Source organism: Marinilactibacillus kalidii (assembly GCF_017599325.1).
Taxonomy (GTDB): domain Bacteria; phylum Bacillota; class Bacilli; order Lactobacillales; family Carnobacteriaceae_A; genus Marinilactibacillus; species Marinilactibacillus kalidii.
Genome location: NZ_JAGFVM010000002.1, coordinates 1 through 57,671 on the forward strand (window position 1 = coordinate 1; position 57,671 = coordinate 57,671).

Consider the following 57,671-nt stretch of genomic DNA (forward strand, 5'->3'; position numbering starts at 1 on the left):
AAAAATGAAACCTAAAAAAAGAAGACCTATCGAATGAAACCGATAGATCTTCTTAAGGGTAACTAATGTTACCAACACCAGTTGACACAGAGCCATTTTTTATACAAAAAAAGCACTTAAGGCACGATCACCCTAAATGCTCTATATACGCAGTTAGCTGATAGTGCTCCACGATATAATCGTGACAATGCTCCGCTTCTTAAACGGACCACCAGCAGGTAAAATGCGACTCATTTTATCCACTTCGGCAAAGAACCCTTTCTGATTCGATCTTCGGGTGTCACCCTACTGAATCATACTTATTTTCTTCGCGCCTCTATCTGTATTTGATTTTAACGTTTATTAGTGTACAAGGAATCAACAGAGATTGCAAGAAACAATTTCAATCAATCGCTTTCTTTAAAGCTGATTAAACCAACCTTTTCGATTTTTTTTTTTTCGTTTACTACAAAAAAAGCACTGAGTGCTGAACGTTAACCGTCCATTCTCAGTACTTTAAGAAATTTCAATTAAAATGATTTTACCATTCCACCATCGATCAATATATTCTGACCGGTGACGTAAGTATTGGCTCCAGAAACAAGAAATACAGCGACTTTAGCGAATTCATCTGGTTTTCCGTAACGACCCATCGGAATAGATTCCAGCATCTCGTTGGTAACGTCTTCGGTTTTCTTCCCTTGTTTTTCAGCTTTCGCAGCATCTAATTGGACTAAACGATCTGTCTCGATTCGACCCGCACCAATTGTATTGATTAGAATGTTATCGGGTGCTAACTCTTGTGAAAGACTCTTCGATAATCCGGCAATGCCCATTCTAAAAACATTCGACAAGATTAAGCCATCAATGGGTTGTTTGATGGACGAAGAAGCATTATTTAAAATATGACCGCCCGTTTTCTTCATATCTGGCAAAACCGCTCTAATCGTGCGAATAAAACTGAACAATGTTAAATCAAAAGCTTTTTGCCAAGCTAAGTCATCAACATCTTCAAATTTCCCAGCTGGGGGTCCACCTGCATTGTTCACGAGGATAGAGATAGGCCCAAACGTATTACGTGTGACTTCGACAAGATTTTTAATACTTGCTGCATCTGTTATATCAGCGACTGTATAATCAACTGAACCTAAAGCATTCTTTTTAATTTCGGTCTTTGCTTTTTCCAACTTGTCTTTATTTCGGCTTGTCAACATGACGTTGGCCCCTTCTTCGGCAAGTTGTGCTGCAATCGCTTTTCCCAATCCAGCGCTCGAAGCAAGAACCAGAGCCGTTTTACCTTTAAGATTCATATCCATCTTTTTTATCCCCCGTATGATCGATTTAATGTCTCTTATTATAGATCAAACGTTATTTTTGGTAAACAACTTTGGGTTTTCTAGCTGCAATAACTTCGTCTAAGCGTCTGACAGATTGCGTCGTTGGCGCGTTATGGAGTAAGTCTGGCTGTTCTTCTACTTCTTTTGCAATAGCAATCATGGCATCGGCAAATTCATCAAGGGTTTCTTTTGCTTCCGTATCTGTTGGTTCGATCATAATGCATTCCTCAACGATTAACGGGAAGTATACAGTCGGTGCATAGAATCCGTAATCTAACAATCGTTTGGCAATGTCTAATGTACGAACACCTTGTTTTTTCTGACGCAAGCCGCTGAGCACGAACTCATGCTTACAGTGTTGTTTAAACGGTGTATCGTAGGCATCGGCTAATCTAGCTTTCAGATAATTAGCGTGTAACACCGCATACTCAGAAACTTTCTGTAATCCTTGTGCACCCATTGATCGAATATACGCGTAGGCTCTTACATTAACACCAAAGTTCCCGAAATACCCTTTCACACGACCAATAGATTGTGGGTAATCATTATTTAGTACAAATTGCGCCTCTTTCTTTTCGATTCTTGGATTTGGGAGAAACGGTGTTAAAAAAGATTTAACGCCGATTGGACCGGACCCTGGACCGCCACCCCCATGTGGTGTGCTGAATGATTTGTGTAAATTTAAATGAACGACGTCGAATCCCATTTCACCTGGCGTCGATTTACCAAGGATCGCATTTGCGTTAGCACCATCATAGTAAAGTAGTCCACCCGCTTCATGAACGATCTCTGCTATTTCAACGATATCGATTTCAAATAATCCTAGCGTATTAGGATTCGTCAGCATAAGCCCAGCTGTGTCTGGTCCAAGCGCTGATTTAAGTGCTTCTACACCAACAGTCCCATTCTCATTTGATTTGATTTCGACAACATCGTACCCAGCTACGGCTGCACTTGCTGGATTTGTTCCATGTGCTGAATCAGGTACAAGAATCGTTCTTCTTTGTGCACCTTCACCATTTGCTGCATGGTATGCTTTGAAGACAAGCAAGCCTGCCCATTCTCCTTGCGCGCCAGCAGCTGGTTGAAGACAAATTTCATCCATCCCTGTCACTTGTTTTAAATCTTCTTGCAGTTCATACAGCAACTGTAATGCACCTTGCACCGTTTCTGGAGCTTGTAATGGATGGATAGCAGTGAAACCGTCATAACGTGCTACATCTTCATTGATTTTAGGATTATATTTCATCGTACAAGACCCTAACGGATAAAATCCTGTTTCAATACCGAAATTTTTATTCGCTAGAGCGGTATAATGGCGCATCAACTGTAATTCAGAAACTTCAGGAAGTTCAGCAGCTACTTTTCTTGATAAGTGTTCCGGCAATTCAGCAGCTAAATCGTATGTTTCAACATCGTTATCTGGAAGACTGTAAGCGATTCTTCCTGGTTTAGACTGCTCGAAAATGAGCATTTCTTTTTTCTCGATCATGCTTGATTCACCTCCACTAATGCCTCTACAAATGAAATTATTTCTTCTCGCGTTCTTTTCTCAGTCGCACAAAGAAGCATAGCGTTTGGACGATCAACGATTTCTGAAACATCATATCCACCGATGAAACCTTTTTCTAACAACCCTTGATTGATTGCTGAAACGGATTTCGCACATTCGATGACAAATTCGTTGAAATATGCCTTCTCGTTCCAAATGTCCATACCAGACTGCTTAAGTTTTTTTGCTAGGAAATGTGCTTTATTGATATTTTGTTGTGCCATTTCTTGTACGCCTTCTTTGCCCAAAGCCGTCATAAAAACAGCGCTTGCTAGTGCGTTCAAAGCTTGATTAGAACTCATGTTAGAAGTCGCCTTCTCCCGGCGAATATGTTGCTCTCTGGTTTGAAGCGTCATAACAAAACCACGTTTCCCTTCGATATCGACTGTTTCTCCAACGATTCGACTAGGGATTTTCCGCATGTATTTACTAGTCACAGTGAAATAGCCACAATGTGGTCCACCGAAAGACATGGATAGTCCGAGTGGTTGCATGTCACCAACGACGATATCCGCTCCTAAATTACCCGGAGCTTCTAGTTTTGCTAAAGCTAGAGGATTCGCTACAACAATGAGCAACGCTTTAGTATCTTTTAGGGTTTCTTTTATTTCCGCTAGATCTTCAACCGATCCTAAAAAATTTGGATACTGAACAATCACGGCAGCTGTATCTTCTGAAAGTGCTGTTTTCAACTGCGAAATATCTGTAATGTCTTTATTTAAGGGAACCTCTTTAATCTTGTACTCCATACCATAAGCGTATGTACGTACGACCTCTTTCGCTTGCGGGTGGATACCTGCTGACATGAGTACTGTGTTATTTTTGGTTACAGAAGTAGCTAAATTGCAAGCTTCACCAAGAGAAGTAAAGCCGTCATATAAACTCGAATTCGATACATCCATTCCCGTCAATGCACAAATCATGGTCTGAAATTCAAATAATGCTTGTAATTCCCCTTGACTGGCTTCTGGCTGGTAAGGGGTATACGCAGTCATAAATTCCGATTTGAGTGTAACATGATTGACGACGCTCGGAATAAAATGGTCGTATGTTCCTGCACCCAAAAAAAAGGGAAAGGTTGTCGCTGTTTTATTTTGATCTGCCAATTTCTTCATATGTTTTGTCAATTCGTACTCGCTTAATGGATCCGGTAAGTCGATTGATTTATCGTTCGTTGCTCTGGTAGAAACTGGAATATCAGAAAAAAGATCACTAATTGATTCTACACCAATTGTTTTTAGCATTTCTTTTTGGTCTTGATCTGTTGTTGGTAGATATCTGTGTTGCTTTGTCATCATGATCGCTCCTTGTATCAAAAATAGATGCCTCTATAGGATTAAAAAGGAGACTTCTCTTTACTCGAGAAATCTCCTCAATGGTTTCTCTATTATTCATCTTTCACAGATCAATACTTAGATTAAAGCTCGCTTACGTACTGATCATAAGCTTTTGCATCCATCCATTCACCCGTATTCAATTTTTCGCTTGCTTGAACTTCTACGATCCAACCTTCATTAAACGGTGAATCATTCAGTTTTTCCGGCTCATCTTCTAATAAGTCATTTACTTTCGTAATGGTCCCTTGTACGGGTGCGTAAATTTCAGAAGAAGATTTTACTGATTCAACTGTCGAAAAGGCTTCTTCGACGGTCATTTGTCCATTTAATTCAGGCAGTTCCACAAATACAACGTCACCTAACTGTTCTACTGCATAATCAGAAATACCGATTCTAACGTAATCTTCTCCAACTACTTCTATCCATTCATGTTCTTTAGTAAAATACAATGTTTCTTTACCTGCCATTATATTGCCTTCTCTCTTTTAGTTTTTGTGTATTGACTTTAACCAGTCTTTTTTTGTCAACTTGGCTGGAATTTGTTTTGTTCTTACTTTGATCAAAACAGTCTCTCCTAGTTGCGATTCTGCTTTATCAATCAACATCATTCCAATACTTTTACCGAGAGAGGGTGACTGTGTACCAGACGTCACTACACCGATCTCTTTTTGATTTTGATTGAATACTGGATAAGTATGTCTTGCAATACCTTTTTCTAATAATTCAAACCCTCTGGATACTCGTTTTGATCCTTTGATTTTTTCACTTTGCAATACCGCTTGACCGATAAATGGTTCTGTTTTGTCTACTTTGACTGCAAAACCAACGCCACCTTCAAGGGGTGTAATCTCTTCTGTAAGTTCTTGACCATATAGGGCCATGCCAGCTTCTAAACGAAGTGTATCTCTAGCACCTAATCCGCACTCTTTCAATCCGTGCATAAAACCAGCTCGTACAAGTTTTTCCCAGAGAGCTTGTGTCTCATTTTTCTTGACGTATAATTCAAATCCGTCCTCACCGGTGTAACCGGTGCGTGCCACGATCACATCTTTTATCTCACTGAAATGTTCAGCGGGCAGAAAGTGATATGTGTTAAGTGACGCTAAATCTGTCTGGGTAATGGATTTCAATATACGTTCTGACTTCGGACCCTGTAAAGCAATCAAGCCGTAATCATCAGAAACATTTTCAATTTTCACCGTTGATTCAGCATGAGCGATCATCCATTTGTAAATTTTATCTGTATTACCTGCATTCGGAGTGACTAAATAATGATCATCTGAAAATTTAAACAGTAATAAATCATCTAATGTCCCACCTTGTTCATTCGTCATGGTATTATATTGTGCTTGATTGATTGTCATCTTGGATACGTCGTTGGTAACAAGTTGGTTTAACCAGCGCGTTGCTTCCTTCCCTTTAACAACGATTTCTCCCATATGAGAAACTTCGAAAATACCTGCATGCGTTCGTACTGCTTCATGTTCTTCTGCTATCTTGGTGAATTGAACCGGTAATGCCCACCCACCAAAATCAATCAGCTTAAGTCCTTTTTCTTGATAGTATTCATACAGTGGTGTCTGTTTTAATTCTTTGCTTTCCATATCCACCATCGAACGCCTCCAACATTTAATTGAACAAATTTCATATAGATAGAAAATTACCATTTATTTTATTCTATCGATTCACTTGTTCGGTTGATTTCTTAAGATTAATTCTATCATGATTTCATTCGTTCTCAAACAAATAATTCATTAATGTTTAGTAAGAAAAACGCTTACTAATTAATTTTAACGAACATTATAAATAATTTCATTCAATTTGTTCGATAAAACAATATTTTAATCGTTAAAATTCTAATTTCTTAAGATAAAATCCTTTTTTTAAAAATTGCTTTAGAATCTTCATTTCGTCTTTTGTGCTATAATGGAATCAATCACTTATAAAGGAGCGTTTCATTTATGCAACAAGAAATAGCGAACTATACTTTTCAAAATCCGACGAAAATCGTTTTCGGGAAAGATCAAATCAAACAATTATCTTCTTTGATTCCACAAGATAAAAAGGTATTGATCACTTACGGCGGCGGAAGTGTCCAACGTTTTGGCACTTTAGACCGTGTACGTGAAGCTTTAGAGGGTTACAATTTTGGAGAATTTGGTGGTATTGAAGCCAATCCATCATTCGAGACTTGCATGCGTGCCATTGAACTGATCAAAAAAGATGGCTACGATTTTATCCTAGCCATTGGTGGCGGTTCAGTTATCGACGGTTCTAAATTTATCGCAGCTGGTGCTGTATTTGAAGGCGATCCTATCGATATCTTTGGTAGAGGCATCGGTAAAGGTGAACCAATCAAACAGGCTCTTCCACTTGGTACAGTATTGACGCTCCCAGCGACAGCTTCTGAAATGAACGGAGGCGGTGTTATTACGTTTAAAGAAAAACAAGCAAAAATCGGCTTTGGTAGTATACACGTTTATCCAACCTTCTCTATTCTAGAGCCTGAATTAACTTATACCCTTCCTAAAAAACAATTGGCAAATGGCGTGACTGATTCATTCGTTCACATCATTGAACAATATTTAACTTACCCTGTCGGTGGAATGGTTCAAGACGGCTTTGCTGAAAGTTTAATGAAAACTTTGATTACGATTGGCCCTGATGTTGTTAAGGAAGATCTTCACGACTATACGATCCGCGCTAACTTTATGTGGACAGCAACGTTAGCTCTTAATGGGATTTTATCTCAGGGTGTTCCAGGCGATTGGTCAACACATGCACTAGGACATGAATTAACTGTTTTAAATCACACAGATCATGCTCAAACTTTATCTGCTATTTTACCAGCCGTTATGATCGTTAGAAAAGAACAGAAATTTGATAAGCTCGTACAATATGCAGAGAACGTCTGGAATATTAATACTGGTTCCAATGAAGAAAAAGTGGACGCTGCTATTTTGAAGACTGTTGCTTTCCTAAAATCAATCGACATGCCTGTTACATTGAAAGAAATCAATGTTTCTGCTAGCGATATCGATTTCTTGATTGAGCAGCTTGACAAGCATGGTAATGCGAAGCTTTCTGAACGTGGAGATCAAACATTAGATGTTTCAAGAGCTATCTTTGAAAAAGCTTTAGAACTAGAATTTTAAGGACTGCAGAAAATAAGGAGGAATCTTATTGAATCAGCCAACCAAATTAAAGACATTACTTGTACTCTCTCTATCAGGCCTCGTGCTGGCAGCATGTTCACCAGCGTCTGAACCAGAAACGACTGAACAGGATCCGACTGAATCTACTAGCGAGCCTGTCGATACAGATTCAAATGCGGATACGGATACAGATGATCAATCTACGTTATCACAGAATTTACTCGACTGGTTGCCTATGAAAGAAGACACTACTTTTGTTTATGACGGTGAAGGGGATGAATTTGCCTCCTTCAAGGTTTATCCTCAATTTATCCATTCTGATACGCTACAATTTAGTGAATCAAACGGTGGAACAACCAACGTCAAACTATATGAGTATAGTGAAAATGAAGTAAGGGAAGTTTTTGTAAGAGATGAAACTTATTTCAGGGATGATTTAGCTGACACTGGTCTTAGCAGTGAACAGGAAGATTTCGAGATTCTTATACAAGCACCTGTTGAAATTGGGAAAAGTTGGGAAAGTCCTTCTGGGTCTATTTCTGAAATCTCAGATGCTAATGTCGAAATCGATACCCCTTCTGGCACGTATTCGGCACTTGAAATCACCCGTACTTTGGATAACCAGACGACCAAACTTTATTATGCTAAAGATATCGGCTTGGTTCAAAAGGTTTCAGAGCCTGATAGTGACTCACCTGTCACATCAAGTTTAAGTGAAATTCAAGCAGATACGAAGGAAGAGATTCCTTTCAGCTTGTATGAATTAAACGAGATGGCTACGGCGCTTACAACAAAAGATGCTTCACTGGTACTCAGTACGAATGATCCTGCTCGTTTACAATTAACTGAGATTTTAAATGGCGAAACTGACGATATGACGATTCCTACTTTGACAGATAATGCAATGATCAACTATCTTTATCTAGGTAATGATCAGATCGTTCATGTTGATTTTTCTGAAGAGCTCGTTACAGAAATGAATGCTGGTGCGGGTATTGAAAGTCTGTTGATTCAAAGCCTTGTCAATACGATTGGATCGCTTTACCAAGTTGATGAAGTTTTATTAACTGTTGAAGATCAACCGTACGCTTCAGGGCACTTATCGTTTGAAGAAGGACAGACCATGTCTGTTGATCTTTCAAATATAGAATAATTGAACATTCCTAAAGAGATTCCTCACAACAAATGAGGAATCTCTTTTTTCTACAAAAAAAGTGAGTGAACCTATTAACTGGTCCACTCACTTATTTACTTTATTATTTGACTAGTTCATAAATCGCTTCTGCGTAAATCGCCATAGCATTCATTAAATCATCCACAGCCATAAATTCATTTGCTTGGTGCATTGTATCGATACTATCTGGGAACATCGCGCCATAAGCAACGCCACGCTTCATCAGACGACCATACGTACCGCCACCAATGACTTGTTCACTTGGTTCAAGACCTGTCTGGCGTGCATATACATCAAGAAGTGTTTGAACAAGTGGATCATTTCCAGGAACATAGTGAGGTGTTTTACCTTCTGGTAAAGAAACTTCTACAGCATATTGAGATAATTTGTTTTTGATCTGAGTACTAATTTGCTTTTCACTCGTACCTTGAGGATAACGCATATTGACTGTCATTTGACCGCCTTCTTCAGCGTTAAACTTAAATATTCCTGTATTTGAAGTCAACTCACCCATTACTTCATCGGTATGTGCAACGCCTAATTTTTCTCCTGAAGGATCGTCATGCAGGTAAAGTGCTGCTACCTCTATAAAGTCTTTAGCATCTCCACCAAAGTTATATTCAGACAAGAAGCGTGCAAGATACGTCGCTGCATTTACACCTTTAGCTGGTGTACTACCATGCGCTGCTTTACCAACGATTGTAATCGTTACACGATTTTCTTCTACTGAAAGTTCGCCTGTTACCGGTTGACCTGATAGAAAATCTTGAAATTCATTTTGTAATGCTTCAGGATTTTCAGAGTCAATCACCGCTACAGCATCTTGAGGAACCATATTCGCACGAAGACCAGATTCAAATTCAACTAATGTATGTGTACCACCAGTTGCATTTCCTTTGAACGTTAAGTTCGCTGACACATTCCCCTTTTCACCGTTTATAATAGGGAACATTGCATCTGGAGAGAATCCAAAATCTGGTTCAGGTTGTGTTTCAAGATAATGCGTAATGCCTTTCCATTCACTTTCTTCATCTGTTCCCAAAATGAAACGAATCTTTTTAGAAACCGGTAAGTCTAATTCTTTGATCATTTTAATCGCATAGTAAGCGGCCATCCCTGGTCCTTTATCATCGCTTGATCCACGAGCATAAAGACGACCATCTTTAATGACTGGTTCAAATGGATCTGTCTCCCAACCTGTTCCAGTTGGAACGACATCAACGTGAGCCAACACGCCCATAATTTCGTCACCATCACCATATTCAATGTGGCCAGCCCAGTTGTCAAAGTTTTCAGCTTTGAAACCGTCTCGCTCACCAATTGCTAAAAATGCTTCAAGCGCTTCTTTTGGTCCAGGTCCCACAGGTGCTTCTGTTGTCGCTTTTGAATCATCGCGAACACTATCAATTTTTAGAATCGTGAATAGATCCTCTAAAAAATCGTCTTTTCGTTTTGCTGCTTCTGCTTTCCAATCTATTGATTGATTTGCCATGTTCATTATTCCTCCTATAATACTAGCTTGTTCGTGAAGAAGTCGTCATGCACCACTTCTCACTTCTATTTACCATTTTATCACTTTTTTGTTTGAATACCAATTTTCCGATAGGTAAATGATGTGCATAATTCAATAAGCGAGCGTAAAATAAATAAAAAGGAGGATTTTTCATGAAGAAAATAGAGGAATCTATGGTTAGACAATCCATACCGATAAGAGAAAAAAAGAGCTATAAAGGTACTTATGGGCGCTTATTATTTGTAGGAGGAAATGAACAAATGGGTGGTGCGATCATTCTTTCAGCAGCTGCTGGTTTACACTCTGGTGCTGGACTTGTTACAGTAGCTAGTGCACCTGTCAATGTTCATGCACTACATGCTAGAATTCCTGAAGCGATGTTCTTAGATATGTATGACTTGGATGCATTACAGGAAATGGTGAAAGGCATGGATGGGATCGTGATTGGTCCTGGGCTTGGGCAGGATGACCGGTCCAATAAAGTGCTAGAAACCGTCCTTTCAGCTACTTCAACTGAACAGTTTATCGTTGTAGATGGTGATGCGATATCAGTTTTTATCAACGAATCTATGAACAGACCAGCAGCTGACATCATCTTCACACCTCATCTTGGGGAGTGGAAAACATTATCTGACCTGTCTCCTGATGAAGAATACCTAGATTTGAATCAAGAAAAACGGGCAGCACTTGATGCAACAGTCGTTTTAAAGAAAGATCAAAGTGAAATTTATTTTCAAGATGAAGTATGGCAAAATATTCCCGGAAACCCTTCAATGGCAACTGGTGGTATGGGAGATACACTTGCTGGGATGGTTGGCGGATTTAGTGCACAGTTTGCTTCTCGTAAAGAAGGGATTTTATCGGCTGTTTATCTTCACAGTCTGATTGCAAATCGGTTATCCGAGACCCATTATGTAACCCTACCAACTATGATCATAAATGAGATTCCCAAAGTCATGAAAGAATTTGCTGAACCAAACTAGTTTTTCCTAGCTTTCTTCGTTATACTGAAAAGGAATAAAGAAGAAAGGTCGATTTAAGTGAATAAGAAACTATTTGTGATTTGTTTAGCTATTTTTGCGCTCGGTTTTGCGCTAATGTATTTCAACCAATCCCTACTCTTTTTGATTGGTATGGCTGGAATCGTTCTTTTTGCATTCGGTGCAGGTCCTAGACTTGGAGATGACGGTAATGAAGAACGTTTCAAAAAGGATCAAGTTAGATTGATCAAGCTAATGTGGATCAGTGCGTTTTATGTTTCTTCTGGTATTATTGCACTTTTCTTTGTAGTCTGAGTAAACGAATAACCCGAATGCCTTCATGTAGAAGGGATTCGGGTTATTTTTTAGGCTTTTAGCTGTGCTATTTCCGCCTTGGTACATTCTCTATATGCGCCAAGTTCTAAGTGAGGATCTAATGTTAGTTTTCCCATTGATAATCTTTTAAGGTAAAGCACATCTTTTCCTACTGCATGAAACATTCGCTTCACTTGATGAAACTTACCTTCTTGAATCGTAATTTCCACTTTAGAGGTTTGTGTTTCTTCATCAATCGATAAGATCGTTAGTTCAGCAGGCATCGTAACATAGTCATCAGCTAATGTTACACCTTCTTTGAACTGCGTAATATCCTTGTCTGAAACAAGTCCTTCTATTTCGGCGAAGTATGTTTTATCAACATGGCGTTTAGGCGATAGCAATCGATGCGTTAATGCGCCGTCGTTCGTCAACAAAAGCAATCCTTCTGTATCGATATCTAGCCGACCAACCGGATGTGGCTCTTGAACGATATCACTTGGTTGTAATAAATCTAAAACCGTCTCATGCATATCGTCTTCAGTAGCACTGATCACACCCGCAGGTTTGTTCAACATAAAGTATACAAACTCTTGATAATCAAGTGCTTCTCCAGCAATCAAGATAACATCCACGTCAGGATCAACTTGTGTTTTAGGATCTTTGATAACCTCACTATTGATTTCAATCATCGACGCTTTCAGTAATTTCTTTACTTCTTTTCTTGTACCTAACCCACTATGTGCGAGTAATTTATCTATTCTCATCTTGTCACCTCTCTTCTAGTGTAGCTGATTTGGAGTAGAATTGAAAAGAGGATTAGTTGATTCTTAATTTGTTACGGACACGAGTTGCTTGTTCACCAATTAGTCTGTCCGCTAAACGTGTTTTTAGAACTAAATAGCCATATACAATGATACCGACTGCGGCCATGACTGGTAGGGATAAGCCTGCTTGAATCTTGCTATCATAATCTAGTACCATTCCTAATCCCATTTTAGTTAGTAGCGTGAATACGCCCATAATCAACGATAAAATCATGATGAGCGCTGAGCGTCTAAAGAGCAAGCTAGCTGAGAAGCGAGTCGCTTTATGCATGATACGCATCATTAGATAACAAGTCACTCCAAAACCAGCAATTGTTGAGTACAACATACCATAAGCGTTAAGCCCTAATACACCAACGAATAATGGCTGGGTAATAATTTTAACAACAAAACCAATAATCAATGCCCAAATTGCAGGTCTTGTCTGATTGGCTGCTTGTAGCATGTTTCCTAGTACTGCATAGAGTGCAATAAATATACTCATAAAAGCAGATACTTGTGTTACAGAAGTTCCTAATGAACTTGCAGAAAAGAAAACATTGTATAACGGTTCAGCGACTGCTGCCATGCCGACTGCTGCCGGGAACATTGCAAAAAATAATAATTGAACACCTTTTGAGAATTGTTTGCTAACTTCTTTCACATTGCTCTTTGCCATCAAATTACTGATCAACGGTACTGTTGTGATCGACAATGCTGTACCAAATGACGTCAAAATCATAATCAGTTTATGTGCATTTGCTTGGGTTACACCATACGTTTCTTGTATCGTATCATTATCCATATCAGAGAAAAATTCTACGATTGGCTTATAGGTATTTTGATCGATTTGTTGAAATAATGTAATACCTGTTGCAATGATAATAAATGGAATAGACGTTTTAACGATCTCGACTAATAAAGCTCTAGGAGAAACTTTTACCTTATTAGCACTATCTTCAGGCTCATAATTAAAAGCCGTATCCAGACGTTTAATCTTCCATGCTAGATAAAGTAATGAGAAAATTGCACCAATGAAAGCTGCAAAAGTTGAATAACCAACAGCTGTAACATTTGATCCACCTAATACTTGCGTAATCGCATAAGCTGATCCTAACATGAACAAGATACGAGCGAATTGTTCAATGATTTGTGAAATGGCGGGGCCAGCCATTGTATTGTGTCCCTGCAAGAATCCACGTGTCACACTTTGCGCTGGGATAATCAAAAGAGCAGGTACTAGCGCACGCATAACGATAACCGCATCTTCTGTGTTCGCTGATGGACTTGTGCTAGCCAGCACTGGTGCTAATACGTATAAAGCTATCGCCGATACTACCCCAGTGAAAACCATTAATTTTAAACCTTGTTTATAAATAGCTTTTGAAATTTCATATTCTCCAATTGCATTATAATGACTAATTTGTTTGGAGATAGCTGATGGTACTCCAGCTGTCGCTAGAGCCAGAAAGAAAGCATAGGGGTTGTAGCCGATTTGGAATAATGCATTTGCCGCATTGGCATCTCCACGTCCACCCATCCAGGCCATCCAAGGAATAATATAGACAATTCCTAATATTCTTGAAATCATGCTGGATGCAGTCATCCAAGCCGATCCACTGACCATTTTCTGATCATTTGACATTTCTTTTTTAACTACATTTTTCGAAGCCTGATTATCCATGTGTAAAGAAACCTTCTTTCAACAAGTAAACACCTTTGTTTATTATATTTGAATCAATAGATACGTGAAAAAACATAGAAAAAGGCGCATCGAAATGCCCCATTTCCAACTAGACTCTATTTTACTGTTTTAGCCTACCTGTTGCAATGTGGTTTCATGAGAAATAGCGTTTTTAGTAAAAACTTAATTCTTTTAGTGCCGATAAAATCTCTCTATGTTTGTAAAAAATTCTTACCTCTCAGGATACACGCACAGTCTATTTTATCAAATTATCGTTTGAACTGCACTGTTTATTCAAAAAAGAAACGATAGGAGATTATCCTATCGCTTCAAAATTATCATTCAATTAGTTAGGTGCTACGATATTAACGAGTTTTCCTGGGACAACAATTACTTTTCGCACTGTTTTTCCTTCTAAATGCTCTTTAATATTTTCATTATCCATGGCTAGTTTTTCTAATGCTTCTTTGGTAATCGTTCTTGAAGCTTTTGCTTTTCCTCTGATTTTACCATTTACTTGGAAAACCACTTCTACTTCATCTGTTACTAGTTTTGCTTCGTCATAGATTGGCCATGCTTCGTAGGAGATACTTTCTCCTGTTTGTGCAATGCGACTCCATAGTTCTTCCCCAACGTGTGGCGCTACAGGCGATAGCATTTTCAGGAAGCCTTTAATATAGTCAACTGGAAGGCCTTCTGCTTTATAAGCAGCATTTACGAATACCATCAATTGTGAAATTCCAGTATTAAACTGAAGATTTTCAAAGTCTTGTGTAACCTTTTTGACTGTTTGGTGATAAACAACATCTAAAGAACCATCATTGATCGTTGTGATTCTATCTCTTAAACGGTCCTCTTCATCTATTAATAGTCTCCAGACACGGTCAAGGAACTTACGAGATCCTTCTAGACCATCTGTACTCCATGCGATTGCTGCATCAAGTGGCCCCATGAACATTTCATAAACACGCAAAGTGTCAGCACCAAACTCTTCTACTACATCGTCAGGATTGACTACGTTTCCTTTTGATTTAGACATTTTCTCGTTATTTTCCCCAAGAATCATCCCTTGGTTATAAAGACGTTCAAATGGTTCTTTCGTTGGAACCACGCCAAGATCATAAAGGAATTTATGCCAGAAACGCGCATATAGCAAGTGAAGTACGGCATGTTCCGCTCCACCAATGTACAGATCAACTGGTAGCCATTTCTTCAATTTCTCTGGATCAGCTAGTTGTTCAGTATTTTTAGGATCGATGAATCTCAAGAAATACCAAGAACTGCCTGCCCATTGCGGCATAGTGTTTGTATCACGTTTTCCTTTTTTGCCTGTTTCTGGATCAACTACATTAACCCAGTCTTCGATGACGGCTAAAGGTGACTCCCCCGTACCGGAAGGTTGAATTTTGTCTGTCTTAGGCAGCTCGATTGGTAGCTCCGATTCTGGAACTGTCGTTGTTGTCCCATCTTCCCAATGAATAACTGGGATCGGCTCTCCCCAATATCTCTGACGAGCAAACAACCAGTCACGCAGGCGATACGTAATTTTCTTCTCGCCTACTTTTTTCTCTTCCAAATACGCAATCATCTTCTCAATTGCTGCTTCTTTATTTAATCCATCTAGAAAGTCTGAATTGATATGCTTACCATCTTCAGTATAAGCTGCTTCTTCAACGTTACCGCCTTCTAATACAGGAATGATTTCCAAATCGTATTTATTTGCAAATTCGTAGTCACGCTCATCATGTGCCGGTACGGCCATAATCGCACCAGTACCATAAGATGCTAGAACGTAATCTCCAATCCAGATTGGTATTTCTTTACCATTGACTGGATTAACAGCATAAGCACCAGTAAAGACACCCGACTTATCTTTGTTCAAGTCAGTTCGTTCAAGATCTGATTTCAAACTAACTTCCTTAACATACGTTTCTACTGCTTCTTTTTGTTCATCTGAAGTGATTTGTTCAATCAAGTCCGATTCAGGGGCCAACACAGCATAAGTTGCGCCAAACAAAGTATCCGGACGAGTCGTGAAGACAGTGAAATCAAGATCAGTGTCTTTAATTGCAAAATTAACGTTCGCACCCTCTGATTTACCGATCCAATTTCTTTGCATATCTTTAATGTGTTCTGGCCAATCGACAGCCTCTAGATCTTCCAGTAGACGATCCGCATAAGCTGTAATTTTTAACATCCATTGTTTCATCGGTTTACGATAAACAGGATGCCCTCCACGCTCAGACTTTCCATCAATGACTTCTTCATTAGCCAAAACCGTACCCAATGCCGGACACCAGTTAACCGCTACTTCTGCTTCATATGCCAAACCTTTTTCATAAAGCTTAATGAAAATCCATTGCGTCCACTTATAGTAATCGGGGTCAGTAGTGTTGATTTCTCTTTCCCAGTCATAACTAAATCCAAGTGCATTAATTTGACGTTTAAATGTCTGAATATTCTTTTCAGTGAATTCAGCCGGGTCATTTCCTGTATCAAGAGCATACTGCTCAGCAGGAAGACCAAAAGCATCCCATCCCATCGGGTGTAGAACATTGTATCCTTGAGCGCGTTTCATCCGAGAGATGATATCTGTGGCTGTATACCCTTCAGGGTGGCCTACATGAAGCCCTTGTCCTGATGGATACGGAAACATATCTAGTGCATAAAAGTTTTCTTTATGTTCATCTTCTGTAACCTTAAAAGAATGGTGATCTTGCCAAAATTTTTGCCATTTTGGTTCAATGGATCTATGATTAAAAGACATCGTTGATTACTCCTCTTTATTCTATTTTTATTTTAAAAAAAGCCCTATACACTATACAATTGTATAGCGCATAGGGCGAAATATTCGCGGTACCACCTAAGTTCACTGCATAAAAGCAGCCTCAAATCTTTAACGCAGATTTACGGTTCAAGTTTAGAAGAAATAGATTACATTCTTGTTCACTCAAACAACTTCCAGGCGAGTTCTGTTCCCCTTTATACACATTTCCACCGACCATGTGCTCTCTAGGCTAAAGGATTCACGTACTATTCCTGTTCAAAGTTATTGATTAGTGTTATCTTACCAAAACCACGCCATTGTCGCAATAGCAATTTCACATCGACGTACAAACATTAAAGACCGTTTAGCCTTAAGCCAAACGGTCTTTATCAATATTAAACAGCTAAAACTTGATTAATGTAAATCATATCTGATTCAAGACCATTTTTTTCTTTCAACTGTTGTACCGTTGTATTCATTTTCAAAGCAATAGCAGATAACGTATCGCCACTGACAACTTTGTAAGTCTTAGAAGTTGATGGTTTAGCTTCTGTGACTGGCTTCGTTGAAGTGGTATTGATTGATAAAGTCTGTCCAACAAAGATCATATCACTAGATAGTTGATTCCATTCTTTGATTTGAGCCACGGTAGTATTATATTGTTTTGCAATCTTAAATAACGAATCACCTGAAGCGACAACATATTTACCAGATACCGTTTGCTGAGGTGATGGTTTAGGTTGTGACGGTGCGGAAACAATTGGTGTATTTTCTGCCAGAACAACCAGTCTTTGACCCACATAAATAGTATCTGAATCTAAATTGTTAGCAGTTTTTAACTGACTAACTGTTGTACCATATTTCGCAGCTAGGCCAGATAAAGTGTCTCCTACGACAACAACGATACGATTAGTCTGGTCATTTACAGGATTCGGTGCATTAACAACTGGTTTAGGGCTAGATTGAGCACCAGCAACACGCAATTTTTGTCCTACGAAGATCTTATCTGAAGACAAGTTATTGTCTTTTTTCAACTGATCAACCGTCACGCTGTATTGACGAGCGATTCCACTAAGGGTATCTCCTGACACAACCGTGTACTGACCGTTAGTTGTAGTCGGTTTAGTAACAACGGGCTTTGTAACAACTGGTGCTTGTGTCGCACTTTTACCATTAATTACTAATGTTTGATTCAAATAAATCATATCTGAAGTCAAGTTATTAGCTGCTTTGATGGCAGAAACCGACGTGTTAAATCTTCTGGCAATTGAACTCAGTGTATCTCCTGAAACGACTTTATAACTTGAAGTCGCCGATTCTTGCGGTTTAGAAGTATTTGAATTTCCAGGTTTCGGTGTTGTTGTTCCTTTTCCAGAAATAGTCAATTTTTGGTTAACAAAGATTAAATCACTATTTAAATTATTCGCTGTTTTAATGGCTGCGACTGTTGTATTGAATTTTCTTGCAATACCAGAAAGTGTATCACCCGCAACGACTGAATAACTAGAAGGTGCTGTCACTTGTGTGTTTCCATTATTGACTGGTGTAGATGTACTAGGTGCCTCACCAGAAAGTTTCAAGGTCTGATTCACGAAAATCAAATCATTTGTTAAATTATTTAATGATTTGATTGAAGCTACTGACGTATTGAATCTTCTAGCGATAGATGTCAATGTATCACCTGAAACAACTGTATAACTAGACGCTGTTGATTGATTCGGTTTAGATGGTGTCGGTGTTGTTGACCCAGAACCACTCGTTGTACCTGATATTCTCAATGTTTGATTCGGATAAATCAAATCACTTTTCAAGTTGTTTAGAGATTTAATCGCTGACACAGTAGTGTTGAATCTTCTTGCAATAGAAGAAAGCGTATCACCTGAAACGACTTTATAACTTGATGTTGTTGCATTACCGGGATTACTTGGTTTAGGCGTTGTAGATCCTGAACCATTTGAAGTACCTGATACAACTAACTCTTGATTCACGAAAATCAGATCACTCTTCAAATTATTTAAAGATTTAATCGCATTAACTGTTGTATTAAAACGACGGGCTATAGATGTTAATGTATCGCCACTCACGACTGTATAATTTGTAGTCACAGAATTATTCGTATCTGGTTTAGGTGTTACTGGAGCTGGTTTTGATGGCGTGTTTGAACCATTATTAGCTGCTCCACCTGGTATATTCAAAGTTTGATTCACAAAAATCAAGTCACTCTTCAAGTTGTTGGCGGATTTGAGCGCAGCAACTGTTGTACCATATTTTCTAGCGATTGAAGTCAGTGTCTCTCCTCTAACCACGGTATGTTTACTGTTTGTTGTATTACCAGAAGCAGGAGGCGTCACTGGAGTTGATGGCGCAGGTGTAGTTGAACCGCCATTACCTGTATCTACAGGACCAGAATAATTGCTATCAAAACGAGTCAAATCGTATAAGGCAATAATATTATTTAATTTATTCGCATAAGTTGGATCTGTTGCATATCTTCCTTGCAACCAAGCAGTAGCATCTTTATAGGAATTCGTTCTTTCAACCCATGCTCCTGCATAGAATTCGTTGTTCCAGCTTGTACCGCTTCTGATTAGACGAGCATTATCTTGAAGTGATTCAGCATAGCTAGGATATTTTTTGAAGTAATCTGTGATCGTGATCCAACCAGTACTTGCATAGTACTCTTTGGTACGCATCGCTACAGATTGACCATTATAAGAACCTTTTATCCCAAACAAGTTGTGATTGGGTGGTGATGCTAGTGCACTTTTACCATAACCTGATTCTAAACTTGCTTGAGCAATCATAACTGAAGCATAAATGCCATTTTCTTTGGCAATTTTCTGAGCATGACCCGCAATCTGGTTAATAAATTCAGAAGAGGTTTTAGCTTGGCTTAAATTACCTGTGCTCGTATTCGAACCACTGTTAGATGAACTTACTGCACTAACCCCTGCTTGATTAATCGCAATTTGTTGTCCTACTTTAATAACGTTTGGATTTGAGATTTTATTTAAAGCAATAAGGTTTGCAACACTTGTATTGTAAGACTTCGCAATTTTATTTAGTGTATCCCCACTTTTAACGGTATGGACAATTGCTTTCGTTTCAGTTTTTGCCGTTTTGGGTGCTGGCTTGACTTCAGGTTTCGGTGTTGGTTTTGTTTCCACGGGTTTCGGTGCCGGTGTCGTTTCTACCGGCTTGGTTTCTACCGGTTTAGGCGTTGGTGTTTGTTCTTTTACTTCTTCTTCTTTTTCTTCGTCAGTAACTTCACTGACTGGTTGGACTTCTTCACCCGTATCTTCAGGAGCTTCTTCAACAGATTCCTCTGTGTCAGCCGCCTCTGTCACAGTATCTTCAGTAGGCGAAACTGTATTGGTCAGGTTCTTTTGTAAGAAAACAGGCGCTGTTTCTGTTTCTGTTTCTGTTTCTGTTTCTGTTTCTGTTTCTGTTTCTGTAGATTTTAAATCTTCTGTGACGACAACTTCAACTATGTTTTCAGAATCTTCTTCCTCAATTGTTGTAGATTCTTCTGGTGTTTCAGTTTGGTCTGAAAGCGGCTCTTCTTGAGCGATGGTTTCATTACGCTCAGATTGTTCTAATTGAAAAGTAAGTAATGCTTCAAAAGCTATATTTAAGTCATCATACGATAATTCTTCAACATTTAATTGAGCAAGTAGATTTTCTCCACCAGCCATTTCAATCATTCTAATGAGTTGCGCTTTAACAAATGCGAGTTCTTCAAGTTCTTCATTTGTAGGTGCTTCAACTTCTGAACCTTCAGATTCATCCAAAAAATCTTCTTGTTCTTTGACAGTTGTTTGCAATTCGTTATACTGATCATATAATGCTTGGATTTCTTCCGTGTTTAAGTCTACTTCTTCAGCTTGGACAGCTTCTCCAAATCCGGATATAGCGACTACTCCAGCTAATATGCTTGAAGACATTGTCATTTTAAGTGAGCGATTCTTTGCTCGCTTTGTGTATAAAGCCAATAAGTCTTTCTGGTTTCTCATTTATTTAATTCTCCTCTCAAAAAAACAAACCCTTAAAAGTTTCTTTGTTCTCATATTATACAGTTAGTATTGGTCAAAAGGAACAGTCTAGTAATGATTTTTATTAAATGTCATATTGCTGTAACATAGAACAACGTTTGTAATTTTAAGAATGTTGTAATATTTTACAATTGCTCATATTCAATTAGAAATATTAACCTTTAACTAGGTATTCTGTGCAGTTTTAGTAACCACCAATAAAATAATTTATAAACATATAAATTATGAAAGGAAGTGTCACATTTTACAATCCCCTCTGCGATTTTGTCATCAATTACTATCAAATTATATTTCAACTGGCGATAAAGTTATTGACGCTACAGTAGGAAATGGTCATGATACAATCAAATTAGCTCAATTGGTTGGCCCTACAGGTCACGTTTATGGATTCGATATCCAACAATCAGCAATCGAAGAAACACAACAAAAGTTACTGTTAACTGGATTAACGGAACAGGTCACACTTTTTCAGCAAGGTCATGAAACCATTCATACATCCGTTGATGAAAAATCCATCCAGGCAGTTATATTTAATCTAGGCTATTTACCTAAAAGCGATAAGTCTATTATTACACTTCCAGAAACAACCTTAGCAGCTATAGAACAAAGCTTAAACATATTGACCCCCGGTGGCATCATAACCATCATGGTCTATTACGGACATGCCGGTGGAGAGGATGAAAAAAATGCCGTAGAGCATTACCTAGAAACGCTATCCCAAGATTCTTACGCCATACTAAAATATGGTTTCATCAATCAAGTAAACACACCGCCTTTTCTCATTGCGATCGAAAAGAAAAAATAGTAAAGACCATATCCTTCTCAGGATATGGTCTTTCGTGTTTCTATTTCGTTTTAATATAAGTTTCGCCTAATCTTGCGGGTGCCTCGGAACGTCCGATGACGCCTACAAGCACGATGATCGTTAACAAGTAAGGCATGATCAAAAGCCAGATTGTTGGTATATCTTGGATGATTGGAATATAAGTTCCAATACGAGCTAAACTTTGTGCAAAACCAAAGAAAATCGCTGCGCCCATAACACCCAACGGATTCCATTTACCAAAAATCATTGCAGCCATTGCAATGAACCCTTGACCAGCAATCGTTAAGATACCGAACTCATTAGAAATTGCCTGAGCTTGAATTGCTCCACCCATTCCGCCTAACAAACCAGAAATAAGTACACCAGAATATTTCATCATATAGACTTTGATTCCGAGTGTTTCTGCTGCATGAGGATGTTCTCCTACTGAACGTAATCTCAATCCAAATCTTGTTTTGAATAAAATAAACCATGAAAGGATTGCAACTATGATACCAAAGTAAGCAGGCCCAGAAGTATTTTCAAAGAAAATAGGTCCAATGACCGGAATTCGATCTAATAAGAAAATATTCGTTCTACCAAAAGACACTGGTAAAGGACCAGTTTGAGCAGCCCCAAACATTGCTCTTGTTAAAAAGACACCTAGCGCTGGAGCAGCTAAATTGATGACTGTCCCGGAAATAATATGATCTGCTCTTAAATTGATTGTTGCAACTGCATGAATGATAGAAAACAGCACACCGATGAATCCACCAGCAAGCAAGCCCATCCATGGAGTCCAATCACCAAAAGCAGCAGCAAACTGAATATTGAATACAGCTGACATAAATGCACCCATAACCATGATGCCCTCTAGACCGATATTTACTACACCACTACGTTCAGAGAAAGTACCGCCCAAGGCAGTTAAAATTAAAGGAGCAGCATATATTAACGAGCTCGAAACGATTAATTGAATAATACTTAAGGTGTTCATACGTCTCCTCCTTGCGATGCTGAATTAGTTACTTCTTTTTTAGCAGCAATCTTATCTAAAAAATAGCGAATAATGTAGTTTGCTCCTACAAAAAAGATGATAGCCGCAATTACGATATTTGCCATTTCATCTGGCACACCCGCTTGATTAGGCATAAATCCAGCACCGATATTCAATACACCAAATAAAATAGAAGAAAAGAATATCCCGATTGGATTACCAAGACCCAGTAGTGCTACCGCTATACCGTTAAATCCGATATCTGGTAAGCCACCTTGTGTAAAGATATTACCGAACGTTCCAAGACCATGCACTGCACCACCTAAACCAGCTAAAGCACCACTTAAGAACATAGATAAAATAATATTCTTTTCAGCGCTCATTCCAGCATATCTTGATGCTGAAGCGTTCAATCCTACTGCTCTAATCTCAAATCCAGCAGTGGTTTTGGTCATGAAAACCCAGTATAAAATAACCACAATGATTGCAATGAAGAAGCCTACATTTAAACGAGAATTTTGAGTCAATGCTGATAACCATGCAAAGCCCATATTCGCATTTTCACCAACTCTTTCAGTTGAATTTCCAGATTCGGATAAGACATTTCTAATTAGATAATTTGTTATTTGAAGGGCTGTATAATTCAGCATGATACTGACGATTACTTCACTTGTACCAAAATAAGCTCTCAAAAATCCAGCTATCGAAGCCCATAATGCACCAATGATCAATCCAATAATCAAACTGAGTGTTACAAGTACAATTCTTGGTAAATCAGGAAAAGCTAGCGCAAACCAAACGGCACTGACCCATCCTGCTAATGCCTGACCAGCAATACCAATATTAAAGAAACCAGCTTGAAAGGCCAATGCAAATCCAAGACCAGTAAAGGTTAATGCAGTTGCTTGTCTTAAAGCTTCACCAATAAAATATGGACTTTGGAACACACTTACAATCATAGCTTGATAAGCGAGTATTGGATTATATCCAAATGCTAACATTAAAATTGCGCCGAAAATAAAACCAAATAATATGGACGTAAGCGGTACTATTAAACCACTTAAAAAACTTTTATGTTGTCGAATCAACTGCATCCTTCTCCTTTTCTTTGCCTTCGACTTGCTCTTTTGCATCGTTTAAAGATACACCCGCCATTAATAATCCTAATTCAGATTCATTCGTATCTTTAGCATTAACGATTGCGATGATTTTGCCGTCGTACATCACTGCGATTCGATCTGAGACATTCATGACTTCATCGAGTTCATAACTCATCAGTAAAACAGCTTTACCATTGTCTCTCAATTCAACTAGTCGACTATGGATATATTCGATAGCACCCACATCTAAACCACGAGTTGGCTGAGCAGCAATTAAAAGTGCAGGATCTCTATCAACTTCTCGAGCAATAATTGCTTTTTGTTGATTTCCCCCTGATAAAGACGCAGCAGTATGTTCTTCACTAGGTGTGCGAACGTCGAATTCTTCAATCAGTCTTTTAGCATGTACTTTGATTTCTTTATAGTTCAAAAAGCCATGATTACTAAATGGTTTTTGGTAGTACGTTTGCAGTGCAATATTTTCTTCTAATGACATCGGCAGAACAAGGCCAAACTTCTGACGATCCTCAGGTATATGACCCAAACCAGATTCAGTAATCTTTCTAGGTTTAAGATTCGTTACATTTTTTCCAGCCAGTTCTATCGTTCCACTGGAAGACTTTGTCAATCCCGTCAAAGCTTGGATGAGCTCGGACTGCCCATTTCCATCTACTCCGGCAATTCCAAGTATCTCTCCAGCCTGTACTTCAAAACTGATACTTTTAACAGCATCAAATCCACGTGTTTCTTTGACCGTTAAATCTTTGACTTTTAACACAGTTCCTTTAGGGTTAGCTGGCTTTTTATCTACTTTAAATGATACTGTTCTACCTACCATCATATCTGCCAAGCCTTGTTGAGAAGTAGATGCTACATCTACCGTATCGATACTTTTCCCTCTACGAATAACTGTACATCTATTTGCAACTTGTTTGATTTCATCGAGTTTATGAGTAATAAGAATAATGGATTTACCTTCATTAATGAGTTTCATCATAATTCCCATTAACTCTTTAATCTCTTGCGGTGTCAATACCCCTGTAGGCTCATCAAATATTAGTATATCCGCACCACGGTATAATGTTTTTAAAATTTCAACCCGTTGTTGCATTCCTACACTTATATTTTCAATTCTAGCTGATGGGTCTACTTTCAATCCATATTGATCAGATAATGCTTGAATTTCTTTTTCTGCTTTCTTACGGTCAATATAACCAAATTTAGTTTTTTCTCTACCAAGCATGATGTTTTCAGCTACAGTAAATTTATCAACGAGCATGAAATGTTGATGGACCATTCCAATACCGAGCTCATTTGCTACATCTGGAGATGAAATTTTAACAGTTTTTCCATTTACTTTAATTTCTCCTGACGTTGGTTCTAATAAGCCAGAAAGAATGTTCATTAAAGTCGACTTACCCGCACCATTTTCACCTAAAAGAGCGTGTATTTCTCCTTTTCTCAAATCTAAATGAATATTGTCATTCGCTCTAAAATTTCCGAATTCTTTCGTGATTCCGACCATTTCAATGACATGTTCTAATTCAGACAAAAGACGACCTCCTTGATTCATATTTTTTTATAAAGTTTATATGTTTCTCCTATTATCTTACATCATGAACGCGTATTCAAGTTCGTCTGGAAACAATATGTGCTAAAACATAGTATTTCACAGAGATTGTGCTAAAAAATTCAAAAATACATAATGGCTCTAAAAAAGCGCCAGTCACCCGACTAGCGCTTTTTATTAAATTTACTTGTTAGAGCGATGACTCAAAGAATAAAGACTATTCTGCTACTGGAGCTTCTGGAACCTCAATATCTCCATTGATGATTGCTTCTTGTGCTTCTTGCACAGCAGTCCAAGCTTCTTCAGACATGTTTCCTTCAGTAACGCCTACGCCATCTTCAGCCAATCCGTAAATCAAGTTTTCTCCACCTTGGAATCCTTCGTCTTTCGTTTCGTTAGAAGCTATTTGAATCGCAGTACCTACACCTTTAAGTGAAGATGTTAATGTTAAGTTTCCGCCATCGTACTCGCCCAACTCTTCTTGGTCACGGTCAACACCAATTACCCATAATTCTGTTTCAGAGCCAGATTCCATACGGTCGGTAGCTTCTGTAAATACACCGTTTCCTACTGCACCTGAAGCGTGGTAGATAATATCTGCGCCTGCAGAGTACATACCTGCTGCAATTTGTTGACCAATCGCTGCATCAGAGAAAGACTCAGCATACTGAACATCTACTTCAATTGAAGGATCCACTGACTTAACGCCTTCTACGAATCCAGCTTCGAATTTATCAATAACTGGTCCAGCAATTCCGCCGATAAAGCCAACTTTGTTTGTTTGAGTAGAATGTGCAGCTGCAACACCTACTAGATATGCGGCTTCGTTATCACGGAAGTTTAATGAAACAACATTATCTTCCTCTACTACTGAATCAACAATCCCAAAATGTTGGTCAGGGTTAGCTGTTGCTACGTCTTTTACAGCATCAGTTAATTGGAATCCAACACCATATATAATATCGAATCCAGCTTGAACGGCTTGATTTAAGTTAGGTACAAATTCTTGAGGATCATTTGATTGGAAATAAGCTACAGCGTCGTCACTATAACCATTATCTTCTGCCCATACTTGCATACCTTCCCAAGCTGATTGGTTAAATGAACGGTCATCTACTCCACCCTCATCTGTTACCATTCCTAGAGTGAAATCTGCTGTTTCTGTAGTATCTGCGCTGTCGTTATCGTCAGTACCTGTTGAACCTGTATCGCTTGCGTCTTGTCCTTGGCAAGCTGCTAATAGCATAGCAGATGCTCCAATTGCAAAAAGATTTCTTAATTTAGTAGTCATTACGAAATTCCTCCAATTAAAGTATGTGTAGAGCTGCTCCTGAATCAGTATTTAACAGACTGTGCTTAATCCACCAAATTCATTCCACAATTCTTTTATTTTTTATCTCGAACTAATAGTAACATTTCTGTAAAGAAAAATAAACCCTAAATACGATTAATCATTGTATATTTTATTCAGATCGTTCACATGAAACCGCTATATACCCGTACATTCTAATTTTGGTATCGGATTTATTCCTAAATCATCTACTCTTGCATAAAAAAAGAATCCACTAGTTCGTCATTCCTAGCGGATTCTTTACAGTATATTTACATTATTATCATGATAGTGGTCCGTTATCTTCAAGAGATTCAGTAGGTGGTTGAACAAGTACTTCTCTTGGCTTAGATCCTTCTGATGGTCCAACTACCCCTCTAACTTCCATCTCATCTACTATACGAGCGGCTCTGTTATAACCAATTCTAAAACGTCTTTGAAGCAATGAAATACTTGCGGTCTGCATGTCGACCACTAACGCAACAGCCTCATCATAAAGCTCATCTTCAGCCTCACCTTGACTTGCTACAGGTTCATCTTTAGGAATCATTTCTTCTACATAATTGGCCTCTTGTTGATCTTTAACAAAGTTGACAATAGCTTCAACTTCTTCATCTGAGATAAAAGCACCTTGTACGCGGTTAGGTTTATTTTCTCCCATCGGTTGGAATAGCATATCGCCTCTACCCAGTAACTTCTCCGCACCATTACTATCTAAGATAGTTCTAGAATCTGTCCCACTGGAAACAGCAAATGCAATTCTTGAAGGGACATTCGCCTTGATGATACCAGTAATAACATCAACACTTGGACGTTGCGTTGCTAAGATCATATGGATTCCAGCTGCTCTTGCCATTTGCGCTAATCGTGTAATCGAATCTTCCACATCATTAGAAGCAACCATCATCAAATCAGCTAACTCATCCACAATCACGACGATATAAGGTAGTGGTAGTAATGCTTCCCCTTTTTCTTCATTCCTTTTTTTAACAAACTGATTATATCCAGCCATATTTCTTGTTCCACTAGCAGCAAATAACTCGTAACGTCTTTCCATTTCCTGAACGACTTTGTTTAATGCTTGTGAAGCTTTTTTAGGATTCGTTACGACAGGTGTTAATAAATGAGGAATACCATTGTATACATTCAACTCAACCATTTTCGGATCAATCATCATCAACTTAACTTCATTTGGTTTTGCTTTAAGCAGCAAACTAATAATAATCCCGTTGATTGCGACAGACTTACCCGAACCTGTTGCACCAGCAACTAATAAATGAGGCATTTTTGCTAAATCTGCCATTGCCACGTTTCCAGCAATATCTCTCCCAAGTGGCACTTCCAGTAATTGATCTTTGTTCTTGATTTGTCCTTCGATCACATCTCTAAATGATACCATGCTGACTTCTGAGTTAGGTACTTCAATCCCAATCACAGCCTTACCGGGTATCGGTGCTTCCATTCGAATATCTTTAGCAGCAAGTGCCAATGCAATATCGTCTGTCAATCCAACGACTTTACTAACTTTGACACCTGTTGCGGGCTGTATTTCGTATTTTGTTACTGCCGGTCCTAAATTCGCTTTAGTCACTTTAGCTTTCACACCGAAGCTTTCAAATGTTTCTTCTAATTTTGTTACATTGCCCTGAATGATTGTGTATTCGTCTGATTGATCAATGGGCTCTCTTTTATTTAATAATGTAATCGGAGGCATTTTGTATTGCTCATTTTCTTCTTCTCCAATTTCAAAATCAACTGGACCAGATTCCGGTGCTTCTACTTCTTCTTTTTTAGATTCAGTATTTTGCTGGAAACCTTCGATTTTGAGTGCAGTTTGACCAACAGGTGTTGCTTCTACCTCATCATTTTTATCAAGAGAATCAGCCTGGGATACTTCTGCCTTTGGCGTTTCTTCTATGACTTCTGGAGCATCATTTTTACTCTGTTGTTTTTTTGGTTTATTTGATTTTTTCTTTTTCCCGACTTTACGTTTTTCTTTGAAACGATTTAAACCGCTTCCTACAGCCTCGATTCCTTTGCGACCAGATACTCGAATACGATCAAGTAAAGCTTTATATGAAAATTGGAAAAATGTCATGATCCCTACAAATAACAATACCGCCATTACCAAGTATGTTCCGACTGATGAGAATAAGAAATAGCTAAATGCATAAAGGACTGCACCAATCATTCCTCCACCAATATTAGATCCTATGGTAATACTAGTAAATTGTGGTAAAAACATACGCCAAGTCGCACTGATGATGTTTACATCTGCGTTCATAATTGGAGAAAATAATTCAGCATGTTGCCAGACAACCAGCGCACAAAACATTAAAAATCCGCCAATCCACTTCGGACTCCGCATATTTGGACTTTTTCCTTTTATTAGAAGAAAAATACCAATAATAATCAACGCTATCGAAACAATTATGTACGTTTCTCCAACAAATAGACGAAGTAAATTCGCAAAAAATCGTCCGACAAAGCCAAACTGTCCAATAGCTAGAAATTGCGTGATCAATAGGATAACACCAATTAATTCAGAAGAAATTTTCGACTGTTTCTTTTTAGGTCTGCCTCTTTTTTTACGTGCTTGTGCCATAATCGTTACTCCCTCATCTCGTTTCATTCTTAAATATTATATCATGAAAAATAGGGGTACGATAGTTCGTTAGCTGATTCTTACTATCTAACTTTACTTTTGACCTTTCTTGCTCTTTCGCTGTAAAATAAAGCTAACAAAAATAATAGGAGGAAAGAATATGGGATCAATCTTTGATGATTTCTTCAAAAAAGGACAAGATAATAAAACTGTTGGTTCAGTTGAATTCGTAAATGAACGTGACAAGCAAGCTGAGAAGAATAAAGTCTCTATTCACATATACGGAAATGTTCAAGGCGTCGGCTTTCGATTCACCACAAAGCAAGCAGCTGATGAAATTGGTATTACCGGAATCGTTCGTAACGAGTCTGATGGTTCCGTTTATGCGGAAGCTATTGGTACACCTGATCAAATCGATCAATTTATAGAGGTATTAAAAAAAGGACCGAGTCCTGCAGCTAGTGTTGACAGAGTTGTGGTTAAATTCGATCAAAACATTGAAGAAAAATCAAATTTTTCTCAGGCCAATTGAAATCTCTTACTTTATAAGGTATAGTGAGAATTAGTGCTTTAACACTACTAACTCATTTAAAGGATTGGATTATTTTGAAAAATAGAGCAAAAAAGTGGATACTTTCTCTAGGAATGTTATCTTTAGTTGTATTTATGTCAGGGTGTATTCGAATTGATCAAGCTACAGGCGAACCTGCTGGTGGTATTTCGCAATTCTTATATGACTATCTAGTTATACCTACACAAAATTTCATTGAGATTTTGAATGGTCTTTTAGGAAGTTATGGACTAGCAATCATTGCAATAACGATTATTGTCCGTATTATTATCTTACCATTAAGTATTAGACAGCAGCGTATGACGTTAGAACAACAAGTGAAAATGTCTGTTGTTAAACCAGCCGCTGATGAAATACAAGCTGATATGAAAGAAGCTACTGATCCAAAAGAGAAACAAGAACTGCAAGCTGAACTCATGGAATTATATCGTGAAAATAATGTAAATATGCTTGGCGGAATCGCAGGATGTTTACCACTACTCATCCAAATGCCAGTATTTACAGCCATGTTCCAAGCTATCAGAATGTCTGAATCCATTCAGAACGCAACATTTTTAGGTATCGAATTAGGTACCCCAAGCATACCCTTAGCTCTATTTACGGGTGCTGTATACTATGCTCAATCAAGAGTCATGCTATTAGGAATGCCAGAAGAACAAAGAAAACAATCTAATGCTATGATGTTGATGAGTCCAATCATGTTAATGGTCATTTCATTTACCAGTCCTGCTGGTCTAGGTCTTTATTGGCTAGTTGGTGGATTCGTTGCTATCGCACAATCTGCGATCACAACCTTCTACTACAAACCAAAAATTCAAAGAGAATTAAAAGATAAGCATGGAGATGTAGAAGTGGTTGCCCGTAAGAAAAAAGGTCGCAAGATGGCTGAGAAAGTAGAACCAGCAGCGGGAATTACTGCAACAAACGCATCATCTACTCGTAATCGCAAAAACGCTAGTCCTTTTGAAAGTAAAAATAGACGTAATGAAGGTAAACAACAAAAATAATCATTAATCAAAAAGAGTCAAAAGCTGAGGATTATTCCTCAACTTTTGACTCTTTATTTTTATATTCAGTTTCAACTGTTGGCAATTGTAGAACTGGTAAGGTAATTCTAAAAATCGAACCATGATTCAATACACTTTCAGCCCAGATTCGACCTTTGTAGCCTTCTATGAGTTGCTTCGCAATCGATAATCCTAGACCATTTCCGCCTTTATAACGGCTTCTAGCTTTGTCGATACGATAGAAACGATTGAAAATCTTCTCTGTATCTTCTTCTGTCATGCCTTCTCCGTAATCTTGGATTGCAATCTGAAGTTCTCTGTTATCTATTGAAACAGAAATGTGTACTTCTTTCTTATCTGTTGAATATTTTACGGCATTATCTAAGAGAATGATCAAAATTTGCTCCAAGTGATTACGATAAATATTAACGTAAACTTCTTTTCTTAGGTCATCATCTAAAATAAAGACAAAATCAGGATGAACAAGCTTTATGTTATTGAACGTCGCACTGATAATCTGACGAACCGGTGTCTGTTCATTTTTATAATGAATTTCTACTTGTTCAGCTCTAGATAAATCTAACATTTCTTGAACTAGACTTTTCATTCTACCAATCTCTTGAAGAGAGGCATCAAGTGATTCTTCAAGGACAGTCGGATCATCTTTGCCCCATCGATTCAGCAGTTTTAAATGACCTTCTACTACAGCAACTGGCGTACGTAGTTCATGAGATACATCTTCAACGAATTGTTTTTGATGTTCGATATTTCTTTGCATGCGGTCTAACATATTATTATATGCATTCGCAAGATCCGTCAATTCATCCCCACCATCTCCAACGTCAATTCTTTCGACGGATTCGGGATCTAACTCGATACTTTTCATCGCATCCGTTATTTTGCGAATGGGTTGTAAAAATTTACGAGCAATGAAATATCCTATAATCGCACTAAACATCAACGCAATAACACCGGTAACTAAAATAGCCATTAATACGCTGTCGGAAAGGTTATGATAGGAATAGAGAGAATTCACCACTTGAATATAGCCAATTTGTTCGTTATTCAAATAAGAATAAATCGGTGTTCTAGCCGAAAAAGCTTCTCCATAAGGACCTTTTATCGTGTCAATTCTCAGTTCTCTGGTTGTCGAGAATGCTGTTGGGAAATTAGTCGTTTCATATAACAGTTTCCCTTCAGGGTCAAATACCCGTACAAACATACCCCCTTGTCCAATTCTCAAAGGCGCTTGCATTTCTTCAACATCAGAGGATTCCTCAGTACCTTCTGGACTTGGAAGTGTTGGAAACAATCTTGATTGACTTAATTCTAAAGTGTCAGCCACAGACTCTTCCGTTAGTGCATAATATTGTTGTCCAAACTGATCAGTTAAATTTTGAACCGTATCTCTTAAAGCAATTTCTTCATTTTCCAGCATACTTTGCTGAAAGCTTACATAAAGGATGGTAGAGAAAATAGTATAAGTCAGAAAAATCGCAACGGCGGCACCCATTGTCCATTTCCACCGTAGCGAGATTCTTCTTTTCTGATTCATGTCATTTTCATTTGTGATGACTTGATTCACGTACGCATCACGTAACCAGTACCTCTAACCGTTTGAATATAACTTTCGCGGTTTGGTACATCAATTTTATTTCTCAAGTAACGAATATATACATCGACTACATTTGTCTCTACTTCTGTTTCGTATCCCCATACTTTGTTGAGCAATACTTCACGAGATAAGACTACATTGACATTTTCCATCAATTCAACGAGTAGTTCATACTCTCGTTTCGTTAATTCAATGACGTCTTCTCCACGACGAACCACGCGGTTTTCTTTTTCAACTGTTAAATCTTTGTAGGTAACAGTCGTTTGTCTATTCGCGTTTTCTTCTGTTTCAATTTCAATACGTCTTAGTAATGCGCGCATTCTCGCAAGCAATTCTTCTATAGCAAAAGGTTTAACGACATAGTCATCTGCACCATGATCAAAACCAGATACACGATCGATAACAGAATCTCTTGCTGTCATCATAATAATTGGTACATTGCTGACTTGACGAATTCTTCTAGCAACATCGATACCATTTAATTCTGGCAACATTAAATCGAGTAAAATAATATCCCATTCTTCGTTTTCATCAAGAGCAGCTTCAAGACCAGCGCGTCCATTAAAACGGACTTCCGTTTCAAATCCTTCATGATTCAACTCTAATTCTACAAAACGTGCAAGATTCTTTTCATCTTCGATTATTAAAATTTTACCCATTATCTCAGCTCCCGGTTTTCATTTCTAATCTTTTTAATTTATTCGTACTATAATTAATGATGTAAGTTTGACGCTCGGTTGTACACAACCATTAAAGAAAAAAATCTTTAAACATCATTTTAACTTATACACAATCAGTTTAACATAGTTTATACGTAGAAAAAATGCAAGCTTTGAACATTTTTCTAATTTTTTTCTCACAAGCTTGCAATTCTCGCTTATTTAATTCAGCACACAAAAAATGCGGATCCCAAAAAAGTGGAATCCACATTTTCCGTATTCAGTGCCTTAAGTCTAACTATCTTGCTATTTTACCACTGTTCTTGTCCGTTGTCTCCGTACCAGTCAAAGTGGAATGTTCCTTCTTTGTCTGTACGTTCATACGTGTGTGCGCCGAAGTAATCACGTTGCGCTTGAATAATATTTGCTGGTAAGCGTTCTGAACGATAAGAATCATAGTAAGAGATCGCAGATGAGAATGCTGGAACTGGCACGCCAGATTGTACAGCTAATCCAACTAGATCACGAACAGATTGTTGATAGTTTGTCGTAATATCCATGAAGTAATCATCTAGAATCAAGTTTTTAAGTTCAGGTTTTCTATCATAAGCATCTGTGATCTTTTGTAAGAATCCTGCACGGATAATACAACCAGCACGGAAAATTTTCGCGATCTCACCGTATTTTAGATCCCAATTATATTCGTCAGAAGCTGTTCTCATTTGAGCGAATCCTTGAGCGTAGCTCATGATTTTACTAAAGTAAAGTGCTTGACGAATTTTTTCAGTTAATTCTTTTTTGTCACCATCGTATGGTTTCACTTCTGGTTTAGGGATGGCTTTACTTGCAGCTACACGCTCATCTTTTAGTGCTGAGATATATCTTGCAAATACTGATTCTGTTATCAATGGCAATGGCACACCTAAATCAAGTGCACTTTGAGAAGTCCATTTACCAGTACCTTTGTTTCCAGCACGATCTAAAATGATGTCGACCATATGCTTGCCAGTTTCCGGGTCTTTTTTAGTCAATGCATCAGCTGTGATTTCAATCAAGAAACTATCTAATTCACCTGTGTTCCACTCTTTAAAGACTTCTGAAGTTTCTTCGTTAGATAGACCTGCTACATCACGTAATAAGTGATAAGCTTCTGCAATTAATTGCATATCTCCATATTCGATACCATTATGCACCATTTTCACATAATGCCCAGCTCCATTAGGGCCAATGTAAGTAACACATGGTTCATTATCAGCAGGTGCTTTAGCCGCAATTTTTTCAAGAATCGGTGCAATAAGATCGTAAGCTTCTTTTTGTCCACCTGGCATGATTGCCGGTCCTTTCAATGCACCTTCTTCACCACCAGAGACACCTGTACCGATGAAATTGATTCCTGATTCGGCTAACTCTTCACTTCTACGGATTGTATCTTTATAGAATGTGTTTCCACCGTCTACTAGGATATCTCCTTTATCTAAGAAAGGAAGTAACTGTTGGATAACTGCATCCGTTCCTTTTCCTGCTTGAACCATTAAAAGAATTTGACGTGGCTGTTCGAGCGACTGAACGAATTCTTCTAATTCGTATGTTGCGACAAGATTTTTTCCAGGATTCTCAGAAATGACTAAATCTGTTTTTGCATTGGTACGGTTGTAGATCGATACACTGTATCCTCTACTTTCAATATTCAATGCTAAATTTTTCCCCATTACAGCCATTCCGACTACGCCGACTTGTTGTTTACTCAATTGTTTCATTCTCCTCTCGGGTCTGTGTGAGTTAACTGATCATAATCAGCTTCTCATTCAGTACCCACTCTCATTATTCTAGTTAATTAAAGTAGAACAGGCATTTAAAGCCAATTCTCATCCATAACTCTATTATAATCTTTAGGTTAATAGTATCAAACTTTGACAACTTTTAAAACAATCTTCTACCCTCTTGAAAAAAAAGCTTAAATTGCGTACACTATTAACGAACAAGCAACCATTCTTTTTGAAAGTTGGTGTAGACTAGTGGTAAAAAAAGACAACAAAAAAAAGAAATCAAGTTTAGTTTCTAAAATCATTATCTGGACAATGGTTTTTCTAATGACATTTTCAGCATTTGCTTCTTTACTTGGTATCATCATGCAATGAAAATATAGCGGTCATGAGTTGATTACTCATGACCTTTTTTTATGCCTTTTTTTTCTTGGATGCCAGCGATAAAAGTTCTTTTGCAGTATCAAGCGTCAACTTTGTAATCTCACTACCCGCTAACATTCTGGCTACTTCAGACACTTTCGCTTCATCCGCTAATTGCTCGACATGTGTGCTTGTGCGATCTTCTACGATTACTTTACTAATATATAGATGCTGATCTGCCATCGCTGCAACTTGTGGCAAATGGGTGATACAAAGCACTTGAGAATGGAATGCGACGGAGTAAATTTTATCCGCGATTGCTTGTGCCACTCTACCGCTGACACCAGTATCGACTTCATCAAAAATAATACTCGTAATGCCTTGTTCTTTTGAGAACACCGTCTTCATGGCAAGCATCATTCTAGATAATTCCCCGCCCGAAGCTACCTTTACTAGCGGTTTCAGTGGTTCTCCGGGATTTGTAGATACATAAAACTCAATTTTATCCATACCTGTTTCATTTGCATGAGAAATATTGAAACTATCAGTCTTTCTCATAAACTGAACTTCAAAGACAACTTTATCCATAAATAGCTCTTTTAATTGTTCATGAATAGCTTTCTCAAGTTTTCCTGCTGTCTTTCTTCTCGCGTTGGATAGTTGCTTAGCCACTTGAGAGAGTTCGATTTCTAGTTCTTTTACTCTTTTATTCAAGTGATCCATTTGTCCTTCACGATTTTCAATCTTTTCTAATTCAGACAGTGCATTTTGATGGAAAGTTTTGATTTCAGCAATAGATGTTCCATACTTGCGTTTAAGTTGTTGAATCAGATTTAATCGTTCTTCAATCTCGTTGAGCCTTGCTTCATCATATTCAAGATTGTCCATTTCATTATAAATATCACTAGAAGCCTCTTGAATTTGAAAAAAAGCTGCTGAAATCGTATCGTATATTTGTCTGAACTTATCATCCATAGATTCCACAGACGCCATACTATCCATTGCTTGACCTACTAAGTCTATACCGCTAGACTCTTCGTCTCCTTGAAGGGCATTATAGCTATTAGATAAAGCTTCGACAATTGATTGATGGTTAGATAGCTTTTGCTCTTCTTCTTTAAGGGTGATGTCTTCGTCATCCTCTAGCTGCGCGTCCCCAATTTCCTCCACTTGGAATTTCAAGATATCTAATCGTTGTGCTAATTCACGTTCGTTATATTGCCAATTGTTTTGTTCTTTTTTTACTGTTCTATATTCTTTATACAGTAAGTGATATTGCTGCTTAAACGTTTCTAGAGAGGGGTCCCCATACTGATCAAGTAAATCGATATGGCTTTCAGGATCCATTAGTTCCTGATGTTCATTTTGACCATGTATATCAATAATGGCATTCCCTATTTCTCTAAGCACTGCAATTGTTACGATGCTCCCATTGATTCGGCAAACGTTTCTTCCGGTTGCATGAATTTCTCTTTGAATCAATATGACCTGATCTTCAGAATCGATAGCGTGTTTATCTAAAAGATTGATTACATCTTGATTGTCGTTCAACAGAAACTGTCCTTCTAAAAGGCATTTCTTCGTCCCGTATCGAACAAATTCAGCCGATCCTCTTCCGCCTGCTAATAATCCTACGGCGTCTATTATGATTGATTTCCCTGCTCCAGTTTCTCCGGTCAGTACAGTCATGCCCTGATTGAAGTCTAATGATAACTCTTGAATTATCGCGAAATTCTGAATATGCAATGCTTGTAGCAAAGCAAACCCTCCCAATCTATTTATGAATAACCATTTTACTCAATTTATACAAACGATATCATTCGTCTTTGCAATATTTCTGCCTGACTCTCAGATCGACAAATAATCAACACAGCATTATCTCCTGATATACACCCAAATACTTCTTCATAATTAGCTGTCTCGATCAAAGCGCCTAATGCAAATGCATTACCCGGTAATGTTTTGATCAATACGAATTCTTTTTGAGTATCGATCGAAACGAAAGCATCCTTCATCAATCTAGACAATTTTTTTGAGATATTAAAATTCATTTCAGGTGGCACACTATACTGATAGCCTCCAGATTGAGAAGGCACTTTAATCAGTTGCATTTCTTTTATATCTCTGGATATTGTCGCTTGAGTAACCTCAATGCCTCTATCTTTTAAGATACTAACAAAATCTTCCTGTTTTTGAATCATTTCTTGTTGTACTAACTGTTTCAATAGCTGGTGACGTTCTTTCTTTTTCATACAATACGACACTCCTACTCTTGGCTCTGGCCACGACCTCTGTAAACAACGATATGAACAAATCATTAAGGAGCTTCGATAAAAAGGAACTGACATTTAAAGACCTTAACAGTTTATTCGTCCTTATACTTTTATACAGTATATTTATACATTCGTTCATCGTTAAGTATACCCTAGATTCGTTATGGATAAAAGCCAAAAGTTAGTAGTCATCGATATTTTTGTAAACGATTCATTCTAGAGATTCAACTGCACTATTTCTTTTACCCAAGTATTCTTCAGCTGATAAGACAGCATTTATCATTTCTTGCATATTTTGATTTTTCGGCAAGCGATTTGTAAGGTAAGCTAAGAATTCGATATTACCTTTTCCACCTGTTATTGGCGAAATCGTTAATCCTTCTAGTGTATATTCATGTTTGTATGCAAACTCTAAAATATTTTCAAGTACTCGCTTATGCACTTGAGGGTTCGTCACGATTCCTTTATTTCCAACCTCTTCTTTTAATGCTTCAAATTGTGGTTTAATCAGCGCGATGACTTTACCTTCATTCGCTATAATAGATTTAAGGACCGGTAATATTCGCTTGAGAGAAATAAAAGAAACATCGATAGTTGCAAGGTCAGGTTGGCCATGATTGAAATCTGCTAGCTTACTATGTCTAAAATTGGTTTGCTCCATAACGACTACTCTCGAATCATTCCTCAGTTTCCAAGCAAGTTGATTGGTTCCAACATCTAATGCATAGACTAGTCGAGCACCATTTTGTAAGGCTGCATCTGTAAATCCACCTGTAGAAGAACCGATATCTAAAACCACTTTATCGGTCAACTTTAGCTCATACAACTTTATTGCTTTCTCAAGTTTCAAGCCACCTCTGCTGACGTATTTAAGCTCGTTCCCTTTAATATAAAGTTCTGTATCCATCGCCCACTTTTCACCAGCGGTTAGAATCTGAACTTCCTCACGGGTGTATACTTTTCCTGTCATGATAAATCTTTTAGCTTTTTCAGCATTTTCTGCCCAACCTTGTCGTATTAACAGTTCATCTGCTCGCTGCTTCTTCAACACACGTCTCCTTACTCACTTTATTGTTCTACTTTAGTTACAGAAATTTACTAATTTAAACATCCATTGATAATGTATCTATAAATGAATGTAATAGTCTGGCATCAAATGTAGGGGTTAATTGCTTGATTTGGTCGACTGATTTTTTCGCTGTGTCCAACTCTGTTTGCAATCTCTCTTTTGCTTTTTTCAGACCAAGCAAAGCTGGGTACGTACTTTTTCCTAATTTGCTATCTGCGCCAGTAGCTTTTCCTAATTCATTTGCATCGCCCACGACATCTAAAATATCGTCTCTAATTTGATAAGCAATCCCAATTTTTTTTGCGATATTTTCTAATAGTACTCGTTCAGAGCTTTCGCAATCAGCAATCACACCACCTGCAAACATAGCATAACGAATCAGCTCACCTGTTTTTCTCGCATGTATCGACTCGAGTTCCTCAATCGTCAGAGAAGCATTTTCACCATCCATATCTGCTTGTTGACCACCAATCATTCCCTCGTAACCCGAAGTCACAGCTAATTCCCTAATCAGTCTTATTTGCTTGCTGGGTTCGATTTCACTTGAAGTAATCACTTCAAAAGCATATGTTAGTAGCGCGTCGCCAGCTAAAATCGCTGTAGATTCGGAGAATTGAATATGATTTGTTGGTTTTCCTCTACGCATATCATCATCGTCCATTGCAGGAAGATCGTCATGAATCAAGGAATACGTATGAATGTACTCAAGCGCTGCAGCAACTGGGTAACCTACTTTGATTTCTTTATCAAACGCTTTAATCACTGCTAATAATAAGAGTGGACGTAATCGTTTTCCACCGGCTTCTAAAGAATACTTCATCGCTTCTTCAATCACTGTACCACTGCGGTCTTTGATCAAGTTCAGACTATAAGTTTCAAATGGTTCATATTCATTCTGATAAAATTCCTGGAAATTCATATAGCCACTCCTAGTTCTCTTGTTGGTTTAAATCACTTTCAAATGTAGCTTCTTTTCCATTTTCATCAACGATTTTTGTCATTGTTTCTTCTGCTTCTTGGAGTGTCTTTTTACATAATCTACTTAATTTTATACCTTCTTGAAACTGGTCTAATGCTTCTTCTAACGGGACATCACCTTGTTCTAATTTCGAAACGATTTCTTCTAATTCTTTTAATGCGTTATCAAAATTCATTTCTTCTGCCATATTGATCCCACCTCTTCTAATTACTCACTTTCTGATGAATAATTGACTTCTTTTATTTCTGCTTTAAATGATCCTTTAGATAATTGTACTGAAATCTGGTCCTCAACATTCAATTGTTCTATTGATTTTATCACTTCATCTTCTTTTCTAACATAGGCAAATCCCCTGCCAAGAATTTTCAATGGCGATAGATGCTCTAAGGATTGTATATAGTAGTTCAACTGTTTATCCGACTGCTCTAACAATTGACGTTGGGCTCTAATCAAACTTTTCTCAAGTTGTTGCACTTCTTTATCATAATGCTTAATTGAATTAGCCGGACTGAGTGCACGAAGGCGTTGATCTAGTAATAATCGTGTCTGGTCACTCTTAGCGACTTTATCTTTAAATACTTGAATCAACTGTTGTTGTAACTGATCCAAATTTTGACTATAACCCTCATACAGTCGTTGTGGCTGTCTAAAGATATAAGACCTTTCCACTCTTGCTAAACGGTCTTTCAAGCTTTGAATACGATTCTGATAGGCTCTCAATATACGATGTTCTTGTTGTTCAATCTTCATTAGCTCTTCTGAAAGAACAGGAACTGCAAGTTCTGCTGCTGCAGTTGGTGTTGCTGCCCTTACATCAGCTACCAAGTCTGACAGGGTCGTGTCCGTTTCATGACCAACTGAGGAAATCACCGGGGTACTGGCTTGAGCAATTGCTCTTACAACGATTTCTTCGTTAAAGGGCCACAGGTCTTCAAAGGATCCTCCCCCCCTTGCCACGATCAATATATCTAAATCATTTCTCTCTTCAGCTCTTTGAATATTGCGTGCAATGGATTTTGCTGCTTTATCTCCTTGAACTAGCGTAGGAAATAGAAAGAGTTCTACTGATGGAAACCGCCTTTTCACTGTCGTGATGATATCTCTAATAACGGCACCACTTTGGCTAGTGATGACACCAATTTTTTTAGGAAATTTAGGTAATACCTTTTTAATGGACGGATCAAAAAGTCCTTCTGCAGCTAATCTTTTTTTAGATTCTTCATAGGCTTGATACAAAGCACCTATTCCATCAGGCTCCATATGTTCAATATACATTTGATAGGAACCCGTTTTTTCATATACAGATATTCGTCCAACTACAAGGACACTCATGCCTTCTTCAGGTTGAAACTTCAACTTTTTGAAATCTCCATAGAACATCACTACCGATAATTTAGCTTGGTCATCTTTAAGGTTAAAATATTGGTGACCGTTTTTACGATTACGATTAAAATTGGAAATCTCTCCTGTTAAAAATACACGCTCCAAATAAGGATCGTGATCGAACTTTCTTTTCACGTATCTGGTAATCTGTGAGACGGTCAAATATTTCTCATCCATCGTTGACCTCCTTTAAAAGTGACTTAATAAATAAAGAGAGCGAAAAAATAGGAATGCTCGTCTATCTTGCACTCCTATTTCTTCCCTCTTCATATTCGCTAACCTGTTCACTTAGTAAGACCTATTGACAGTTCAACGTTGATTTTAGAAGTTCATTTTTTATTTTATTTTGCCGTCAACCTAAGCATCTTGTGTATCTACAATACTTTGCAATACACCGTTAACAAATTTACTTGCTTTCTGATCATTAAAGTCTTTTGTTAATTCAATCGCTTCATTGATGACAATACTTTTGTCAATTTCTTTTTGAAAAAGCAATTCATACGTCGCTAATCTCAAAATCAAAAGATTTGTTCTTTCTAATCTGTTCAATGTCCACTTCTTCAAGTGTTTTGTAATCGTCTCATCGATTGCTTGTTCATTTTCCTTAACGCCATCTACAATGACTGTCAGGTAATTCAAGGCATCGCGTACGATTTGACTCCCACTTTTATCTTCAGGTAAGACTGCTTTCATTGCTTCTTCTGGAGTCAATACTTGTTTCATATCCAATTCACTTTCAAGCGAAAATTGGATGACTTCTTGATTGGTACATTCAATATCAGTGGATAGCTGGAAAAGAGACTGAAAGGCTTTTTCCCGAATCACACGCCTTACAGTTTTCACTCTGTCTCATCTTCTTCCGATTCCAATTTAAATAAATCTTGGATATTTGTTTTTTCTGGTACGATGCCTACGATATGAATATTAATCTCAGATAATTCAATCTCAGTCATATGATAGACTTGTTCTCTAATTCGTTGTTGAATATCCACTGCCACTTTAGGCACGTTAACGCCATACTTAAAGTAACAATATACTTCAACCTTCAATCCTTCTTCGTCTGAGACTAAATGAACGCCTTTATTATGGCTTGTTCTACCAAACATCGACTTCACTTCAGTCGTAAATCTTCCTTGCATAGCGTATACGCCATCAACTTCATTAGCAGCTATTCCGGAGATAACTTCCAGGACTTCAGGTGCAACTTCTATTTCACCAAATGGATTGATGTGTGGTTTATTAATGTGTGTTTCTTCAGCCACGATTATTCCTCCTTTATTTTATCTATAGATTTTAGCCTACTAGGCACGTGAAACATAAGTGCCTTCTGATGTGTTGACGATCAATACGTCATCTTTATTTACAAACAATGGCACGGTTACTACTGCACCTGTTTCAAGTGTAGCAGGTTTTGAACCTCCAGATGTTGTATCTCCACGAATACCTGGTTCAGTTTCAACAACTTTAAGTTCTACTTTAGTTGGCAATTCAACACCTAATACTTCGTGTCCAAACATCATGATTTCAACTAACATATTTTCTTTCATAAATTTAAGCGCTGCTGTAATTTGATCTTCTGGGATTTCAAGTTGTTCATACGTTTCAGTGTCCATAAATACATGCGTACCAGCATTATCATATAGATATTGCATGGTTTTGTTTTCGATATGTGCACTTTCTAATTTTTCACCAGCACGGAATGTTTTGTCTTGAACAGCACCACTACGTAAGTTTTTTAGTTTAGAGCGTACGAATGCTGCTCCTTTACCTGGTTTTACATGTTGGAATTCTAATACTCTCCAGATATTCCCATCATGTTGAATCGTTTGGCCTGTTTTAAAATCGTTTGTTGATATCATTCTATTTATTTCCTCCCGAAGTGTTTTCTAATCAGTCAAACTCACTGAAAGCGTTCTACACTATCTCATAGTTATATACATGCTTATTGTACCACGATTTGAGTCATAAGTCTTACTATCCAAGGACAAGAAAGCGTTATTTATTACTGTGAACTTTATTTTTCATCGATAATGATTAGTTCTTTCGTTGATTGCATCAGATTTCGGTTACCGTCTTTTGTTATCAGTAGATCATCTTCTATTCGGACACCACCTAATCCTGGAATATAAATGCCCGGTTCATTCGTAATAACGTTACCTACAACTAATGGCTGATCATTTTTAAAATTGATTCCTGGTCCTTCATGCACTTCTAATCCGATACCATGTCCAGTTGAATGGCCAAACGCCTCGCCATAACCTTGTTCGGTGATGTAGTCTCTCGCAATACTGTCAAGTTCTGCACCTGTTACGCCAGCTTTGGCTGCTGCCGAAACTTTAAGGTTTGCATCAAGAACGATTTGATGAATTTTTTTCAATTCCTCACCTGGATCACCTAACGCAAATGTACGCGTCATATCTGACACATACCCTTTATAGTAACAGCCAAAATCTATTGTGATCATATCACCGATCTCAATGACTTTATCGCTCGCCACACCGTGAGGCATTGCTGAACGAACACCACTTGCAACAATCGTGTCAAAAGAAACGCCAGATGCTCCGCGTTCACGCATAAAGAAATCAAGTTCATTAGCTACTTTAATTTCAGTCATACCTGGCTTAATATAAGTCAGAATATGTTCGAATGCCGCTTCTGTGATTGAAATGGCTTCTTGAATTAAGTCAACTTCTGCATCATCTTTAATTTCACGTATATCTTCTATAAGTGTACTTACAGGTACAAGTTCGCATTCGAAGCTCTCTTTAATGGACGCATAGGTTGAAAAGCTAACATGGTTTTCTTCGAATCCTATTTTAGTTATATTTTGTTCTGTTATGATTTCTGTTACTACATCATAAATCGATCCTTTGTTTTGGATAACTTCAAATCCTACCGCTTGCTCCGCTGCTTGCTCTGTATATCTAAAATCCGTTACAAAGAAAGCATGGTCTTTCGTAATTACACTGAGACCAGTAGAACCAGTAAACCCAGAAGCATATCTTAGGTTGTAGGGACTCGTAATCAACATAGCGTCTAAAGAATTTTCGACTAACTCGCTTTGAATATTTTCAATTCTTGACATCAAAACATCCTATCTCTATTATCATTTTATTTTCTTTTAGTTAAACTATTTACAGTATAATCTGTTCAAGCATAGTGTGCTTATCGTATAGCTAAAAGAATGATTTCATCCATTTAAGTATAACAAATGAACAAAAAAAAAGAAACGTAACCAGATGATTGATATATTCCTAATAAAGTAGACAGTAGAAATAATAAAAATTCTACTACTTTGTTAGGAGTTTTATATGCACAAAAATAAGAAATGGACAGCTGAAGAAAGACATGAAGCTGTATTAAGTTATGTAAAAGGGAGCAGCGTATGCCTTGAACTGATTATTGTTTAGATAACCATGTTATCGAACGCTTTTTTTGGATTACTTAAATCAGAATCTTATTACCGTAAAAAATTCAGTACAACTTTTCATTTAGAAATAGGATTTAATCGTTTTATCAATTACTACAATAAGCGAAGAATGACTTTGAAATTTAATGGTCTAACACCTCTGATGTTTCGCATCAATATGAAATGGCCAATTAAATTTTTTACAGAAAAAAGACTTATGCGCTAGGCATAAGTCTAAAAAGTATTTCAATTTTTAATACTGCCTATTCGATACGTAACAGTTTAGATTAATATGAATTTCTGTATGGCTTCGTTTATACCTACAGAATAATAAAGTGTTGACTGTTATCTTTTGAGTTGCCTTCAGAAAAAGTCCTTTCAACGCTCTTTAGTCGTTAAGTATGATCCGGCTTGAAATGACATAGTCGTTATTTAGGATAGCTTTTACATTATACTGATTCTCGGAAAACTTCTCCCAATCTGCTCGGCCATTTTCAAAAAAGACGATTCCTTTTGTAGACTTCTCTCGCTCTTTACTTGAATTTTCTAACAGATTTTCCGTTAGTTTTATCATACTTTTCGCCTCATAAGTATGCTGAATTTGCGTTAATTGGGCTGCTTGTGTTCGAACGATTGAGGCAAGCCCTGTCAGAAATAATGACGAGACTGCAACAAAGAGCAATGCTGAAATGAGTATACTACCGGCTTCATCTTTGCCATTAATTTTACTTATCATTTATTGCCTCCTGCTGGTCACTTAAAACCTTTTCTTTGGGCATAGTTAAGAATGCAACGTACCTTTCGTTATTTAAAAAAGTGGCTTCTAATCTAATTTGTTGACCATCGGGTTTTAAAACTAAACGCCTTATTTTAGTAAGCATGGGCTGGTGCCCCTCGCCTCCTACGCGTCGTCTAATTAATGATTGGTATCTTTCATAAGAAACTTTTTTAATTTTGCCATCCTTTTGCATTTTTTCTACAACAAGGCTATCCTCGTATAGCCCTTCAAGCGTGCTATCTGTCAGCTCATACTCTAACTGATTGAGAAATAAATGCCATTCTATCTGCCGGTCCATTTTCACTCTGTCTTGTATTTGGATGATTTGTCCACCAAAAAAAGAGACAAGTAATAGGCACATACTGATCACACTAACCGAAACCATTACTTCTATTAAGGTAAACCCATCTTCACGGAAGCCAATTAACGCCTTGAATAACCACCCTTGTTTCTTGGTTTCGATCGCTATCCACCTCTATTCCCTTTTCCGTAGTCTTAACGTTAATCAACTTATTGTATGAGGTTACCGTTTTTTTATAGGGTCTATCCGGCTGCCAGGATTCAGCATGATCGAGTAGCGCACGGGTGATTTCTGTTTTTATCTTATGATTTTCATGCTTATCTAACAACGAAATAGTAGCAGGCATCGTAACCAGTAATACGTAAGTAACCAGACTTAAACAGATAAGACTTTCAAGTAATATATAGCCTTTTTGCTGACTCAGCAACCCTAACCATTTATTCCATTTCAAATCGTCCACTCCCCATGCTAAATTTAAGATTTACTAATTCGTTATCAATTCTAAATACGATAGGATATATGTTTCCCAAATTACCAGATGCAGAATTGAACCGATACCTTTTCGATCCCCCAACCAATTCAATGTGTTCTGGCAAATAGAGTGATCGGTTGAGTTTGCTATCCTTTCGTCCTTCAACTATGAAAGTGATATTCCTAGCAGAAGGTTGCGTTTCGACGACTGTTGATTCTCTCGCCAATATAGCATGGTGTTGTAGCAAGGTAATTGATGATTGCAACTCTTCAAAGAACAGTGCCATTTCAATTTCTTTTTGGACTTTTCTAAAGGGGATGACAGGCAGTGTTAGTAGTATTGCAATAACACTTAATACAATCAGTGATTCGATCAATGTAAAGCCCTCTTGATCTTTTAAATTATTCATCATTTAATCACTTAGCCTCCGCTTTTTCTAACTAAATTCCCTTTAGCATCAAGCGAAAATTGCTTTTGTACTTCCTCGTATTGCTGATTATTTAAATACTTTTCTTCTTTTAAAACTTGTAAGCTAGTCGGTTTTGACCCCTTTTCCATTTCATAAAGATCTATTTGCGTTTGTACTACGTTTTCAAGCGCTGAATCTCCGCTCGATTTTGCTGTTCCTTGATGTGTATTTATGTTTGGAATGATTAATAATAATAGTACTGAAATGATAAAAAGTACAAGAGACATTTCGATCAACGTGAAACCGTTCTCTTGTTCGAGTTTATTTTTAAAAAGATAGCGCAAACGGTTCATTCATTTACAGTCCTTCCATAATTGAGAATGTTGGTAATAATAAAGCTGCATAGATTGCAATAATCATCAGCGCAACGAATACAAATACTATTGGCTGAATTTTCCCCATCATACGTTCGATACGATCATTTAATTCATCTTCGCACTCAGATGCATAAAGCATCAATTCACTGTCTAGCTTTCCAGATTGTTCACCATGCTGAATGATTTCGCCTAAATCATTTTTGAAAAAATGTAAGGATTGTAGCGCCGCTTGAAAAGAGTTGCCTTTCAACATTTCGCTCTCAATTAATGAACCGACTTCTCTAGATAATTTAGCAGATTCATCCTCTTTTAAAATTTGGGTTATTTTATTCATACTACTATTACTTTTTAACAGCTGACTCCACTCAAAAGCATAAAACTGTGTCCAATATAATTGAATATACTTTTTAAAAAGACGATTCTTACAGTAAAGATTCAATTGTTCAACCGCTGTTTTATTTTGATTTCTATACTGAATCGTTAGCACAAAACCTGATATGCATATGACGGAACCAATTAACCAATAAGGAGCAGTATATACAATCATCATGATTAAACGTGTTCCTATTCCAACTGAAACTTCTTCTGGTGTCGCGATTCTTTGAATATGTGGCATTAAAACATAACGCATTGAAAAGAGCATGACGGTGATGAACAGCAGTAGCATCAAAGGATATTGCAAGATCGATTGTATTTTTTTCTTTCTTCTAGCGATATCAATCAATTGTTCACCTGAAAGCTTGATCGTTTTCGCGAAATCACCATGGATAGTCGATAAGTATATTTGTGTGCAAACTCGCTCGCTGAATCCAATTTTTTTCAATTCAAGATGTAGTAACTGACCACTTCGGATGCCTTTTTCTAATTGATCTAACCAGTTCTTTTGCTTTTTATCTGTAATTTTCTGCAAGAAAGCAATGGTCTCTTTAAGAGAGAGTCCTTCGCATAGCAATGTACCTATTCTTTTTAAGAATTTTCCTTGCATCTCTATTTCTTTACTCTTAAGGAATAAGATATTGCTGGTAGGTTTTTTCAGAAATGTATCCATATAACTGCACCTTCTTCAATAAATGATTAAATCTTCTTTTCACTGATACTGAACTTTCTGCTACAAACGGTTTGTCCTGTATAAAGACCTCTTCGAGATTCTCTTTCATGATCATTTCAAACAGTACTGCTCTTTTTTGACTATGCCGATAGTTATGACAGAATGTATGACAGTGCCCAATGCAAAGTGGACAATATAAAGGTAATAATTTTTGAAAAACTATTCCTATTAATGTTTGTTTTAATAACTCAAGCGAAATACCCAGCTCCATCATCCTTGGAATAACGCCGTTAGCATCTTTAGCATGAATAGAAGCGATCATTAAATGACCGGTCAATGCCCCTCTAATGACCATCTTAGCGGTCTCTTCATCTCTAATTTCTCCTACGATCAAAACGTCTGGATGGTGCCGCAAACTAGATTTAAGCAATCGTTCATAGGTGATGCCTGCTTTCTCATTTACTTCAGTCTGTAGAAACTGTTCCTCATGTATTTCTACTGGGTCCTCTACAGTAACGACTTGCAGTTTTTCTACGGACAGTCTTTTTTTAATCAACTGATAAATCGTAGTCGTTTTTCCAGAATCCACTGGCCCTGAAAAGAGAATCAGCCCACTTTTATGAGAAACTAAGCGATTCAATTCTTTTACTTCATGATCAAAAAAAGCATTCATCGTAAGATCCTTCTGATTTTTTTGCTTCAACAAGCGAATAACCAGTGACTCATGGGCATGATAATTTGAAATGGTAGAAAATCTTAAATCGATGATTTGATCTTTTAATTGATAAGAAAGCGACCCACTTTGTGGTTTTCTGCGTTCACCCACATCCATATTCGATACAAATTTAAAGTAAGCAATCAATCGGTTTGCTTCTTCTCTATCTAAGACGAATTGCCTGTCCATCCGTCCATGCAATCGATAATAAGCGGCATAATGACTTTCCTCCGGAAGTATATGGATATCGCTCGTATCAAATGAATCAGCTAAGGTGAGCATATGTTGTACAAAAGATTCTATCTCCATATTTTGTCCTTTCTCAGCCTCAAATAGACCGGTTATTTTGTGTACACTTATATATACTATGTAATAAGTAAAAATCTTATTTTATAAAAAAAAGAGAATGACGTTTAGTCATCCTCTTAGTAAGTTATTCATTTTTAGATTTCAGCATTGTGGTAGACTTCACTGACATCGTCATCGTCTTCTAGTGCCTCAATCATATTTTCGAATGTCGTTAATTTGTCTTCAGGAACTGGAACCATTGTCTGAGGAGCCATCGTAATCTCAGCTTGATCTAATGTATAGCCAGCTGCCTCAAGTGCATCTCTAACTTCTGGAAAATCTTGCGGTTCAGTATAGATTTCAAATACATCATCAGAAGTTTCTAATTCTTCTCCACCTGCTTCAAGCACACTCATCAACATTGTATCTTCATCAACATCTAAGCCTTCACGAGCAATAGCTATATATCCTTTGCGATCAAACATATAACTGACTGAACCTTTTTCTCCAAGTGATCCGCCATTTTTATTAAAAGCCACACGCACATTTGTACTTGTACGGTTTAAGTTATCGGTCAGTCCACTAACTAATACGGCAATTCCGTTAGGTCCGTATCCTTCATAAACTACCTCATCATAGTTTGCTCCTTGACCTGCATCTGTTGCACGTTTGATTGCACGATCTACATTGTCATTCGGCATGTTATTGGCTTTCGCTTTATCTACAGCAAGTCTTAATGCTGCATTGATTTCAGGATCCGATCCGCCATCTTTTGCTGCCTTATAAATTTCTTTTGATAGTTTCTGGAAAATTTTACCACGTTTGGCATCCTGAGCACCTTTACGGTGTTGAATATTTTTCCACTTAGAATGTCCTGCCATTATCTATTCCTACTTTCTTAATCTGCTTTATCAATCAAAGTTAGAACCTTTCTTATTATAGCAAAATTTTGCTATTGTTCAAATTCATATTGAACGCTTCCAAGTAAAGCGATTATTTTACTTGAATTTTAATTTTTTATATTTGAAACGACTTCCCTTCCACCTAGCAGTCAGAAGCCACGTGATAAGAATACCAGTCAAGGCACCCATTGAATCTATAAAAACGTCCTCCAACAAAGCCGTTCTTTCAGGATTAAATGACTGTCTTAATTCATCAAAACTTGCATACCCTGCTGCTAATAATAGGGCAAGCATCGCGGTGAGAAAATAACTAGTTGTCTTATTTCTCAACCCCATAAACCAACTCACTCCTAATAAAAGAAAAATACTGAAATGTGCACCTTTTCTAAGGAAAAATTCGATGAAGCCTAAATAACCAGAGGCCGCTACACTCACCTCACTTCCTGCATATGAAAACCGAACCTTTTCAAATATTCCTACAAGTGGTTCTCCCTCTAAAAACTTGTAAAGGAATGGCTGAACGTTCTGTTCTTGATACGTCATACTCGAACTATAAAAAAGAATCCCCATAATCAAAAAAGCTAAAACAATGAATATAGTGCCTTTAGTATCATGATTTTTTTTCATCCATACTACCCTGCTTTCCTTCGAATATACATATTCTAGCTTATGTATATGGATATGGAAAGCGAAAACTTGTAGAATAAAAGAGTATACAATTTATATGAGAGGGCGTTATATTTTATGAGTTATTCAATAAACTGGGATATGGAATCGATTTTTGCGGGGGGAAGCGAATCTACTGCATTAAGAGATAAAATAACAACTCTGCAACAAGAAATCGAAGAATATGCTGAGAAAGTCAATCAATGGCATGCTGTGGAAGATAAACCGAGCTACGAATCATTGACGAAGCTATTGAAAATGGGCGAAACTATCAGCAATGGTCTCTCTGAGTCGATGACATTTTCTAGAGGACTTTTATCTGCAAATGTTAAAGACAAGCTCGCTGCAAAATTAACGACCGAACTAAGTAAGCTTTCTAGTGAAATGAACAATAGTGCTACTGTCTTAACGAAAAAATTTGTTAATATGAGTGATACCGACTGGTCTGCTCTTTTAGAGAAAGAGCCATTTAAAGCTAGTGCCTTTCCTTTGAATGAACAAAGAGAACAGGGTAAGTCTCTTCTATCACAAGAGGTAGAGACCGCAATCAATGCACTTTCAAATGATGGATTCAAAGGTTGGGGAGATCTTTATAATTCACTCGTAGCAAGTGTCCAGGTAGCATTCGAAGATGAAGAAGGAACCACAAAACATTATTCAGCTGGTCAAGCTGCTAATATTATGGGATCAGCCAAAAATCCTGAAACACGTCTAAAAATGCTAGGTGAATGGGAAAAAGCATGGAGTGAAAAATCATCACTTTTCGCAGATACATTAAATCATTTAGCTGGCTTTCGTCTAGAAAATTATAAGTTACATGGTAAAGAAGATTTCATGGATCGACCGCTTGAATACAATCGTTTGAAAAAAGAAACTTTGGATACTATGTGGGATACCATCACAAAAAACAAACCTAAAATCGTTCAATACTTAGAACGAAAAGCTCAATTGATGAACGTAGAAAAATTATCTTGGGCAGATGTTACAGCTTCGATTTCAGTGGGTGATTTCGAACCTCGTGAGTATTCTTATGACGAAGCAGCTGAATTTATCATGGATAATTTTGCTTCATTTAGTGGGAAAATGAAAGATTTAACAAAAATAGCCTTTGAAAATGAATGGATAGAAGCTGAAGATAGAGATGCTAAAAGACCTGGTGGATATTGTGCTAATCTTCCTGAATCTGAGGAATCTCGTATATTTATGACTTTCTCTGGTTCTGCAGGAAATGTCTCTACTTTAGCACATGAGCTAGGACACGCTTTTCATAGTTACGTTATGCACGACTTACCTGCTTTAAACCGTCGTTATGCCATGAATGTTGCTGAGACAGCTTCTACATTCGCAGAGCTAGTCATTTCTGATGCAACTGTTCGAGAAGCGAAGTCTGAAGAAGAAAAAATCAATTTGTTAGATAGCAAAAATGCACGTGCTGCTACAATGTTTATGAACATTCATTCACGTTATTTATTTGAAAATGCCTTCTATGAAGAACGCAAACAAGGTATCGTAACAGACGACCGCTTATCAGAAATAATGGTTAGTGCACAAAAAGAAGCATTCCAAGATTCTTTATCAACTTATCATCCAACTTTCTGGGCAAGTAAGTTACATTTCTACAACACGGGTGTGCCTTTCTATAACTTCCCTTACACTTTTGGATTCTTATTTAGTCTTGGCGTATACGCTCGCTCACTAGACGAAGGTGCTGATTTTGAAGATCAATATATTGCTTTACTCAGAGACACGGCCAGTATGACTACTGAAGAGCTTGCTCAAAAACATCTTAATGTAGATTTAACAAAACCGGCATTTTGGCAATCTGCAATCGATATGGTGCATACAGATATCGATGAATATTTAGAAATCACAAAAAAATATGTTTAAAAACTGAAAGGAATGAGGAGCATGCATTATAGTATGAAATGGGATTTGGAATCTGTCTATTCAAGTATCGATTCTAAAACATTAGGACAAGACTTTAAGAAATGGACTCAAAAAATCTACGAACTGAGTACGGAAATCAAAGAATGGGATCCTGAAACGGATAAACCTAATTACGAGAAAATGAAACATATATTAAACGAATTAAATGAATTAGAACCCAAAATCATTGAAGCTGGGACATTTATTGAAGGAATATTATCAGCAGATGTTAAAAATGCTAAGGCTAAAACTTATATGGGTCTACTATCCGTACTGTTCAGTGAGTATAAAACAATCACCGTTCCATTTTTCAAAAAATTTACGCTTATTAATGCTACTGACTGGGATTCTCTTCTTTCATTAGAGGCTTTTTCTCCTTTTACATTCAATTTAAACGAGATACGTGAAAAAGCTGAAAAATTATTGAGTGAAGAAGAAGAAAGCTTGCTTTCAAAGCTGTCTGTTGATGGTATAGAAGGCTGGGACCAACATTATGATAGTCTTGTTTCTCAAATACAGATTCCTGTAACAGATGACAAAGGTGAAACAAACTATCTCTCAGCTGGTCAAGCTGAAAATCGGATGTACAACGATCCCGACCCTACTGTCAGAGCTGATTTATTCAAAAAGTGGGAAAAGGCTTGGAGTGAACAGTCAGAATTATTTGCTGACACTTTGAATCATATCGCTGGATTTAGATTAACGGATTATAAGGTTCATGGCATTACTGATTTCCTAGAAACGCCTTTAGCAACTAGTCGAATGAAACAAGAGACATTAGATGCAATGTGGCAAGCGATTGCTGAAAACAAAAAGCCATTCACTCAATATCTTTCTAGAAAAGCAGCCCTACTTGGTAAAGATACCCTTAGTTGGGTAGATGTTGAAGCACCTGTTACTGTTGGGGATAGCGAACCACTAAGTTACTCGTTCGATGAAGGTGCAAAATTCATCGTAGAAAACTTCAGAAAATTCAGTAATAAAATGGCTGATTTTTCTGAACATGCCTTTGAAAATCGTTGGATCGAAGCAGAAGATCGTCCTGGTAAATCTCCAGGAGGCTATTGCGCCAACTTACCTGTATCAAAAGAATCGCGCATCTTTATGACCTATTCTGATTCACCTGGAGAAGTTGCAACTTTGGCACACGAACTTGGTCACGCCTTCCATAGCCATGTTATGTATGACCTTCCGTACATGAAACAAACATATGCTATGAATGTTGCTGAAACTGCTTCTACTTTCGCGGAACTGATTGTTTCAGACGCAACTGTAAAATCTGCTGAACGTGATGAAATCAAAATTGCCTTGTTAGACAATAAAATTCAAAATGCTCTGGCAATGTTTTTAAATATTCATGCACGCTTTCTTTTTGAAACGGCCTTCTATGAAGAGCGTCAAAATGGTCTAGTATCTGCTGAACGATTGAATGAATTGATGGAAAATGCTCAAAAAGAAGCCTACGATAACAGTTTATCTGAATATCATCCTAGTTTTTGGGCAAGTAAACTCCACTTCTATATGAGTGATCTTTCTTTTTATAACTTCCCATATACATTTGGTTACTTGTTCAGTTTGGGGATATACGCTAGAGCTTTAGAATCTGGTTCAGATTTTGAAGACCAGTATATCGCTCTTTTACGTGATACCGGTTCTATGAGTACAGAAAATCTTGCTCAAAAACATTTGAATGTGGATCTTACAAATACGTCATTTTGGATCAACGGTATAAACATTCTTAAAAAAGATATTGAAACGTTTATGACATTAACCGAAAAGTATTTAAAATAGTTCAAACTAAAAAAGCAGTGATCAGAAATCTGATCACTGCTTTTTAATATTTATTTTAGTATCTACCGTAACCAATCAGTCTTGGTCCCCAGTAACTTGAGTTTACACTCGTGTAAGCAACGCCAGTACTTGTTTGTGCACCAACGAACTGTCCACCACCTGCATAGATTCCTACATGTGAAACACTACCGTTAGTACCAAAGAATACTAAATCACCTGGTTGAGGGTTAGATACTTTAGTAGCTCCAGCATATTGAGATCTAGAATCACCAGGAATACTTTTTCCAGCTTGACGGAATACCCAGCTAGTAAAGCCAGAACAATCAAAGGTATTTGGTCCTTTAGAACCCCATACATATTTAGAACCTAATTTGCTGTTTGCAATAGCTTGAATTGAACTCCAAGAAGTTCCGCTTGGTTTAGGTGCTGGTGCTTCAACTTTCTTAGGTGTTTCCTTTTTCTTAGGTGCTGCTACTTGTTCAGTTTGAGCTGGTGCAGCTGTATTGTTACTGCTGTTGTTGTTTGAAGCTGGTGCTGAAGGTGCACTAGCAGTTGAACTTTGAGCAGGAGCGCTCGCTTGTGTCGTAGATGAAGCATTCTCAGAAGACTCATTGTTTTGAGTTGACTCAGTTGCTTGGCTTGAGCTTGAAGAAGTTGTGACAACTTCTTCAACACTTTCTTCTTGTACTTCTTCAGCTGCAGCAGCCTCTGCATCTGCAGCTGCTAGAGCAGCTTCTTCTTCTTCGCGCTGACGTTGTTCTTGAGCCTCTTGCGCTGCTTTTGCAGCTTCGTCTCTAGATGCTACAAGTTGATCAACTTGTTTTTCAGCAGCCTCTTTTTGAGCTAAGAAAGATTCACGATCAGATTCAGCTGTTGCTTTTTCAGAAGCCAATTGAGCTACCAATACTTCTTGCTCTAATTGTTGTTGTTCTAAATCTGCTGAAACTTGTTCTAATTCTTCAGCTAAAGCATTTTGTTGAACGATTGTTTGCTCTACTTGATTTTGTTTAGTAACAACCGCTTCTTTATCGTTTAATTGTGCTTCCACTAAACGTTTGTTTGATTTAACAAGGTTAGAGACTACGTCTACTCTACCAATAACGTCAGAGATTGATTCAGAGTCTAAAATAAACTCTATGTAATTTGCTGTTTGACCGTCTACTTGAATTTTACGCGCTTGTTCTTCTAATTGACCATTTCTTTTTTCAATCAATGTCTCAAGTTTTGCGATTTCTTCTTGCAATGTATCATATTCTACTTGTGCTTGTTCAAGACGAGAAACTGCATCCTTGATAAAAGTTTGATTTTTAGAAATATCATTATTGATTTTAGAAAGTTCAGCAGCCGTTTTGTCTGATTGCTCTTTTAGTGAATCAATTGTTTGATTTAGAGAATCAACTTGCTGTCCATTTTTCTCTACTTCTGTTTGTGCTTCATCAATTTGACCATCGAATTCACTTGCTGATACGATTGGAGCTGAAATTAATGAACTTAATAACAATGTTGTTGTTGCTGAAAATAATACGACTTTACTTTTCACTATTGCTTCCCTCCAGAGAAATGACTGATTCGATTTTGTCTAATGTTTAATTTATAAGTTATTTATCGTTCCATCTTATTAAAAGATGCTAATTGTTCTCGTCCTCTTTAGGACTACACAGAGTATAGCATTCTTTTTTGATGAAAAGATTTCAGTAATATTACAACTAAATTTCTTTTTGACTATCCTATGGTTCTTTCATTTTTATAATATCTTGCAATCTACTTACTAATCTTGTATAATTCTAATGTTTACGAAATCGTTATTGAAACGTAGAACCATTTAACAAGGAGGAACGACAATGAGTGATTATCGTGTATTACTTTATTATAAATATGTAAATATAGAAAATCCTGAGCAATTTAGAGACGAACACCACACACTGTGCAATCAATTAAATCTCAAGGGCCGTATTCTTGTTTCCGAAGAAGGCATCAACGGCACTCTTTCTGGAACTGTTGAAGATACTGAGCGTTATATGGAAGCAATGCGTACTGATGAGCGCTTTTCAGATACGATGTTCAAGATTGATGAAGCTGATGCGCATACATTTAAAAAAATGCATGTGCGCTACCGCCCAGAGATTGTCTCACTTGACTTGGGAGAAGATGATCTTAATCCAAATGAATTAACGGGTACTTATTTGGAACCAGAAGACTTTCGTGCAGCTTTGGAAGATGAGAACACGATTGTATTAGATGCTCGAAATGATTACGAATTTGATTTAGGTCACTTTAGAGGCGCCATTCGTCCTGACATCAAAAGTTTCCGTGAACTGCCTGATTGGATTAAAGAAAACAAAGAAAAATTCATGGATAAGAAAGTTGTTACCTACTGTACAGGTGGCGTTCGTTGTGAGAAATTCAGCGGATGGTTACTTAAAGAAGGTTTTGAAGACGTCGCACAACTCCATGGTGGTATTCATAATTACGGTACGAACCCCAATACTCAAGGTGATCTATGGGATGGGAAAATGTATGTATTTGATGAAAGAATCAGCGTTGACATCAATCGTAAAGAGAAAACTGTCATCGCTAGAGATTGGTTCGACAATACCCCTTGCGAACGTTATGTTAATTGTGGCAATCCATTTTGTAACCGTCAAATCATTACTTCTGAAGAAAATGAACATAAGTATTTAAGAGGCTGCACACACGAATGTCGTGTCTCCCCTGAGAACCGTTATGTTAAAGAACATCACTTAAGTAGAGAAGAAGTAGCTGAAAGACTTGCAGCTATTAGTGAAAAATTACCAGAAACCGTTTAACCATTTAAAACTTTATCAATAAGCTTGTCGATTGATTGACTGCTTCATTGATAAAGTTTTTTATTAAATAATCACGAACGTAAATTCCCTTTTCATTATGTTATACTTTAGATTGATCCTTATATTCTATCGTACTAGTTTTACTTTTGTTACCTATTTGCTATAATGTAGCAAGCCATACATTGTATATATAACTATCAATAAAGGAGTCTAAAATGAATCGATCTGATCGAAAGAACAATGAAGAAGAAACAGTGGAAACATCGGAGACTTCTTCGAAACAAAGCTTTTTTTATTATTTTGATATCTCTTATCGAGTAATCAAAACGCTTATCATTATATTATTTGTTTTTCTATTAATAGGTGGTTCTCTTGGAGCAGGTACTGCTCTTGGATATTTTGCATCATTAGTAGATGATAGTGAAATTCCAGAATATGAAGATATGGAATCTCAAATTGACGATTTTTCCTTAAAATCTACCATGTACTATGCCGGTGGAGAGATCATTAGCGACGTCAGGAGCGATTTGATTCGTACAAGTGTCCAACTTGATCAAATGTCGCCATATGTTAAAAATGCGATTATCGCTACTGAAGATGAGTATTTTTATGAGCACAATGGGATCGTCCCTAAGGCTGTGGCTAGAGCATTAGTGCAGGATCTTACAAATAGCGCTTCTAGTTCAGGTGGCTCTACGCTTACCCAACAACTGATCAAACAGCAATTAGTTGGTAGTGAAGTGTCACATTCAAGAAAAGCAAACGAGATTTTACTTGCTATGCGATTGGAAAATGCGCTATCCAAAGATGATATCTTACAAGCTTACTTAAACATCTCCCCTTTTGGTAGAAATAATAAAGGCCAAAATATTGCGGGTGTACAAGAAGCTGCTCGTGGTATTTTTGGTGTGCCAGCTTCTGAATTAACACTTCCTCAAGCAGCATTCATTGCTGGGTTACCGCAAAGCCCGATAACCTATAGCCCCTACTCTCAGACTGGAGAAATAAAAGAAGACCAATCAGCCGGCTTAGGAAGATTGAA

51 protein-coding genes, 1 riboswitch and 1 other annotated feature (1 of these 53 running past the window's edge) are annotated in these 57,671 nt (G+C 37.6%); of the genes, 13 read left to right on the top strand and 38 right to left on the bottom strand.

Features of this window, described 5'->3' with window-relative positions:
• Positions 1–153 precede the first annotated feature (153 nt).
• Positions 154–327: riboswitch (Lysine riboswitch) on the bottom strand.
• A 182-nt stretch (positions 328–509) separates the two neighbouring features.
• From J5J05_RS00010 to gcvT, 5 genes are all read right to left on the bottom strand, one after another.
• The gene (locus J5J05_RS00010; protein WP_208558606.1) at positions 510–1,295 is read right to left on the bottom strand and encodes an SDR family oxidoreductase; all 786 of its coding nucleotides are present in this window, start codon (positions 1,293–1,295) and stop codon (positions 510–512) included.
• A gap of 52 nt (positions 1,296–1,347) precedes the next feature.
• On the bottom strand, positions 1,348–2,808 hold the full coding sequence (gcvPB, locus tag J5J05_RS00015) for an aminomethyl-transferring glycine dehydrogenase subunit GcvPB (RefSeq protein ID WP_208558607.1): 1,461 nt from the start codon (positions 2,806–2,808) through the stop codon (positions 1,348–1,350).
• Complete coding sequence (gcvPA, locus tag J5J05_RS00020) at positions 2,805–4,163, bottom strand: aminomethyl-transferring glycine dehydrogenase subunit GcvPA (protein ID WP_208558608.1); 1,359 nt, start codon at positions 4,161–4,163, stop codon at positions 2,805–2,807. The genes gcvPB and gcvPA overlap by 4 nt, the downstream gene beginning before the upstream one ends.
• 122 nt (positions 4,164–4,285) lie before the next feature.
• The gene (gene gcvH, locus J5J05_RS00025) at positions 4,286–4,672 is read right to left on the bottom strand and encodes a glycine cleavage system protein GcvH (protein ID WP_208558609.1); all 387 of its coding nucleotides are present in this window, start codon (positions 4,670–4,672) and stop codon (positions 4,286–4,288) included.
• An 18-nt stretch (positions 4,673–4,690) separates the two neighbouring features.
• The gene (gcvT, locus tag J5J05_RS00030) at positions 4,691–5,818 is read right to left on the bottom strand and encodes a glycine cleavage system aminomethyltransferase GcvT (RefSeq protein ID WP_244244535.1); all 1,128 of its coding nucleotides are present in this window, start codon (positions 5,816–5,818) and stop codon (positions 4,691–4,693) included.
• 348 nt (positions 5,819–6,166) lie between these two features.
• Between gcvT and J5J05_RS00035 the strand changes: the two genes are divergently transcribed.
• Together J5J05_RS00035 and J5J05_RS00040 are read left to right on the top strand one after the other, a co-directional pair.
• The gene (locus tag J5J05_RS00035) at positions 6,167–7,360 is read left to right on the top strand and encodes an iron-containing alcohol dehydrogenase (RefSeq protein ID WP_208558610.1); all 1,194 of its coding nucleotides are present in this window, start codon (positions 6,167–6,169) and stop codon (positions 7,358–7,360) included.
• Positions 7,361–7,388: 28 nt separating this feature from the next.
• The gene (locus J5J05_RS00040; RefSeq protein ID WP_208558611.1) at positions 7,389–8,513 is read left to right on the top strand and encodes a GerMN domain-containing protein; all 1,125 of its coding nucleotides are present in this window, start codon (positions 7,389–7,391) and stop codon (positions 8,511–8,513) included.
• A gap of 103 nt (positions 8,514–8,616) precedes the next feature.
• Here the strand turns inward: J5J05_RS00040 and pepV are convergent, their stop codons facing one another.
• Positions 8,617–10,026 carry a dipeptidase PepV gene (gene pepV, locus J5J05_RS00045; protein WP_208558612.1) on the bottom strand — a complete coding sequence of 470 codons (1,410 nt, stop codon included), beginning with the start codon at positions 10,024–10,026 and terminating at the stop codon, positions 8,617–8,619.
• Between the two features lie 173 nt (positions 10,027–10,199).
• Between pepV and J5J05_RS00050 the strand changes: the two genes are divergently transcribed.
• Both J5J05_RS00050 and J5J05_RS00055 read left to right on the top strand, forming a co-directional pair.
• Positions 10,200–11,030: an NAD(P)H-hydrate dehydratase gene (locus J5J05_RS00050; protein ID WP_208558613.1), complete on the top strand. Its 831-nt coding sequence runs from the start codon at positions 10,200–10,202 to the stop codon at positions 11,028–11,030.
• Positions 11,031–11,087: 57 nt separating this feature from the next.
• The gene (locus J5J05_RS00055; protein WP_208558614.1) at positions 11,088–11,342 is read left to right on the top strand and encodes a hypothetical protein; all 255 of its coding nucleotides are present in this window, start codon (positions 11,088–11,090) and stop codon (positions 11,340–11,342) included.
• Positions 11,343–11,392: 50 nt separating this feature from the next.
• Here the strand turns inward: J5J05_RS00055 and J5J05_RS00060 are convergent, their stop codons facing one another.
• The 4 genes from J5J05_RS00060 to J5J05_RS00075 all read right to left on the bottom strand — a co-directional run bounded on the left by J5J05_RS00060 (position 11,393) and on the right by J5J05_RS00075 (position 20,612).
• A complete protein-coding gene (locus tag J5J05_RS00060) occupies positions 11,393–12,109 on the bottom strand; it encodes a pseudouridine synthase (RefSeq protein WP_208558615.1) in 717 nt (238 codons plus the stop codon).
• Between the two features lie 52 nt (positions 12,110–12,161).
• Entirely contained in the window at positions 12,162–13,832 is a 1,671-nt protein-coding gene (locus tag J5J05_RS00065) for a putative polysaccharide biosynthesis protein (protein WP_208558616.1), read from the bottom strand.
• Positions 13,833–14,178: 346 nt separating this feature from the next.
• Complete coding sequence (gene leuS / locus J5J05_RS00070; protein ID WP_208558617.1) at positions 14,179–16,599, bottom strand: leucine--tRNA ligase; 2,421 nt, start codon at positions 16,597–16,599, stop codon at positions 14,179–14,181.
• Positions 16,600–16,667: 68 nt separating this feature from the next.
• Positions 16,668–16,888, bottom strand: a binding site (T-box leader).
• 106 nt (positions 16,889–16,994) lie between these two features.
• Entirely contained in the window at positions 16,995–20,612 is a 3,618-nt protein-coding gene (locus tag J5J05_RS00075) for a LysM peptidoglycan-binding domain-containing protein (RefSeq protein WP_208558618.1), read from the bottom strand.
• A 295-nt stretch (positions 20,613–20,907) separates the two neighbouring features.
• On the opposite strand from J5J05_RS00075, the gene mnmM reads away from it, so the two are divergent.
• Complete coding sequence (mnmM, locus tag J5J05_RS00080; protein ID WP_244244536.1) at positions 20,908–21,456, top strand: tRNA 5-(aminomethyl)-2-thiouridylate-methyltransferase MnmM; 549 nt, start codon at positions 20,908–20,910, stop codon at positions 21,454–21,456.
• A gap of 40 nt (positions 21,457–21,496) precedes the next feature.
• Here the strand turns inward: mnmM and J5J05_RS00085 are convergent, their stop codons facing one another.
• From J5J05_RS00085 to J5J05_RS00105, 5 genes are all read right to left on the bottom strand, one after another.
• Complete coding sequence (locus tag J5J05_RS00085; protein WP_208558619.1) at positions 21,497–22,453, bottom strand: ABC transporter permease; 957 nt, start codon at positions 22,451–22,453, stop codon at positions 21,497–21,499.
• The gene (locus tag J5J05_RS00090; RefSeq protein ID WP_208558620.1) at positions 22,450–23,547 is read right to left on the bottom strand and encodes an ABC transporter permease; all 1,098 of its coding nucleotides are present in this window, start codon (positions 23,545–23,547) and stop codon (positions 22,450–22,452) included. The genes J5J05_RS00085 and J5J05_RS00090 overlap by 4 nt, the downstream gene beginning before the upstream one ends.
• A complete protein-coding gene (locus tag J5J05_RS00095) occupies positions 23,525–25,078 on the bottom strand; it encodes an ABC transporter ATP-binding protein (RefSeq protein WP_244244537.1) in 1,554 nt (517 codons plus the stop codon). Before J5J05_RS00095 ends, J5J05_RS00090 begins: the two co-directional genes overlap by 23 nt.
• Positions 25,079–25,340: 262 nt before the next feature.
• Positions 25,341–26,414 carry a BMP family lipoprotein gene (locus tag J5J05_RS00100; RefSeq protein ID WP_208558622.1) on the bottom strand — a complete coding sequence of 358 codons (1,074 nt, stop codon included), beginning with the start codon at positions 26,412–26,414 and terminating at the stop codon, positions 25,341–25,343.
• A gap of 322 nt (positions 26,415–26,736) precedes the next feature.
• Positions 26,737–29,058, bottom strand: a complete 2,322-nt coding sequence (locus tag J5J05_RS00105; RefSeq protein ID WP_208558623.1) for an FtsK/SpoIIIE family DNA translocase — start codon at positions 29,056–29,058, stop codon at positions 26,737–26,739.
• Between the two features lie 160 nt (positions 29,059–29,218).
• Here J5J05_RS00105 and J5J05_RS00110 point away from each other — a divergent pair, with 160 nt between their 5' ends.
• Complete coding sequence (locus J5J05_RS00110) at positions 29,219–29,590, top strand: acylphosphatase (protein ID WP_208558624.1); 372 nt, start codon at positions 29,219–29,221, stop codon at positions 29,588–29,590.
• A gap of 74 nt (positions 29,591–29,664) precedes the next feature.
• Positions 29,665–30,636, top strand: coding sequence for a membrane protein insertase YidC (gene yidC, locus J5J05_RS00115; protein WP_208558625.1), 972 nt, complete (start codon positions 29,665–29,667; stop codon positions 30,634–30,636).
• Positions 30,637–30,667: 31 nt separating this feature from the next.
• On the opposite strand, the gene J5J05_RS00120 is transcribed toward yidC, so the two are convergent.
• The 3 genes from J5J05_RS00120 to gndA form a co-directional block, all read right to left on the bottom strand.
• Entirely contained in the window at positions 30,668–32,221 is a 1,554-nt protein-coding gene (locus tag J5J05_RS00120) for a HAMP domain-containing sensor histidine kinase (protein WP_341868482.1), read from the bottom strand.
• Positions 32,218–32,910 (bottom strand): response regulator transcription factor, encoded by a 693-nt coding sequence (locus tag J5J05_RS00125; protein WP_208558626.1) that lies wholly within the window; start codon positions 32,908–32,910, stop codon positions 32,218–32,220. The genes J5J05_RS00120 and J5J05_RS00125 overlap by 4 nt, the downstream gene beginning before the upstream one ends.
• A gap of 311 nt (positions 32,911–33,221) precedes the next feature.
• The gene (gene gndA, locus J5J05_RS00130) at positions 33,222–34,658 is read right to left on the bottom strand and encodes an NADP-dependent phosphogluconate dehydrogenase (protein WP_208558627.1); all 1,437 of its coding nucleotides are present in this window, start codon (positions 34,656–34,658) and stop codon (positions 33,222–33,224) included.
• A gap of 267 nt (positions 34,659–34,925) precedes the next feature.
• Between gndA and J5J05_RS12830 the strand changes: the two genes are divergently transcribed.
• Entirely contained in the window at positions 34,926–35,048 is a 123-nt protein-coding gene (locus J5J05_RS12830) for a hypothetical protein (protein ID WP_279633256.1), read from the top strand.
• A 39-nt stretch (positions 35,049–35,087) separates the two neighbouring features.
• Here the strand turns inward: J5J05_RS12830 and recN are convergent, their stop codons facing one another.
• From recN to J5J05_RS00180, 10 genes are all read right to left on the bottom strand, one after another.
• Positions 35,088–36,794: a DNA repair protein RecN gene (recN, locus tag J5J05_RS00135; RefSeq protein WP_208558628.1), complete on the bottom strand. Its 1,707-nt coding sequence runs from the start codon at positions 36,792–36,794 to the stop codon at positions 35,088–35,090.
• A 44-nt stretch (positions 36,795–36,838) separates the two neighbouring features.
• Positions 36,839–37,288, bottom strand: coding sequence for an arginine repressor (gene argR, locus J5J05_RS00140; protein ID WP_208558629.1), 450 nt, complete (start codon positions 37,286–37,288; stop codon positions 36,839–36,841).
• 232 nt (positions 37,289–37,520) lie between these two features.
• Positions 37,521–38,357 (bottom strand): TlyA family RNA methyltransferase, encoded by an 837-nt coding sequence (locus tag J5J05_RS00145; protein ID WP_208558630.1) that lies wholly within the window; start codon positions 38,355–38,357, stop codon positions 37,521–37,523.
• Between the two features lie 55 nt (positions 38,358–38,412).
• Positions 38,413–39,297 carry a polyprenyl synthetase family protein gene (locus J5J05_RS00150; RefSeq protein WP_208558631.1) on the bottom strand — a complete coding sequence of 295 codons (885 nt, stop codon included), beginning with the start codon at positions 39,295–39,297 and terminating at the stop codon, positions 38,413–38,415.
• Between the two features lie 10 nt (positions 39,298–39,307).
• Positions 39,308–39,544 carry an exodeoxyribonuclease VII small subunit gene (locus J5J05_RS00155; RefSeq protein WP_208558632.1) on the bottom strand — a complete coding sequence of 79 codons (237 nt, stop codon included), beginning with the start codon at positions 39,542–39,544 and terminating at the stop codon, positions 39,308–39,310.
• Positions 39,545–39,564: 20 nt separating this feature from the next.
• Positions 39,565–40,917, bottom strand: a complete 1,353-nt coding sequence (xseA, locus tag J5J05_RS00160) for an exodeoxyribonuclease VII large subunit (RefSeq protein ID WP_208558633.1) — start codon at positions 40,915–40,917, stop codon at positions 39,565–39,567.
• 180 nt (positions 40,918–41,097) lie between these two features.
• Positions 41,098–41,583 (bottom strand): transcription antitermination factor NusB, encoded by a 486-nt coding sequence (gene nusB / locus J5J05_RS00165; RefSeq protein ID WP_208558634.1) that lies wholly within the window; start codon positions 41,581–41,583, stop codon positions 41,098–41,100.
• Complete coding sequence (locus J5J05_RS00170; RefSeq protein WP_208558635.1) at positions 41,580–42,002, bottom strand: Asp23/Gls24 family envelope stress response protein; 423 nt, start codon at positions 42,000–42,002, stop codon at positions 41,580–41,582. Before J5J05_RS00170 ends, nusB begins: the two co-directional genes overlap by 4 nt.
• A 39-nt stretch (positions 42,003–42,041) precedes the next feature.
• A complete protein-coding gene (gene efp / locus J5J05_RS00175) occupies positions 42,042–42,599 on the bottom strand; it encodes an elongation factor P (RefSeq protein WP_208558636.1) in 558 nt (185 codons plus the stop codon).
• 155 nt (positions 42,600–42,754) lie between these two features.
• The gene (locus J5J05_RS00180; protein ID WP_279633257.1) at positions 42,755–43,828 is read right to left on the bottom strand and encodes a M24 family metallopeptidase; all 1,074 of its coding nucleotides are present in this window, start codon (positions 43,826–43,828) and stop codon (positions 42,755–42,757) included.
• Positions 43,829–44,156: 328 nt separating this feature from the next.
• Between J5J05_RS00180 and J5J05_RS12990 the strand changes: the two genes are divergently transcribed.
• The gene (locus tag J5J05_RS12990) at positions 44,157–44,375 is read left to right on the top strand and encodes an IS3 family transposase (RefSeq protein WP_208558638.1); all 219 of its coding nucleotides are present in this window, start codon (positions 44,157–44,159) and stop codon (positions 44,373–44,375) included.
• A 162-nt stretch (positions 44,376–44,537) separates the two neighbouring features.
• On the opposite strand, the gene comGG is transcribed toward J5J05_RS12990, so the two are convergent.
• From comGG to J5J05_RS00235, 9 genes are all read right to left on the bottom strand, one after another.
• Positions 44,538–44,885, bottom strand: a complete 348-nt coding sequence (gene comGG, locus J5J05_RS00190; RefSeq protein WP_208558639.1) for a competence type IV pilus minor pilin ComGG — start codon at positions 44,883–44,885, stop codon at positions 44,538–44,540.
• A complete protein-coding gene (gene comGF, locus J5J05_RS00195; protein WP_341868485.1) occupies positions 44,875–45,396 on the bottom strand; it encodes a competence type IV pilus minor pilin ComGF in 522 nt (173 codons plus the stop codon). The genes comGG and comGF overlap by 11 nt, the downstream gene beginning before the upstream one ends.
• Positions 45,338–45,679: a hypothetical protein gene (locus tag J5J05_RS00205; RefSeq protein ID WP_208558640.1), complete on the bottom strand. Its 342-nt coding sequence runs from the start codon at positions 45,677–45,679 to the stop codon at positions 45,338–45,340. The genes comGF and J5J05_RS00205 overlap by 59 nt, the downstream gene beginning before the upstream one ends.
• A complete protein-coding gene (comGD, locus tag J5J05_RS00210; RefSeq protein WP_208558641.1) occupies positions 45,666–46,112 on the bottom strand; it encodes a competence type IV pilus minor pilin ComGD in 447 nt (148 codons plus the stop codon). Before comGD ends, J5J05_RS00205 begins: the two co-directional genes overlap by 14 nt.
• An 8-nt stretch (positions 46,113–46,120) precedes the next feature.
• The gene (gene comGC, locus J5J05_RS00215; protein ID WP_208558642.1) at positions 46,121–46,462 is read right to left on the bottom strand and encodes a competence type IV pilus major pilin ComGC; all 342 of its coding nucleotides are present in this window, start codon (positions 46,460–46,462) and stop codon (positions 46,121–46,123) included.
• 4 nt (positions 46,463–46,466) lie between these two features.
• Positions 46,467–47,534, bottom strand: coding sequence for a competence type IV pilus assembly protein ComGB (comGB, locus tag J5J05_RS00220; protein WP_208558643.1), 1,068 nt, complete (start codon positions 47,532–47,534; stop codon positions 46,467–46,469).
• The gene (gene comGA / locus J5J05_RS00225) at positions 47,488–48,558 is read right to left on the bottom strand and encodes a competence type IV pilus ATPase ComGA (protein ID WP_208558644.1); all 1,071 of its coding nucleotides are present in this window, start codon (positions 48,556–48,558) and stop codon (positions 47,488–47,490) included. Before comGA ends, comGB begins: the two co-directional genes overlap by 47 nt.
• 134 nt (positions 48,559–48,692) lie before the next feature.
• Complete coding sequence (locus tag J5J05_RS00230) at positions 48,693–49,418, bottom strand: YebC/PmpR family DNA-binding transcriptional regulator (RefSeq protein ID WP_208558645.1); 726 nt, start codon at positions 49,416–49,418, stop codon at positions 48,693–48,695.
• Between the two features lie 117 nt (positions 49,419–49,535).
• Positions 49,536–50,066, bottom strand: a complete 531-nt coding sequence (locus J5J05_RS00235) for a VanZ family protein (protein ID WP_208558646.1) — start codon at positions 50,064–50,066, stop codon at positions 49,536–49,538.
• 117 nt (positions 50,067–50,183) lie between these two features.
• On the opposite strand from J5J05_RS00235, the gene J5J05_RS00240 reads away from it, so the two are divergent.
• Positions 50,184–51,992 (top strand): M3 family oligoendopeptidase, encoded by a 1,809-nt coding sequence (locus tag J5J05_RS00240; RefSeq protein WP_208558647.1) that lies wholly within the window; start codon positions 50,184–50,186, stop codon positions 51,990–51,992.
• A 21-nt stretch (positions 51,993–52,013) separates the two neighbouring features.
• Entirely contained in the window at positions 52,014–53,822 is a 1,809-nt protein-coding gene (locus J5J05_RS00245; RefSeq protein WP_208558648.1) for a M3 family oligoendopeptidase, read from the top strand.
• A 55-nt stretch (positions 53,823–53,877) separates the two neighbouring features.
• Here the strand turns inward: J5J05_RS00245 and J5J05_RS12920 are convergent, their stop codons facing one another.
• Complete coding sequence (locus J5J05_RS12920) at positions 53,878–55,362, bottom strand: C40 family peptidase (RefSeq protein WP_208558649.1); 1,485 nt, start codon at positions 55,360–55,362, stop codon at positions 53,878–53,880.
• Positions 55,363–55,663: 301 nt separating this feature from the next.
• Between J5J05_RS12920 and trhO the strand changes: the two genes are divergently transcribed.
• Together trhO and J5J05_RS00260 are read left to right on the top strand one after the other, a co-directional pair.
• Positions 55,664–56,629, top strand: a complete 966-nt coding sequence (gene trhO, locus J5J05_RS00255; protein WP_208558650.1) for an oxygen-dependent tRNA uridine(34) hydroxylase TrhO — start codon at positions 55,664–55,666, stop codon at positions 56,627–56,629.
• 215 nt (positions 56,630–56,844) lie between these two features.
• On the top strand, positions 56,845–57,671 hold the start of the coding sequence (locus J5J05_RS00260; RefSeq protein WP_208558651.1) for a transglycosylase domain-containing protein. Its footprint extends 1,978 nt past the window's final position; 827 of the gene's 2,805 nt are visible here — the first part of the coding sequence; its start codon is at positions 56,845–56,847; its stop codon lies off the right edge, out of view.

Coding starts and splice junctions, on each gene's coding strand:
- J5J05_RS00010 (WP_208558606.1), bottom strand. CDS start 1,295: ATGGATATGAATCTTAAAGGTAAAACGGCTCTGGTTCTTGCTTCGAGC.
- gcvPB (WP_208558607.1), bottom strand. CDS start 2,808: ATGATCGAGAAAAAAGAAATGCTCATTTTCGAGCAGTCTAAACCAGGA.
- gcvPA (WP_208558608.1), bottom strand. CDS start 4,163: ATGACAAAGCAACACAGATATCTACCAACAACAGATCAAGACCAAAAA.
- gcvH (WP_208558609.1), bottom strand. CDS start 4,672: ATGGCAGGTAAAGAAACATTGTATTTTACTAAAGAACATGAATGGATA.
- gcvT (WP_244244535.1), bottom strand. CDS start 5,818: ATGGTGGATATGGAAAGCAAAGAATTAAAACAGACACCACTGTATGAA.
- J5J05_RS00035 (WP_208558610.1), top strand. CDS start 6,167: ATGCAACAAGAAATAGCGAACTATACTTTTCAAAATCCGACGAAAATC.
- pepV (WP_208558612.1), bottom strand. CDS start 10,026: ATGGCAAATCAATCAATAGATTGGAAAGCAGAAGCAGCAAAACGAAAA.
- J5J05_RS00050 (WP_208558613.1), top strand. CDS start 10,200: ATGAAGAAAATAGAGGAATCTATGGTTAGACAATCCATACCGATAAGA.
- J5J05_RS00060 (WP_208558615.1), bottom strand. CDS start 12,109: ATGAGAATAGATAAATTACTCGCACATAGTGGGTTAGGTACAAGAAAA.
- J5J05_RS00065 (WP_208558616.1), bottom strand. CDS start 13,832: ATGGATAATCAGGCTTCGAAAAATGTAGTTAAAAAAGAAATGTCAAAT.
- leuS (WP_208558617.1), bottom strand. CDS start 16,599: ATGTCTTTTAATCATAGATCCATTGAACCAAAATGGCAAAAATTTTGG.
- J5J05_RS00075 (WP_208558618.1), bottom strand. CDS start 20,612: ATGAGAAACCAGAAAGACTTATTGGCTTTATACACAAAGCGAGCAAAG.
- J5J05_RS00085 (WP_208558619.1), bottom strand. CDS start 22,453: ATGAACACCTTAAGTATTATTCAATTAATCGTTTCGAGCTCGTTAATA.
- J5J05_RS00090 (WP_208558620.1), bottom strand. CDS start 23,547: ATGCAGTTGATTCGACAACATAAAAGTTTTTTAAGTGGTTTAATAGTA.
- J5J05_RS00095 (WP_244244537.1), bottom strand. CDS start 25,078: ATGGTCGGAATCACGAAAGAATTCGGAAATTTTAGAGCGAATGACAAT.
- J5J05_RS00100 (WP_208558622.1), bottom strand. CDS start 26,414: ATGACTACTAAATTAAGAAATCTTTTTGCAATTGGAGCATCTGCTATG.
- J5J05_RS00105 (WP_208558623.1), bottom strand. CDS start 29,058: ATGGCACAAGCACGTAAAAAAAGAGGCAGACCTAAAAAGAAACAGTCG.
- J5J05_RS00110 (WP_208558624.1), top strand. CDS start 29,219: ATGGGATCAATCTTTGATGATTTCTTCAAAAAAGGACAAGATAATAAA.
- J5J05_RS00125 (WP_208558626.1), bottom strand. CDS start 32,910: ATGGGTAAAATTTTAATAATCGAAGATGAAAAGAATCTTGCACGTTTT.
- argR (WP_208558629.1), bottom strand. CDS start 37,288: ATGAAAAAGAAAGAACGTCACCAGCTATTGAAACAGTTAGTACAACAA.
- J5J05_RS00150 (WP_208558631.1), bottom strand. CDS start 39,297: ATGAATTTCCAGGAATTTTATCAGAATGAATATGAACCATTTGAAACT.
- J5J05_RS00155 (WP_208558632.1), bottom strand. CDS start 39,544: ATGGCAGAAGAAATGAATTTTGATAACGCATTAAAAGAATTAGAAGAA.
- xseA (WP_208558633.1), bottom strand. CDS start 40,917: ATGGATGAGAAATATTTGACCGTCTCACAGATTACCAGATACGTGAAA.
- efp (WP_208558636.1), bottom strand. CDS start 42,599: ATGATATCAACAAACGATTTTAAAACAGGCCAAACGATTCAACATGAT.
- J5J05_RS12990 (WP_208558638.1), top strand. CDS start 44,157: ATGTTATCGAACGCTTTTTTTGGATTACTTAAATCAGAATCTTATTAC.
- comGG (WP_208558639.1), bottom strand. CDS start 44,885: ATGATAAGTAAAATTAATGGCAAAGATGAAGCCGGTAGTATACTCATT.
- comGD (WP_208558641.1), bottom strand. CDS start 46,112: ATGATGAATAATTTAAAAGATCAAGAGGGCTTTACATTGATCGAATCA.
- comGC (WP_208558642.1), bottom strand. CDS start 46,462: ATGAACCGTTTGCGCTATCTTTTTAAAAATAAACTCGAACAAGAGAAC.
- comGB (WP_208558643.1), bottom strand. CDS start 47,534: ATGGATACATTTCTGAAAAAACCTACCAGCAATATCTTATTCCTTAAG.
- comGA (WP_208558644.1), bottom strand. CDS start 48,558: ATGGAGATAGAATCTTTTGTACAACATATGCTCACCTTAGCTGATTCA.
- J5J05_RS00230 (WP_208558645.1), bottom strand. CDS start 49,418: ATGGCAGGACATTCTAAGTGGAAAAATATTCAACACCGTAAAGGTGCT.
- J5J05_RS00235 (WP_208558646.1), bottom strand. CDS start 50,066: ATGAAAAAAAATCATGATACTAAAGGCACTATATTCATTGTTTTAGCT.
- J5J05_RS00240 (WP_208558647.1), top strand. CDS start 50,184: ATGAGTTATTCAATAAACTGGGATATGGAATCGATTTTTGCGGGGGGA.
- J5J05_RS00245 (WP_208558648.1), top strand. CDS start 52,014: ATGCATTATAGTATGAAATGGGATTTGGAATCTGTCTATTCAAGTATC.
- trhO (WP_208558650.1), top strand. CDS start 55,664: ATGAGTGATTATCGTGTATTACTTTATTATAAATATGTAAATATAGAA.